The 42,016-nt window shown below is 70.1% G+C and carries 37 protein-coding genes, 3 pseudogenes and 1 CRISPR repeat array; of the genes and pseudogenes, 10 read left to right on the top strand and 30 right to left on the bottom strand.

The genetic code is table 11. The annotated features are described in order from the left end of the window. Nucleotides 1-18: 18 nt before the first annotated feature. Nucleotides 19-597: a CRISPR direct-repeat array (repeat unit 29 nt; unit sequence CGGACCATCCCCGCAGGCGCGGGGTCGAC). A gap of 1,833 nt (nt 598-2,430) precedes the next feature. Continuing rightward, nucleotides 2,431-2,586 carry a hypothetical protein gene (locus AB8A24_RS33725; protein WP_369478412.1) on the bottom strand — a complete coding sequence of 52 codons (156 nt, stop codon included), beginning with the start codon at nt 2,584-2,586 and terminating at the stop codon, nt 2,431-2,433. Nucleotides 2,587-3,464: 878 nt separating this feature from the next. On the opposite strand from AB8A24_RS33725, the gene AB8A24_RS33720 reads away from it, so the two are divergent. The 3 genes from AB8A24_RS33720 to AB8A24_RS33710 are packed head-to-tail and all read left to right on the top strand — an operon-like array spanning nt 3,465 to nt 5,818. Continuing rightward, nucleotides 3,465-4,475, top strand: a complete 1,011-nt coding sequence (locus AB8A24_RS33720) for a DUF6192 family protein (protein ID WP_369478411.1) — start codon at nt 3,465-3,467, stop codon at nt 4,473-4,475. Between the two features lie 3 nt (nt 4,476-4,478). After that, nucleotides 4,479-4,907 carry a RacP protein gene (locus AB8A24_RS33715; RefSeq protein WP_266793627.1) on the top strand — a complete coding sequence of 143 codons (429 nt, stop codon included), beginning with the start codon at nt 4,479-4,481 and terminating at the stop codon, nt 4,905-4,907. A 56-nt stretch (nt 4,908-4,963) separates the two neighbouring features. Continuing rightward, on the top strand, nt 4,964-5,818 hold the full coding sequence (locus AB8A24_RS33710) for an IS5 family transposase (RefSeq protein ID WP_369478410.1): 855 nt from the start codon (nt 4,964-4,966) through the stop codon (nt 5,816-5,818). A 55-nt stretch (nt 5,819-5,873) separates the two neighbouring features. On the opposite strand, the gene AB8A24_RS33705 is transcribed toward AB8A24_RS33710, so the two are convergent. Continuing rightward, nucleotides 5,874-6,551, bottom strand: coding sequence for a trans-aconitate 2-methyltransferase (locus AB8A24_RS33705; protein ID WP_369478409.1), 678 nt, complete (start codon nt 6,549-6,551; stop codon nt 5,874-5,876). 841 nt (nt 6,552-7,392) lie between these two features. On the opposite strand from AB8A24_RS33705, the gene AB8A24_RS33700 reads away from it, so the two are divergent. After that, nucleotides 7,393-7,617, top strand: a complete 225-nt coding sequence (locus AB8A24_RS33700; protein WP_369478408.1) for a hypothetical protein — start codon at nt 7,393-7,395, stop codon at nt 7,615-7,617. A 601-nt stretch (nt 7,618-8,218) separates the two neighbouring features. On the opposite strand, the gene AB8A24_RS33695 is transcribed toward AB8A24_RS33700, so the two are convergent. Next, a complete protein-coding gene (locus tag AB8A24_RS33695) occupies nt 8,219-8,632 on the bottom strand; it encodes a hypothetical protein (protein WP_369478407.1) in 414 nt (137 codons plus the stop codon). A gap of 346 nt (nt 8,633-8,978) precedes the next feature. Between AB8A24_RS33695 and AB8A24_RS33690 the strand changes: the two genes are divergently transcribed. Then, entirely contained in the window at nt 8,979-9,137 is a 159-nt protein-coding gene (locus AB8A24_RS33690) for a Ku protein (RefSeq protein WP_369478413.1), read from the top strand. Between the two features lie 402 nt (nt 9,138-9,539). On the opposite strand, the pseudogene AB8A24_RS33685 reads toward AB8A24_RS33690, so the two are convergent. Further along, nucleotides 9,540-9,872: pseudogene (locus AB8A24_RS33685) on the bottom strand (tetratricopeptide repeat protein); the annotation flags it as partial. A 98-nt stretch (nt 9,873-9,970) separates the two neighbouring features. On the opposite strand from AB8A24_RS33685, the pseudogene AB8A24_RS33680 reads away from it, so the two are divergent. The 3 genes and pseudogenes from AB8A24_RS33680 to AB8A24_RS33670 form a co-directional block, all read left to right on the top strand. Continuing rightward, nucleotides 9,971-10,096 (top strand): annotated as a pseudogene (locus AB8A24_RS33680) (transposase); the annotation flags it as partial. Between the two features lie 107 nt (nt 10,097-10,203). Further along, a pseudogene (locus AB8A24_RS33675) lies at nt 10,204-11,180 on the top strand (IS3 family transposase); the annotation flags it as partial. A gap of 253 nt (nt 11,181-11,433) precedes the next feature. Beyond that, nucleotides 11,434-12,417: a phosphotransferase family protein gene (locus AB8A24_RS33670; RefSeq protein WP_369478406.1), complete on the top strand. Its 984-nt coding sequence runs from the start codon at nt 11,434-11,436 to the stop codon at nt 12,415-12,417. A gap of 85 nt (nt 12,418-12,502) precedes the next feature. On the opposite strand, the gene AB8A24_RS33665 is transcribed toward AB8A24_RS33670, so the two are convergent. The 8 genes from AB8A24_RS33665 to AB8A24_RS33630 all read right to left on the bottom strand — a co-directional run bounded on the left by AB8A24_RS33665 (nt 12,503) and on the right by AB8A24_RS33630 (nt 19,240). Next, nucleotides 12,503-13,357 (bottom strand): hypothetical protein, encoded by an 855-nt coding sequence (locus AB8A24_RS33665; protein ID WP_369478405.1) that lies wholly within the window; start codon nt 13,355-13,357, stop codon nt 12,503-12,505. Further along, entirely contained in the window at nt 13,344-13,700 is a 357-nt protein-coding gene (locus tag AB8A24_RS33660; protein WP_369478404.1) for a hypothetical protein, read from the bottom strand. Before AB8A24_RS33660 ends, AB8A24_RS33665 begins: the two co-directional genes overlap by 14 nt. 69 nt (nt 13,701-13,769) lie before the next feature. Further along, nucleotides 13,770-14,780, bottom strand: a complete 1,011-nt coding sequence (locus AB8A24_RS33655) for an NAD(P)H-dependent glycerol-3-phosphate dehydrogenase (RefSeq protein ID WP_369478403.1) — start codon at nt 14,778-14,780, stop codon at nt 13,770-13,772. Beyond that, complete coding sequence (locus AB8A24_RS33650) at nt 14,777-15,664, bottom strand: cyclopropane-fatty-acyl-phospholipid synthase family protein (RefSeq protein ID WP_369478402.1); 888 nt, start codon at nt 15,662-15,664, stop codon at nt 14,777-14,779. Before AB8A24_RS33650 ends, AB8A24_RS33655 begins: the two co-directional genes overlap by 4 nt. Beyond that, the gene (locus AB8A24_RS33645; RefSeq protein WP_369478401.1) at nt 15,661-16,809 is read right to left on the bottom strand and encodes a YcaO-like family protein; all 1,149 of its coding nucleotides are present in this window, start codon (nt 16,807-16,809) and stop codon (nt 15,661-15,663) included. Before AB8A24_RS33645 ends, AB8A24_RS33650 begins: the two co-directional genes overlap by 4 nt. Continuing rightward, complete coding sequence (locus AB8A24_RS33640) at nt 16,796-18,040, bottom strand: TfuA-like protein (RefSeq protein WP_369478400.1); 1,245 nt, start codon at nt 18,038-18,040, stop codon at nt 16,796-16,798. Before AB8A24_RS33640 ends, AB8A24_RS33645 begins: the two co-directional genes overlap by 14 nt. A gap of 325 nt (nt 18,041-18,365) precedes the next feature. Further along, entirely contained in the window at nt 18,366-18,824 is a 459-nt protein-coding gene (locus tag AB8A24_RS33635; RefSeq protein WP_369478399.1) for a DUF6415 family natural product biosynthesis protein, read from the bottom strand. After that, the gene (locus tag AB8A24_RS33630; protein WP_369478398.1) at nt 18,821-19,240 is read right to left on the bottom strand and encodes a hypothetical protein; all 420 of its coding nucleotides are present in this window, start codon (nt 19,238-19,240) and stop codon (nt 18,821-18,823) included. The genes AB8A24_RS33635 and AB8A24_RS33630 overlap by 4 nt, the downstream gene beginning before the upstream one ends. Nucleotides 19,241-19,435: 195 nt before the next feature. Between AB8A24_RS33630 and AB8A24_RS33625 the strand changes: the two genes are divergently transcribed. Both AB8A24_RS33625 and AB8A24_RS33620 read left to right on the top strand, forming a co-directional pair. Then, on the top strand, nt 19,436-20,722 hold the full coding sequence (locus AB8A24_RS33625; RefSeq protein WP_369478397.1) for a hypothetical protein: 1,287 nt from the start codon (nt 19,436-19,438) through the stop codon (nt 20,720-20,722). A 9-nt stretch (nt 20,723-20,731) separates the two neighbouring features. Further along, nucleotides 20,732-21,307, top strand: a complete 576-nt coding sequence (locus tag AB8A24_RS33620; protein WP_369478396.1) for an N-acetyltransferase family protein — start codon at nt 20,732-20,734, stop codon at nt 21,305-21,307. Between the two features lie 92 nt (nt 21,308-21,399). On the opposite strand, the gene AB8A24_RS33615 is transcribed toward AB8A24_RS33620, so the two are convergent. The 18 genes from AB8A24_RS33615 to AB8A24_RS33530 all read right to left on the bottom strand — a co-directional run bounded on the left by AB8A24_RS33615 (nt 21,400) and on the right by AB8A24_RS33530 (nt 41,703). Beyond that, nucleotides 21,400-24,879: a LysM peptidoglycan-binding domain-containing protein gene (locus AB8A24_RS33615; RefSeq protein ID WP_369478395.1), complete on the bottom strand. Its 3,480-nt coding sequence runs from the start codon at nt 24,877-24,879 to the stop codon at nt 21,400-21,402. Between the two features lie 8 nt (nt 24,880-24,887). Further along, entirely contained in the window at nt 24,888-25,346 is a 459-nt protein-coding gene (locus tag AB8A24_RS33610) for a pilus assembly protein TadG-related protein (protein WP_331745694.1), read from the bottom strand. Next, nucleotides 25,343-25,786, bottom strand: a complete 444-nt coding sequence (locus AB8A24_RS33605) for a TadE family protein (RefSeq protein ID WP_331745692.1) — start codon at nt 25,784-25,786, stop codon at nt 25,343-25,345. Before AB8A24_RS33605 ends, AB8A24_RS33610 begins: the two co-directional genes overlap by 4 nt. Beyond that, nucleotides 25,783-26,205: a TadE/TadG family type IV pilus assembly protein gene (locus AB8A24_RS33600; RefSeq protein ID WP_369478394.1), complete on the bottom strand. Its 423-nt coding sequence runs from the start codon at nt 26,203-26,205 to the stop codon at nt 25,783-25,785. Before AB8A24_RS33600 ends, AB8A24_RS33605 begins: the two co-directional genes overlap by 4 nt. Nucleotides 26,206-26,232: 27 nt before the next feature. Further along, nucleotides 26,233-26,418 (bottom strand): hypothetical protein, encoded by a 186-nt coding sequence (locus AB8A24_RS33595; RefSeq protein ID WP_319732645.1) that lies wholly within the window; start codon nt 26,416-26,418, stop codon nt 26,233-26,235. Between the two features lie 18 nt (nt 26,419-26,436). After that, on the bottom strand, nt 26,437-27,327 hold the full coding sequence (locus AB8A24_RS33590) for a type II secretion system F family protein (protein ID WP_369478393.1): 891 nt from the start codon (nt 27,325-27,327) through the stop codon (nt 26,437-26,439). Next, on the bottom strand, nt 27,324-28,244 hold the full coding sequence (locus tag AB8A24_RS33585; RefSeq protein ID WP_369478392.1) for a type II secretion system F family protein: 921 nt from the start codon (nt 28,242-28,244) through the stop codon (nt 27,324-27,326). The genes AB8A24_RS33590 and AB8A24_RS33585 overlap by 4 nt, the downstream gene beginning before the upstream one ends. 136 nt (nt 28,245-28,380) lie before the next feature. Continuing rightward, complete coding sequence (locus tag AB8A24_RS33580) at nt 28,381-29,946, bottom strand: ATPase, T2SS/T4P/T4SS family (RefSeq protein WP_369478391.1); 1,566 nt, start codon at nt 29,944-29,946, stop codon at nt 28,381-28,383. Beyond that, entirely contained in the window at nt 29,939-30,820 is an 882-nt protein-coding gene (locus AB8A24_RS33575) for a MinD/ParA family protein (RefSeq protein ID WP_369478390.1), read from the bottom strand. Before AB8A24_RS33575 ends, AB8A24_RS33580 begins: the two co-directional genes overlap by 8 nt. Then, nucleotides 30,817-31,509, bottom strand: a complete 693-nt coding sequence (locus AB8A24_RS33570; RefSeq protein WP_369478389.1) for an SAF domain-containing protein — start codon at nt 31,507-31,509, stop codon at nt 30,817-30,819. The genes AB8A24_RS33575 and AB8A24_RS33570 overlap by 4 nt, the downstream gene beginning before the upstream one ends. Nucleotides 31,510-31,549: 40 nt before the next feature. Beyond that, nucleotides 31,550-31,810 (bottom strand): hypothetical protein, encoded by a 261-nt coding sequence (locus AB8A24_RS33565; protein WP_369478388.1) that lies wholly within the window; start codon nt 31,808-31,810, stop codon nt 31,550-31,552. A gap of 581 nt (nt 31,811-32,391) precedes the next feature. Then, nucleotides 32,392-32,778 (bottom strand): secreted protein/lipoprotein, encoded by a 387-nt coding sequence (locus AB8A24_RS33560; protein WP_369478387.1) that lies wholly within the window; start codon nt 32,776-32,778, stop codon nt 32,392-32,394. A gap of 1,589 nt (nt 32,779-34,367) precedes the next feature. Continuing rightward, nucleotides 34,368-34,763, bottom strand: coding sequence for a DUF6009 family protein (locus tag AB8A24_RS33555; RefSeq protein ID WP_331745663.1), 396 nt, complete (start codon nt 34,761-34,763; stop codon nt 34,368-34,370). A 114-nt stretch (nt 34,764-34,877) separates the two neighbouring features. Beyond that, a complete protein-coding gene (locus AB8A24_RS33550) occupies nt 34,878-36,443 on the bottom strand; it encodes a phage/plasmid primase, P4 family (RefSeq protein ID WP_369478386.1) in 1,566 nt (521 codons plus the stop codon). Continuing rightward, nucleotides 36,440-37,519, bottom strand: a complete 1,080-nt coding sequence (locus AB8A24_RS33545) for a bifunctional DNA primase/polymerase (protein ID WP_369478385.1) — start codon at nt 37,517-37,519, stop codon at nt 36,440-36,442. Before AB8A24_RS33545 ends, AB8A24_RS33550 begins: the two co-directional genes overlap by 4 nt. A 606-nt stretch (nt 37,520-38,125) precedes the next feature. Further along, nucleotides 38,126-39,067, bottom strand: coding sequence for a replication-relaxation family protein (locus tag AB8A24_RS33540; RefSeq protein ID WP_369478384.1), 942 nt, complete (start codon nt 39,065-39,067; stop codon nt 38,126-38,128). An 18-nt stretch (nt 39,068-39,085) separates the two neighbouring features. Further along, the gene (locus AB8A24_RS33535; RefSeq protein ID WP_369478383.1) at nt 39,086-41,245 is read right to left on the bottom strand and encodes an ATP/GTP-binding protein; all 2,160 of its coding nucleotides are present in this window, start codon (nt 41,243-41,245) and stop codon (nt 39,086-39,088) included. Continuing rightward, nucleotides 41,242-41,703 (bottom strand): hypothetical protein, encoded by a 462-nt coding sequence (locus AB8A24_RS33530; RefSeq protein WP_369478382.1) that lies wholly within the window; start codon nt 41,701-41,703, stop codon nt 41,242-41,244. Before AB8A24_RS33530 ends, AB8A24_RS33535 begins: the two co-directional genes overlap by 4 nt. Between the last annotated feature and the right edge of the window lie 313 nt (nt 41,704-42,016).

Raw genomic sequence — 42,016 nt, 5'->3', positions numbered from 1 at the left:
GTCGGTCTAGCGGCGGTACGGACCATCCCCGCAGGCGCGGGGTCGACTGCGGGCCGGGGCGACAGTGACACCACGGCGCGCGGACCATCCCCGCAGGCGCGGGGTCGACTGCACGCTGCCCTGCCCGACGACACGAACGCTCGGACCATCCCCGCAGGCGCGGGGTCGACCCCGCCTGCGCCAGGTTCTTCTTCCCCTCCTCCGGACCATCCCCGCAGGCGCGGGGTCGACGAGGAGCACGGCCTGGTCCGCGCGGCCGACCGCGGACCATCCCCGCAGGCGCGGGGTCGACAAGGGGACGCGGACCTGCCCGGTGTCGGTGACCGGACCATCCCCGCAGGCGCGGGGTCGACAGAGCGCCGACGTCCAGCACCCGCGTCGGACGCGGACCATCCCCGCAGGCGCGGGGTCGACCTGGAGGAGGTCACGTCACGAGAGGCGACCGACGGACCATCCCCGCAGGCGCGGGGTCGACCCCAGGACGGCGCCCAAGACGCTGTGTAGCCGCGGACCATCCCCGCAGGCGCGGGGTCGACGTCGGGGCGGGTGACGACGTCGTAGAACCAGCCGGACCATCCCCGCAGGCGCGGGGTCGACACTTTCTGAGCTGGGACTTTATCGGCGGAGGTAGATGTTTTCGTTCAGTTGGTTTGGGGGCGGATCGAGAGGAGCAGTCCGGGTCGACGGGCTGCCACCAACCGCTCACCGACCCGAGCTCATAGGCGACTGCACGGGGCATCCTAAGCTGCTTCGTCAGATGTCTCCCCAGCGGCCGACCGTGCTGGCCCTGCTCCGGAAGGCCAGCCCCCTGCCAGCCTCCGGATGTCCATCACGACACCCGGGGGCACCTTGAGCACAAGTCTCGTCCTGCTGGCGATCGGACTCGCTCTCCTCGTTGCGGGCAGGTGGGTCGCGCTCAACATTCGTAGCGCTTCGGCCTCGTTGGAACGCCGGGCGGAGGCCAACGGCGAAGTCGCGATGCACTCCCGGGAGGGAGCTGGGTTCGCCCCGGGCGGGTGGCGTCAGCCAGGTTTACCGGTTCGTGGGCACGGTGATCGCCCTGTGCGGGATCATCCTCACCCTGGGCGGCCTGCTCAAGTCCCTCTGACGAGTCCAGGCGGCCAGCCGGCCCACATGACCGCAGCTCGGCATGCTGCCGTCAGTCCTGCTGTCCACCTGCCGCCCCCAACCGAACCACCATGGATTGCCCGCCAGATCCGGTGTTCCTCGCCCACTCGGCGCGCGCTGTGACCTACTCCCCTCAGCAGGGTGGCCGGGGGACGGACGAGCCGCCGCCGTTTGGCCCTCCGCCCATGGGCCAGGGTGAATTCCCCGATGGCCTTGTCGGCCTCACCAGCCGTTGGGGCGTGTCAGGCGGGCTGCGTCTGCCCGGGTGGGAGTGGGAGGTGGCGGGTGGGACTGACCAGTGGCCGTCCGGAGGTCGTGTCGGTACGAGAACGCTGAAGTCGGCTGCGCCCAGCCGCCGGGCACCCGGCGACGCCGACCCCCGGGTGGTGAACAGGCCCACTCCACCCGAGGGTCAGCCCGCAAACCCCTCCACCGACTTCCCCGCACTACCGCGGGCCGCCCACCTCCAGCCCGTTCCGGACGTTGCACTAACTGCGCCACACTCAGCGACGCCGGAACAGTCCACCGGCCGGAAGGTGACATCGGGCACGACCAGAAGCACCTCAGGGGCAGTCCAGGCATCTCGCGGACATGCGTCCCGGTCCGGGCCATCGCCAGGTCCAGCCGCCCGTCGTCGAGGACGATGTCACCCATCGCTCCGCACTGCGCGCATCGGACGCACTGTCACCGCGACCGGGGTGCGCATCCCGAACCGGCCACCCATCGTGAGGACGGAGGCTTGCGCACAGTGAAGGGATCACCAGCAAGCCCCGGAAACCTCCAGCAGCATCACGCGGCCGGAGCCTCCGAGCCTCGCTCCGAGACCACTGCGGATTGACTTGATATGCACCTAGCCTGCCAAAAACGTTCAGAAGATGGCCGCTTGGGTGAGTTCTCGGGCTCGGTATGTGACCCCACCCTGACTTTTGCGGGCCACTGCCCCGCCCGAGCCGTCCCCCGCCGCGCGGACGGCTCGTATCCCCCGGCGCGCCGTGCTGAGCTGTACGCCTACGCCCCGGACCCGATGGTCTCCCCGCGTCCCGTCCTCGACGCGGATCCGGGCCTGCCCGAGACGTGGTGGAAGGAGATGACGTCGGCCTTGGACGCCCTCGCCGATGTGCCGCCGCCTACGGACCGCGAGGCCGTACGGGAGGAGTACCTGCGCCGCGTCCATCCCCCAGTTCACCGGCCACCAGGTCGACGACGTCACCTGGACTACCGCCCACGGCGACCTCCACTACGGCAACATCACCCCGGCCCGCTCATCCTCGACTGGGAAGGCTGGGGCCGCGCCCCATACGGCTACGACGCCGCCACCGTGTACGTGTACGCGCTGCTGACCCCCGTCCTGGACCGGCCCGAGGCCCGCACCGGCCTGCTCAGCGTGTGCGCCAGATCCTTCAGGCCCAGGACCGCATCGACTTCTACGCCGAGCTCGCCGACCCCGTACGCGAGCACCTCGCCCACCTGTAGCCGCGCACGTCTGCCCCTTTTTGTCGTTTGGGCCCCACCCTCGCGCGAGTGGAAGCAGAGTTTGATGAATGTGAGAACCCGGCAACGGTGGCGAGGAGAAAATGGTGCGTCCGAGTGTGGTCCCTGAACTACAGGAGAAGCAGACGCATGGTCTGGAACGGCTGAAGGAGCTACGGGCAATCGCCGAGCGGGCCCGACTGGTTGCGGATCAGGCTGAAGCCGCGCTCCTAGATGCCTCGGTTGAGCTCATGCTGGACAGGGTGTTGGACCCCCGAGGAGCTCTGGGAACCTCGGAAATCGCGAACGCCTCTGGCATTCGTTCGCGGATCCTGAGTGCCTGTTTCTGAACTGCCGTGCTGAGTAGCTTCGGGGCCTACGCTGGCGTGGTGTCCGAGCGTTCCGGGCGGGCCGGAGAGCGGGTGTGTGGGGGCTGCGGTGAACGGCTGAGGCCGGAAGCGCGGCCCGATGCCGTGTACTGCTCGACGGCTTGTCGTGCCAGGCAGTGGCGCCGATGCCGCCGGTTGCGCAAGCGGGTGGCCGTGGAGTTGAGCGGCGCCGGCCAGGCCGAGTGTCCCGAGTGCGGAGCCCGTTGGGTGGCAGGGGTGGATCGGCGGTCGAACGCCGTCTACTGCTCACGCCGGTGCGTCGTGAGGGCCTGGCGGGCCCGGAAGGAAACGTTCGGCGAACGGTCACAGTGACCGCATCGCGAACGCATCCGAATCGCATCTTCGGTCAGATTCCGGTCATTCATGGTCGTTCGTTGTGATCTTAGGATTTCCGGTCTGACTCTCGGGTCAGGAAGCGGGCCGCGTCTTGTCACGGCCGAGGGGCTGTGCCCCGGCCCGCGGTGGGTGGTGAATGCCATGCCCGAAGAGTTCAAGAGCGCCGACATGGTCGGCAGCGTCAGCTCCAGCCGTTACGAGCAGATCGTGGCCGAGCTGCGCACGGTGGTGGAGAACCAGACCCGGGGCCAGTTCACGATCGGCGACTACGCGCTGGAGATCGAGCCGATGCGCGAGGCTGGCGGCCAGGAGCGGGGCGAGGAACTGTTCACGGTCAAGGAGTCGATGTTCCGCCTGGCCGAGGACATCGGACTGTCGTACTCGACAGTGAAGGAGGCCAGGTGGACGGCCTCGCGCTGGTCGAAGGAACACCGGCAGACCGCGGTGTCCTTCACCGTCCACAAGATCCTGGCGGGCATCGGCGACGAGCGGGAGCGGTTCGCCGCGATCCTGACCCCGCCGGAGGGGAAGCCACGGTGGACCGCGGACGAGGCCCGGCGCCGGGTCGGCCGGCAGGTCGAGCACCCGATCACCCCGCAGGAGAAGGTCAGCGCGATCCACACCCTCGCGAGGGACGAGGAGGTCGCCGCCACCGTCACCAGCGACCTGCTGCGGCGTCCGACGGTGGTCGCCCAGGTCAGGCAGGAGGACAAGGTCCGAGCCGTGGAGGAACTCACCCGCGACGACCAAGTCGCCGCGACGGTGACCACCGGCCTGCTGCGGCGCCCCGACGTCGCCTTCCGCGCGATGTCGGACGACACCGCGCGCCACCAGGTCAACCACGCCCAGGTCGAACGCGGCCGGCAGGCCCGCGAGCACTTCGAGGAGACCAGCCCTGTTGCTCCGGCGATCCGCAGCATCGACCGGTCGGTGGAGTTCCTGGACCTGGTCACCGCCTGCCACTCGTTTGTCGCGGCGGCCGGCCGTGTCGTCCCGGGACTGCGCGACCGCCAGCTCGGCGACGACGAACGCGGAGTCGTCCACGAGAACGTCGCCCGCGTCCGGGCGACGCTGGACTGGATCGAGACGGCCGTCGACACGGGAAGGGTCGACGTCGACGGCGAGCTGGCCCGTCTCCTGCAAGGTGATTAGGCGATGCCCCGCGCTGCCGAGCGCAGATCACCCGCCGCTCAGCGACACGCCGACACCGTCCGGTTCGTACTCTTCGAGGCGAGGCCGGCGGGCCTGGCCTTCAACCAGCTGATCCGATCCAGCGAGCTGTCGCCCAGCCAGGCCCGCGCGGGCCTGGCCTGCTTGCGGGACATCATCACCGAACGCGGCTGGCCGCCCCTGATCTGGACCAGGACCGACGGCTACAAGTTCTGTTCGGACCCGGCCGAGCTCCAGGCGTACGAGGTCGCGATCATCCGAGAGAAGCTCACCGAGATCCGCCGGTTCATCACCAGCGTCGTCGCCCCGCACGCCGCCCTGCAGCCGAAAGGCCGGTGGATCAAACACCTGAACACCCAGCTCAGCTCGGTGGAGTCCACGCTCGACGTGATCGCCGACTTCATCGACGCCTGACCGGCGGGGCCGGCCGCGAAGCGGCCGGCCCCGCCCCGTCTTCCAGGGAGGGACCGTTGGCCAGGCGCCGCTGCTACCCCTCCGACACCTTCAACGACGAGTGGGCCCTGATCGAACCGCTGCTGCCATCACCGGCCTGCGAGAGCCACAGGGGCGGACGCCCGGAGAAGCACCCCCGCCGCGAGATCGTCGACGCGATCCGGTACGTCGTCGACACCGGCTGCAAGTGGCGGGCCCTGCCCAGAGACTTCCCACCCTGGCGCACCTGCTACGGCTTCATGGCCCGCTGGGCTGCTGCCGGCATCGTCGGACAGATCCGCGACCAGCTCCGCAAACGCATCCGCCGCCAGATGGGCCGGGCCCCCGGCGCTGTCGCCACCGTCATCGACTCCCAGTCCGTGAAAGCCGCGGAGACAGTCGGCAAGGACTCACGAGGCTACGACGGAGCGAAGAAGATCAACGGCCGCAAACGGCACCTGGTCGTGGACACCAAGGGCCTGCCACTGTTCGTCATGGTTACCCCCGCCGACATGACCGACCGCGACGCGGCCAAGGAAGTCCTCTTCCGGCTCCGCCTCATGCACCCAGAGATCACCATCGTCTGGGCGGACTCCGGCTATGCCGGACAGCTCGTGACCTGGGCGAAGAAGCACCTGAACCTCACGCTCAAAACCGTCAGCCGGCCCAAGGGAGCCGTCGGCTTCGTCATCCTGCCCCGCCGCTGGGTCGTCGAACGGTCGCTGGCCTGGATCATGCACGCCCGCCGACACGCCCGCGACTACGAACGGCTCACCCAGCACTCGGAATCGCTGATCACCTGGGCCGCGATCACGCTCATGACCAGGCGCATCACCCGCCGACAGTCCAGAAGGGCCGGCCAGGCCGCCTCCCGCGAGGGCGAACGAGACTGACGGTCGCCCGGGCGACCGTCACCCCGCTCCTGCCTCGTTCACGACACCGCCCAGGTCAGGACCTCTCGCTGTGTGGATCTTCCTGAGTATCCGGCTGGCGACGCGCGAAGAGAATTCCTCCGAGCGGACTCTCTGCTGATGTGAGAGTCATCTGTGCCTCGACCGTGAAGCCGGCATCGTTGAGCCATGCGGCCAGTTGGCCAGGCTGACGTAGATGGACGTAGACCTTCATCGGGTGGCCGCCATAGCCCTCCGTCTTCAGCCTCGACTCGTCACCGACGTGGAAGCCGAGCAGCAGCAGCCCACCAGGCCGCAGCGCTCGCCGGAAGTGCGTGAAAACCAAGCTGATCTCGTTGTCAGGGACGTGGATCAGTGAGTACCAGGCGACCAGGCCGGCCAACGAAGCGTCAGCAAGGCCAAAGTCCGTCATGGAACCGACCTCGAACCGGACGCCGGGATGATCACGCCGAGCTATCTCGATCATCGCGGGCGACAAGTCGATCCCGAACGCGTCCATGCCCAGCTCGCGCAGGTAGGCCGTGATTCTCCCTGGTCCACATCCCACATCAGCAATCGGTCCTCCGCCTGCGGTGTTCACCAGGCCGGTGAACAGATCCAGGACCGCACGTTCGTAGGGCGTTTCATCCAGGAGGTTGCGCACCTGATCCGCGTAGGTGGCGGCGACATTGTCGTAGGACGCCTGGGTGTCCGCCAACCAGTCTTCAGAGTTCATAGCCGGCCACCGTAGTTCAACGACACAGACGGGCCTACTGGGGGCATGTCCGCCCCCGGCTCGCTCCCACGAGCACGAGCCTGGCTCGATGCTCCCGCCTCAGAATCCCGCCGCGGAGGTTCAGAAACAGGCACTGAGCAAGGCCGCAAGCTCTTCGCCCAAGTACTCCGAACTGCTGGAGAAGGCGAAGGAACTGGAAGACGAGTGAGACCGCCAGCACGGTAGCCAGCCCTCAGACGCGCTTGAGGCCGGCCCCACTGCTCCGAGCGGCCTCTCCCTCTCCCACCCCTGGCAGGACCGCCGCGTTCGGGGACCCCAGCCCCTTCGACTGCATACTGGCGGCGCCGAAGGACGCCGCCGAGCAGCTCGGCCTCGAAGGCCACCGAACGTCAGCTGTGGGGTCTGTCATCCCCTGATCATCGGCCGAGGGCTGACCGGGCTGAGCCAGAAGGCAACTCGACAACGGTGCGGTTCGACATGAGGTTTCTCCTTGAGAACTCAGGTGCCGCGAAAGAGTAACGGGGTCTCCTTCCGCCCCGGGAACCGATCCACGTGGACCCTTTACCACATTACGGTGGCCCTGTCTCGCGTATGACATTTTGCGGCGGCAGTGATCTCGTCTTCAGGTAGCCTCAGAGGCATCGCAGGAGCAGTTCCCCACGAGCCGACATGTCGAGGGGCGGCTGCTCGAGCCGTGAACCACGACCCGGCCACCTGCTACCTCACCGCTCGCCGCGGCTGCCTCAGGGCGTGCCCGCATGACCCATGGGACAGCAGGGCCCTGAGCTTTACTGTCGGCGTAGACCTCAGTTCTGACCACACACATCAGTGGTCGAACTGAGTGAACGTCACCCATGTTCGGCCCCTGGACTACGAGGGACTCGAACGGGTGGACTCCATCATTCTCTGGCTGCTGGCTGCCTCTGGCGTGCTGAGCATCTTCTTGTTCGTCGTCCGGGCACTGCTTGATCAGCTGCCCGACATCATTGGCGCTTGGCGCAAGGTCCAGCGTATCTACCAGAGCGCTGAGCGGAACAGTGACGACCCCCCGGGCCCCGACGCATGAGATTGCCCAGCCTGATCACTGGCCGCCTCCGAAGGCCTCCCCTGCGTGGATGTTCACGTAATTCCCCAGGCGCCGCCTTGGGAGCTGGTGACTTGTCTCGTCAGAGCTCGACGTGATGTTCGACAGCTGATGGGGCATCGACGGAGCCGTAGCGCAAGACGACGTGTGCTAGCCGGAACGGCAGGTCGTTCAGGATGGGTGCCATGGCAGAGAAGAGTGCCCGCGATCTGGGTGGGTAGGCAGTGGCGCCCTTGGCAGCGCGCCCTGAGGCGGTTGAGGCTGCGGGGCGCGCTGCCCTCGCGTTCAGTAGTGGCCTGTGGCCGGCCCGGCTGATGTTCGGAGATCCTTGCCAGCGACTAAGGGGGCGAGGACCGCAGCGACGGCTTCGTTGCGCAGGACTCGGGCCGCTTGTGGAAGGCGGTCTGGGTCCGGGGCAGGCAGGGACAGCGCAACGCACTGGGGTTCGGTGCCGATACCGATGGGGACGGCCGCGCAGACGGTGTCGAGGATGTACTCCTGCAGGTGATCAGGGGCTGGCTTGGCCTGCGGTCGTCGAGTTCGTCAAAGACGATCTCTCGGCTGGTCTTGTTGCCGAGGTTCCTCAGTTCTCGATCCATGCCTGGCCGGGAGTGGAGTGCTTGCCGCGCCAGTTCGGGAGGCTGTACCGGGTGACCAGGGTCCAAGCGGTGCGCGTAGCGTCCTCCACCCAGGCATGGCCTGCGGCGGGCAGGTTCTCCATGGCGGTCAGGTGCTTGGTGAGGTGTGCTTCAGGGATGTAGCTGTTGCCACGCCCGAGGTACTTCAGGACGTACACGGCGAGGTAGTCCACGTCCGATGGTTGGCCGCGTCCTTTGAGGATCTGGGTGAGCCTGTGCCCGACCGTCGACCTGAGGGTGCTGCCGCCCTGGTGCTTGGCGTCCCAGAAGCTAGAGACCTCTGGGTCCGGCAGCATGTCGATGAGATCGACCAGGTGGGCCAAGTCAGGGTCGTCGGCCAGGTTGATGGTGTCGGGCACAGGCTTCCTCCGCGCTGAGTGGTGCGTCGCTGGCTTGGATCAGCGGTGTCCCTACCCGGGCACGGAGTGGATTAAGAAGTGGTCTGCGGGAATCAGCCAGCACTTGGCCCGAAGGTGCCCCGAACCCGAACCCAGGTTCGGCGCCGGTACTGGTCCCCGTGCCACCAGAGCGCCGAATCATGCCAGTTCACCAGCTCCCTGCCGAGTGGTACATGGCGCGGGCCCGATCGTCCCGAGTCGCTCGGCGCGGGCACGGCGCAGCGCGGCAGCCTCGAGCGCCGCCGCCCGGCGACGGCCCTGTGCCTGAACTTGCCCGAACGACGCGGGCGAGCTCGACGGGCAGCAGCTGCGCCAGGACGAGATCGTCTGCGGCTATGAGACCGCGACTGGCACCCTCGTTCCCGTCTCCGACGAGCACCTCGACAACCTGCCGCTGCCCACCGCGAAGGCGATCGAGATCGTCTCCTTCGTGCCAGCCGAAGCGCGCGAGTTCGCGAAATCCTGAAGGCCCAAGACGCGGAACCCGCCTGACAAATGCCGTTGGGGCGGGGCCGGCGTACAGGTTCTCGGCATGCAGGACCACCACGCTCCTACTCGCCCCAAGGTGTGGACCGCCACCAGCGCAACGACCAGGCGCCCGAAGGCGAGGGGCACCTCATGCCGGCGGCCAGGTCCGCCGGTTCGGCTGCGGGCGGCTTCCGTCACGTCGGCCGCAGCCGCCGCGCGCAGACTGCTCACCCCCAAACTCGGTCACGTGGGGCAGGAGCGCGGCCAGGCGGTGGTGGATGCAGCTGTCGGAGCGGGGCGGAGGTCGACCGCGACGCACTGGTGGCGCGCTTCCTGGAAGAGGGCCGCCACCACGACGGTCCGGGCCGCGAGGGAAGAAGAGCGAGTCGCGGGCGGAGCGCTAACCGATCTTGTTCAAGTCGGTCGATTCGGCAACAAACGTATGTCCCGCCTGCCCCCGCCAGTTGGCAAGGTTGTGTTGGGTGGTGAGGGTGTGGGGGTGGTCGGGGCCGAGCACCCGCAGAACGTCGTCCAGCAGCTCGGTGGACGCTTCTGCGGCCCCGGCCGCATCCCCCGCCTCCCCTAGCCAGTTGGCCAGGTTGTGTCGGCTGGTGAGGGTGTGGGGGTGGTCGGGGCCGAGCACCCGCACCCGATCGTCCAGCACCTCGGCGAGGGCCGCTGCGGCCCCGGCCGCATCCCCCACCTCCCCTAGCCAGTCGGCCAGGCGGTTCCGGGTGGCGAGGGTGTGGGGGTGGTCGGGGCGGGCCTTGACCCCGGGTTTTGGACACCGGAGACACTTGGATCTTGATGGTCCAGGAGAACGGAGTCCCTGTGGGGATGAAGCATTACCCCGCCGAGTTCAAGGCGGACGCGGTCGCGTTGTACCGCTCGAGGCCGGGAGCGACGATCAAGTCGGTCGCCGGTGATCTCGGGGTGAACACCGAGACGCTGCGGAACCGATCCGGGCCGCCGACGGCCGCCGACCTGGCGCCCACTCCGAGCCGCCGGCCGCCTCGCGGGCCGGCGCCGACGCCGTTCAGGCGGAGCTGGCCGCCGCCCGCAAGAGGATCCGTGAGCTGGAGGAAGAGCGCGACATCCTCCGCAAGGCGGCCCGGTATCTCGCGACGGAGACGCGCTGGTGAACCGCTACCAGTTCGTTGACGATCACCAGCGCCGACACGGCGTGAAGCGGCTCTGCGACATCCTCGGCCTGGCCCGCTCGAGCTTCTACTACTGGCGCCGCACCGCATCCGCGAGAGCGGCCCGCCAGACCGCCGAAGCCGGGATCGCGGCCCGGATACGCAAGGTCCACCAGGACTCCGACGGTACCTACGGAGCCCCCAAAATCACCGCAGAACTCCGCGACGAGGGCGGCCCGGCGGTCAACCACAAGCGCGTCGCCAGGATCATGCGGGCCATCGGGCTCGAGGGAGTCCGTCTGCGCCGCCGGCACCGCACCACCGTCGCGGACCAGGCCGCGGCGAAGGCACCGGATCTGATCGGCCGTGACTTCACCGCAGCCGAGGTGAACACGAAGTACGTCGGCGACATCACCTACCTGCCGGTCAGCGGTTCGAAGCCGCTCTATCTCGCGACCGTCATCGACCTCGCCTCGCGCCGGCTGGCCGGGTGGGCGATCGCCGACCACATGCGGACAGAGCTCGTCATCGACGCCCTGACGGTCGCCGAGCGGACCCGTGGAAGCCTTGCCGGAGCGATCATGCATACCGACCACGGATCTCAATATTCGAGCAGAGCTTTCGCGGAACTCTGCAGGTCAACAGAGGTCCGGCAGAGCATGGGCGCGGTCGGCTCCAGCGCGGACAACGCCGCCGCGGAAAGCTTCAACGCCGCCTTCAAGAGAGAGACGCTCAAAGGCCGGAAGGCCTGGTCGAGCGAGCGTGAGGCCAGACTCGACGCCTTCCGCTGGCTGACCCGATACAACACCCGCCGCCGGCACTCCCGCCTCGGCCAGCGGTCCCCGATCGCCTACGAGAACGCCCTCCGACCAGCAGGAACTACCCTGACCCAAGCCGCATAGACGTGTTCAACATCCGGGGTCAAGGCCCCTCCTCCTGGCCCTGGCAGTGGGACTCTTGGTCACATCGGCAGTGGTCTACGTGGCCCTGGTTCATCCGTCGGCGGCCGAGCCGCTGGCAGTAGGCGCGGGGGTCATGGGTGCCCTGACCGGGGCCGGTGGTCTCATCGCCCGCGTGCTCAGGCACTGGCGGTGACGGGACCAGGGCAGCCCCGAGCCGCGTCGCGTACGCGCGCGTGATCCAGGAAGGCTTTCTGTGGAGTTCCGTACGATCCAGCGTCCGGCCGGCTCCTTCCAGCAGGGCGTGACCGCGGGGGAAGTCCAGGCGATCGTCCGGGCCGCGTTCGGCCGCCGCGCGGTGGTGGAATCGGCGGTCGAGTTGGGCGGCGGCATGTACAACAGCGTCTACCGGCTCCGGCTGGGCGACGCGGCCGAGCCGATCGTGCTGCGCGTGGCGCCGCCCGCCGAGCGGCAGTTCGTCTCCGAGGCGCACCTGATGCGCAACGAGTACGCCTCCGTGCCGTGGCTGGCGCCGATCGCCGATCTGATGCCGAAGGTTCTGGCCGCGGACTTCACCGGAACGGTCCTCGACAGGGACTGGATGATCCAGTCCTTCCTGCCTGGCGCCCCCGCGCCCCTGAAACTGGGCTCGTTCCCGAAGGACACGCATGGGCTCTTCTTCCGGCAGCTGGGCGAGATCACTGCCGCCGTGCACGTCGTGGTGGGCCCGTACTTCGGGCCCGTCGTCGGGCCCGGCCACGGATGCTGGAGCCAGGCCGTCGTCGCGTCGCTGCGGCAGATCGCCAACGATGTGGAGGGCTGCGGCCTGGACGCGGTCGACCTGCGCCAGGCCGCCAGCGTCGCGCAGGACGGCGCCCACGTGCTCGACGAGGTTGGCGAGCCTCGGCTGCTGACCGGGGACCTGTGGACGGTGAACACCCTGCTCGCGCCAGCGCCGGTCCCAGCGATCTGCGGGGTGCTGGACCTGGACCGGACCTGGTGGGGTGACCCGGAGGCGGACTGGACGATGCGGATGGCCCGGGCCAAGCAGGACGAACGGCTGTCCTTCTTCGACGCCTATCCTGCTCGGGCAGACACTGAGTCCGGCCGATGGCGGCGGCGTGTTTACGAGGTGCGGCACCTCGGCGCACTGCGCCTGGAGCGGCACCGGCTAGGCAACGAGGCCGGCGTCAAGGACTCCTACCGGGCAGTGGCCGAGGAACTGACCCCACTGATCTGATCTGCGATCACGAGGAGGGTGTCACCAACGCCGTGGCGCCCCTCCTATTTGTCGTCGAGGCGGCTTGGCTCCGGGTGTTGGGCGATCAGGCGGCGAAGGCGATGTACGTGCCGAGGGTGAGGCCGGAGAAGGTGATGAGCTGGCGGGGCTTGAGGCAGGTGAACGCGGCGTGCATCGCGATACCGGCGGCGACGGCGTACGGCATGGTCTGCTCGATGAGCAGCGCGGGGGGCAGTGCGAGCTCTGCCGCGATGACGGTGGCCGCGAGCGTGCGCCACAGGCGGATGTCACGGTCGGTGAGATTGCCCGCGTGGCGTCGGACGATGGCGGGGACGGCGTACTGGCGTCGGTAGGGCAGCCGGTCCCTGAGCTGGGCGTAGGTGTGAATCCACTGGGCGAGGTAGAGCCCGCTGCGGAAGTGGTTGCTGCGGAGTTTCTGCCAGGCGGAGTTCCAGTAGATGTCGGTCGTGATCAGTACGAGGAGGCACTGCGCCCACGTGTTCGCCGTGCTGGCGCCGTGCTCGATGTGCAGGCCGTGGCCGAGGTCGTTGGCGAGCAGGAGGCAGGTGCCGGTCAGCAGGGTGTAGCGGACCGCGTTGGGGCTCTTGAGGTAGGCCAGTTCCATCGCGGCGCCAGCCAGGACCAGCAGCAGCGCGATCCGGGGCACGAGGCCGGCGGCCAGGCAGAGGGCAGCGGCCGTGCGGACGATTAGCGCGGGCCGGTAGAGGGTGATCAGGAGGCGGGAGCGGGCGGGGCCGTACTGCTGCTCGGCGAGGTGGGCGCTGAGCGATCCGGGGGCGAGGCGGTCCCATCCGCCCTGGCCGAAGGAGAGCACGAAGCGTACGGCGACCACCGAGGCGAAGACGATCCGGAACAGCTGGAGGCGGCCGGGGTCGGTGGGGTGCTGGAAGCCGGAGGTGACGGCGTCAAAGAACCACATGGCCGTCCCTTACCTCCACGCGCTGCTCGCCGCGGGCGGACAGGACGCGGCCAGCGCCGTCGATCCGTTCGTACCGGCCGCTGCGGGTGAGGTGGTCGAGGATCGCCTGGAGCTGGGGCGGGCCGAGGATGAAACTGCCGGGCGAGAGGTAGTCGTAGACGTTCACCGGCTCGGTGCGCCCGTCGCGTGTGGTGCCGGTGAGCGAGATGATCGTGAAGGTGGCCCGGCAGAACATCTTCCATCGCAGCCAGCGGCCGCGCATGGGGGTGAAGCCGGTGATCATCCACCCCACGAGGGCGAGGGTCAGCGTGGTCTGGACAGCGGACAGCACAGCAGAGGGCATGGCGAGGGCCTCCGTGTCGGGAGGGTGAAGGTGGTGGCGGTCGGCCCCGTGCCGGGGCGTCCGCGGGGGTCAGCGCTCGGGCTTGGGGGGCCGCTGCATCAGCGCGGCCGCGGCCTGATCGAGGGTGACCTTCTCGTGCAGCAGGTCGGAGATCACTTCCGTGATCGGCATCTCGACCCGGTGGGCGTGTGCCAGGGCGAGGATCGCCTCGGCGCTCTTGACGCCCTCGGTGGTCTGCTTCGTCGCGGCGGTGGCCTGCTCGATGCTCAGGCCCTGTCCGAGGTGGGTGCCGAAGGTGCGGTTGCGGGAGAGAGGGGAGGAGCAGGTCGCCACGAGGTCCCCCAGACCGGCAAGGCCGGCCAGGGTCGCCGGGTGGGCTCCCATGGCCACGGCCAGCCGGGTGGTCTCCGCCAGTCCGCGGGTGATGAGCATGGCCTGCGCGTTGTGGCCCATGCCCATGCCGGAGGCGATGCCGACCGCGAGGGCGATCACGTTCTTCACTGCGCCGCCGAGCTCGCAGCCGGTCACGTCGGTGCTGGTGTAGGGCCGGAAGTACGAGGTGTGGCAGGCCTGCTGGACGCGGTGGGCGGTGTCCTGGTCGGGGCAGGCGATGGTCGCGGCCGCGGGCTGGCCGTTCATGATCTCGCGGGCCAGGTTCGGGCCGGACAGTACGGCGACCCGCTCGGCGTCGATGCCGGTCACTTCGGTGATGACCTGGCTGGCCCGCAGACCGCTGCCGACCTCGATGCCCTTCATCAGCGACACGATCACGGTGTCCGTGCCGATGTGCGGGGCCCAGGCCGCCAGGCTCGACCTGAGGGACTGCGCGGGGATGGACAGCACGAGGAAGTCGGCGCCGTCGAGGGCCGCGGCCGCATCGGTGGTGGCCGTCAGGTTGTGCGGCAGCTCGATGTCCGGGAAGTAGCCGGGGTTGCGGTGGGTCGTGGTGATCGCGTCGGCGATCTCGTTGCGCCGTGCGTGCATCACCACATTGGTGCCGGCGTCGGCCATGATCTTGCCCATGGCGGTGCCCCAGGATCCGGCAGAGAACACCGCCGCACGGACGCGGTTCTGGGTCACTGCGGGATCCTCTCGGTGGACGCGGGCCTGCCGGCCATGCTGGCGGGCCCGGCCATCCTAGCCGCCGCCTCATGGCCGTCCGCGGTGCCCGGAAGGCGCCTCAGGGTCAGCAGGACCGCCCGTCGTCCGGGCAGGGTGGGAAGCACCTGGTGCGCCTCGCGGAGCATGGCCTCGGCAGCTGCCTGCCCCAGCTCGCGCCGAAGCTGGTCACCGTGGGCGATCCACAGCCGGTAGAGCCGCTCCCACGCCGCGGGTTCCTGGGGCCGCTCGTCCAGGTGCTCCTGGGCCAGTCCGGCGGCTGCCACCTGCTGGTGCCATGCCGGTTCCGCGCCGCGCCGCAGCGCGCGCGTGAGGAGCAGGCGGCCTCCGGGGGCCAGGACGCGGCCCAGTTCGCGCAGCGCCGTCCCGCGGTCGGCCGCGCGCCCCAGGGCGTCCACGCACACGATGCCGTGGGCGTGCGCGGTGGGCAGGCCGGTGTTCTCCAGCTCGGCGACGCGGAAGACCGCGCGATCGGCCGTGGCGGCCAGGAAGTGGGGGCGGCGGGCGGAGGCTTGGGCGGTGGCGACGGGTGAGAGGTCGAAGCCGTCCAGGCGGACGGCGAGCGCGCGGGCCAGCCACAGGCCGATGCCGCCGGTGCCGCATCCGGCGTCCACGAGGAGCTGTCCGGGGCGCAGGCGCAGGCGGGCGGCCATCAGTCCCAGCAGGGGCCAGTCGCAGGAGCTGGAGGCGGCGACTTCGGCCGGGTAGTCCTCGCCCATCGCCTCGGCGTACAGGCGGGCGACGAGATCGATGCGGGCCCTAGCGGCATGGAAGGCGTCGTACTGGAACGAGCGCGTCGTGCCGGGCACGAAAGGTGCCTCGGGTGCGGCGGGTGCGGTGTTCATCGGGGCATCGACCTCTTGATCCGTGAGCGTGTGCCAGGGCAGATGACCTGCACGGCGTGAACGAGACCGTCGGTGGCAGACAGGTCCAGGGCGATCGGTTCGTGCCCGGTGACATGCGCGACCCGGCTGGCCACGGCTGTGGCCTGGTCGGTGAAGGTGCCGCCGACGGGGGCGAATCGGGCCGCCGCCTGCGGCCACGGCGCAAGCGCTGCGCTTGATGCCGGGCGGAAGGGGTGGGTATCGAAGCTGCCCGGGTCGGAGGGGAGGTCGTCCCGGGTCCCCGCGATCGCGGCGAGGCGGGACTGTGCGGCCTCGGTCACTGCCCGCGTGAGCGCGATGGCCGGGCTGCTGTGGCAGCCGCCGCCGGCGAAGACGACCGGGTAGTCCTCCGACCACAGGTACGCCAGGCACACCGGCAGCTCGTACGGGCCGTCCACCAGCGCGATCTCCAACGACATGCCCGCAGCCTCCAGCCGCGCGAGCACTTCCCGGCCGTGCGGGTCCACGACCGTCCCGGGCGCGATCAGGGTGCGCCGCCGCCCGCCGCACTGCCCATCCCGGTACAGCACGTCGCGCTCCACCACCTCGAACAGGGCGTGCAACAGGGCCTCGTCCCGGGTGTTGCCGCACGCGAGACCGGTGCTGGTCGCGCGCCACACGTCCGGGGTCCACGCGGGCCGCTGCGCTCGGCGGCGGACAAGGTCGACCGGCAGCAGCACCGTCTTCCCGCTCAACACGGCGGTGCCGGCCGCCCACTCCCATCGCATCCGGTGCAGGGCGTGTTCGGGGTACGGGACAGTCTGGGGGAGCGCGGCCATCGGGCAGTCGGGGGCGACCTCGGCGGCCGGGCCGTAGGCGATGACGGGCAGTGGCTGCTCGACGTGCCACAGCTCGATCGCCTCCATGACGGCCGACAGCTTCGCCAGCAGAGGCGTGGCGCCCTTGCCCTGCGAGGTGCTCAGGGTCCGCGATGCCGGGCGGATCGCCGTGAAGACTGGAAGGCCGATGCAGTCCAGGCCGGTCAGGTCCGCGACCCGGGTGATGCCGAACTCGGTCAGGTGCCCGGCCACGTGCGCCCATGTCTCCTCGGGCATCCGGGCCCGCACCGTGCCAGGCAGTGCCAGCGTTTCCTCAACGTACGACACCGGCCGCCTCCCTTCTCGTGGTCTCCTCCAGGAATCCGGGGATGAGCCGCTTGGCCGCCTCCACGGCACGCGCCCCGCACACCAGCCCCCGCGAGGACGCCTCCGCGTCGAACTCGCACTCCGGACAGCGCCACACCCGCAGCAGCAGAGCGCGGGCGGCCTCCTCGCGCACCGCCGCCACCGAGAACCCCGGGCGCTCGCGCTGATACCGGGCGAGGGCATCGGCGTAGCGGGCGACGGCCTGGCGGTCGTGTATGGTCTCGCCCGCCAGCAGCACGGCGGTGGTCCGCTCGTCGCGCAGGTTGAGCGGCGGATGGAAGAGGCGGTCGGCCGGGAGATGCCCGTCCGAGACGAGGGCAAGCCGTTCGGCCAAAGCGAGCCCCGGCCCGCCGTCGGCAGGATGTTGCGAGAGGTGTTCGAGATAGGCCGCCCACTTCTCGCGGAACTGGGGGTCGAAGACCTGCTGGTAGACCAGACGGTCCTCCGTGGACAGCACGGTCTCCTCCAGGGCCTCGCGAGCGAAGGCATTGGACCAGCGCCGGAAGTAGGCCGTCTCCCACACCGGCGCCGTGCCGGAGCCCGAGCCGGTGATCGCGCCGCAGAGCGCGGCGCGTACGGCGGCGAGTGCGTCGGCGTGCTTGAGGTCACCGAAGTACCGGTCCTGTTCGCGCTGCCCGGCCAGCCAGTCGGCGAACGGGCTCTCGCCCTCGCGCCGGCACACCGCCCGTACGGCGGCCCACGTGCGCTGGGGGTAGTAGATGGCGCACAACGCCACGAGGAGCGCGGTCGCCCGCTCTGTATCGATGACCCCGGCGGCTTCGGCGAGTGCGAGGACGTGCCGGACGTTGACCAGCGGCCACGTCAGCGCATCCCAGGCCCCGTCCGGGGCCTGCCCGACCGCCACCTCGTCATCGCCTTCGATGTCCCCGCGGACGTAGGCAGCGTAGACACTGCCGATGCCGAGCATCCCGAACGGGGCGAGCTCGGCCGCCCGCAGCGCGCCGATGCTTGCGGCACCGATCACCCGGACTCCCCGGCCCATCGCCGCAAGGATCTCCTTGTGCCGCAGCGCCGGAGCCTGGTGATACACCCCGTCGATGATCACCGCCGTGTCGCCTGCGCGGATCGCGCTGTCGAACAGGTCGCCGTGCCGGACAGGCGGCCACGGCCGTACGCCGGGTACGGCGAGCTCGGACCGTGGCAGGGTCGGCCCGACGAACACATGAATCACTGCGACCTCCAGACGGGTTGAAGAGCCAGGGGCGCCCCTCCCGGGCCCCAACGGAGCCGAGGGAAGGGGCGCCAGGTCAGGACGCGGAAGTGGGGACCTACTCCTCGTCCTCGACGTCGACAGCGATCACCACCGGACCGGTGATCTCATCGACGTGCTGCGCGGGCGCCGGGATGCTGGCTGCGGCGATAGCGGACTTGGACTTCTCCATGGGGCTCTTCCTTCCTTGCCGATTCCGGTACGGGTCGCTGCCCGAACCGGGTGGTGCCACGGACCGCACAGCGGCCCGATTGCCCGCCCCTGACCGGGGCGGGAGTTGTGGGGTTCAGCCCTTGGCGAGGGGGCGAGCCTCGTGGGCTTGCGCTCCGGACCGTGACCGTGGGGACAGGCCCCGTACGGGCTGCTCTGCCTCCAGCCGGTCCAGTGCGCCGTACAGGGCCTGGAGGAGGCGGGCGCGGTTCTGCACGTGGGCGAGGTCACCGCAGGGGGACATTGCCGCGGGCGACAGGCGACGGTCCGCCTCACCCATGGAGTAGGTGAGGAGCTGGCGAAGTTCGCAGTCGTCCGGAAGCCTGTCGATCCGGTCCGCGAGTTCGTCACGCAGTAGCCGCGCGTGCCCGGTCAGCTCCAGCACGGCGAGAGCGGTATCCCCCACAGGGGGCACCGTTTCCGGCGTCCAGGCCAGGACGGACGCGGCCAGCTGGAGGTGCGGTTCGCGATCGAGCGGCAGCTCGTGCCCGAGTCGCCCATCGGGATCGTGTACGACGCTGTGGTAGCCGCTCATCGGTGTGTCACTTCCTTTGGGGAGACTCCGACGAGCAGTTCGGTGGGATCGGTGGCCACGACGAAGAGACCGTGGCGCAGCAGCCACGTCCGCTCGCGGTTCCAGTCCGCCCACCGGAAGCCGATGTGGGCGAAGCAGGGCACGACGAGCCCGGTGACCGCCTGGGCCTGGACCGCGCGCCGCACCCGTGGCCACCCCGACCGGTTCAAGTCCGAGCCGAGCGGGCCGATGTCCGCGGCCGCGCAGCCAGCCGGAACGTGCCAGCCCTGTCCGGCGGCGTAGGAACGCAGTTCGTCCAGCACCCGTACGGAGTCGCCCTCGGACGGGACGACGGCGTACACCGCCACAGCGCCCATCGGCGCCGCCCCCGCCCCGGGCGGCACGAGGGCGCTGAAAGCGGCGAAGGTGTCCGGCATGGGGGCCTCCCGAGGCTGGCGTTCGTGTCCCAGGTCCACGCAAGCAGCCGCGGCGCGGCGGGTTCGACGTCGCGGCGATGCAAGACCGATGTAATTGCCGCCCGGGCGGGGTGAAATGGGCTCAACTGGCGGGCATGTCCTTGGCGGGACCGGTACGGTCTCGGCATCCACCCGCCTGGTTATGGGAGATGGAGCATGGCCAGCAGACGGCATCCCCCCAACGCCCAGCTGCGTTCCATGCGCGAGCTGGACTTGCAGATGTCCCGAAGCGAGTTCGCCAAGTTCGTCGTCGACACCGGAGCGGGCATGGGAGAGAACGTCGGCTGCACCGCGCGGCTGGTCGCCGCCTGGGAGGACGGCGACGTGGCCTTACCCCGGGCCGTATACCGCCGGATCCTCACGCGGATCAGCGGCCGGGCCATGTCGGAACTGGGCTTCACCGCCACACCGGCGCCCGCCACCGCGACGACGAGCCACCTGTCGCAGGCCTCGGTGGACCGCCGCGACTTCCTGCTTGACGGCGCCGGTGCTGCCCTGGCCCTGCTGCCCCTGCCCGCGGAACGGACCGGCCGGATAGGGGTCGCCGACGTCCACACCGTCACGCGGACCGTCACCGCCATCTACGCCCATGACACTGAGCACGGATCGGCGCAGCTGCGCCGATCTGCGTCCACCGCGATGCACACCGCCTACCAGTGGCTGCAGGACGGCACCTACACCGAACGCACCGGCCGCCAGCTACGCATCGCCACCGGCCACCTGTCGGTCGCCGCCGGATGGCTGTCCTTCGACTCCGGCCGCCCCGCCGACGCGCGCAGCCTGTACGGCGAAGCCCTTGCTGCCGCCCGCATCGCCGACGACCGCGCCCTGGAGGGCCACGCGTTCGGTTGCCTGTCGTTGGTCGCCAAGGCATCCGGGCGCCCCCGCGAGGCCGTCGCCGCCGCCCAGGGCGCCCAGAGCGCCGTCCGCACCTACGGATCCGCCCGCATGCTCGCCCTCATGGCGATGCGCGAAGCCGGAGGCTGGGCCCTGCTCGGCGACGCCGGCGCCACCGACCGGGCCATCGTCCGCGCCCACCACCTCTACGCCCAAGGCCCCGCAGAAGCCGATCCCGACTGGCTCACCTTCTTCACCCCCGCCGAGCTCGCTGGCCTCGAAGCCCTTGCCCGAGCCGACCTCGACCAGCACGAGCGCGCCGCGGCCGGCGCCGAGCAGGCCGTACTCCTGCACGGCGACCAGTTCGCCCGCAACCGCGCCCTGTATCTGGGCGACGTCGCGATCCAGCACGCGGTCAGGACCAGACCCGAGCCCGAAGCCGCCGCCGAAGCAGCCCACGGGGTCCTGAGCTACCTCCCCGCCGTCCGCTCCGACCGGCTGCTCCGCCAGCTCCACAACGTCGCCGGCGCCCTGCAGCGGCACACCGCCGTCCCAGCCGTCGCCGACTGGCTCGACGAGTACCGCACCACCACGGCCAGCAGCTAGGAGGACAAGGTGACCACCCCCAGCACCAGCACCAGCACGGACACGGTGATCCGCACCTACGGCCCGGGCCAGGTCCCCGCCCTGCTCGACGTGGCCGCCGACATCTGGGCCGACGCCCACCCCGAACTCGTCAACAACCCCCAGGCTGAGACCGCCGGGCTGTCCGTTCCCGCGCTACGCCGCCAGATCACCGGCCACCTCCGCCACGAGGGCTTCACCCTGGTCATCGCCTACTCCGGAGGGACCCCCACCGGCATGGGCTACGCCTTCCCCTGCAGCGCCACGTACTGGTTCGGCCCCGACCTCCTTCCCGCCGTCCCCGAAGCCGCACGCACCGAACGGCTGATGGGACTGTGCGAGCTGGCCGTCCGCCGGCCGTGGCAGTCCCAGGGCATAGGCACCCGTATGCACCAGGCCCTCGTCACCGCCATCGCCCCGAAATGGGCCTCGCTGCTCGCTCTGCCCACCAACGACCGCGGCCGCCAGCTCTACACCCGCCTCGGCTACCAGTACGCCGGCCCCTACCGCAATACCCCCGACGGCCCCGAGTTCGACCTGCTGCTGCTCCATGTCGAGCCCGCCTGAGCCGACAGCGTTCACATCGCAGGGCCTCTGGGCATCCACCGTGCAAGCACAGCTGCAACCGGGACCGCGCTGGCCGACAGCTGTGTCGGCTGTCAGCGCCGGATGACCGGCTTCGGCAGCAGCGTGCTTAGCAGCTGGGCCGTCTCGGCCTCCATGTCCACTCCGCCGCCCAGGCCCTCGTTGATCCGGGCCAACCGCGCGGCGGCTTCACGGAGGGAGTCCACGTCTCCAGCGGCGTGGTGGGCCAGGAAGACCTGCCGGTGGAGGAGCTCGTTCTCCTCGGCGGCAAGGAGGCCCTGGTGCGCGGCCCAGAGCGCGCCGGCGTAGTCGGCGGCCTCCCGACGGCGGGTGGACAGCTCGTAGGCGACGTCGGCGACGGCCGAGACCATCTCCTGGACGGCCGGCTCGGCCCAGGCGTAGCGCTGGGGGTCGATGGCGGCGAAGGGGCGGCCACGGACGAGGGCGAGGGCTCGACGCAGGGCGAGGTCGCCGTCCTCGTCGTGGCGGGCGAGGCCGATTCGGGCGAGGTTCTGGAAGGTCCGCCAGTCGCAGGTGACGGCCTGGGCGAGGCGGTAGCGGCTGTCGCCGGTGTCCTGGACCCGCGGGAAGTAGGCCTGGCCGTCGGCGTCCTTGCCGAGCCAGGAGCGGGTGCGGCTGATGACGGCGTTGCGCATCTGCTTGTTGACCAGGCGGCCCGGCCACAAGGCGTCGTCGATGGCGTGGTGGTCGGCGCCGGGGTTGAGCGCGAGGTAGGAGACGAGTTCGACGGCGGCGCTCTGCCGGTTGGAGTCGATCCGGCCCGCGGCGCCCTCGATGACCACTCGACCGAGCAGGAGCACGGTCGGCGCGGTGGCTTCGGTGGCGTCGGCATCGTCAGCGGCGCGAGTCGGGGCGGGCACCGGGAGGGGGGCGGGGTCGGGGTTCTCGGTCTCAGGGCTCGCCTCGGCCGGGGCGGGTTTTTCCTTGGTCAGCTCCGGGGCGGCTTCGGGACCAACCGTTGCTGGGGCAGAGACGGGAGCGGCCGGGGGATGGAAGAGGTCAGCGATCGTGGGACCACCGGTGTCGTGCTCGGCCTGGCCGTCGGGTGCCTCGGCCGTGTGGGCTGCAGTCGGGACCGGTGTCTCGGTCTGGTGCGCGCTCTCCAGCTCCTCCCGCTCGATGTCGGCGTACTCGTCCGGCATCCCGTCCTCGTCGGCACCGGCCTCCGGCTGCGTCGCTTCGTCGTCGCCGGTCTCCTCGGCGTCGTCCGACGTATCTTCCTCGCCCGCGTGATCCTGGTCGTGCTCCGCCTCGTCCTCTTCCGCCTGCTCATCGGTGTCGAGGATGCCGTCCAGCCAGTCGTCGCGAGCGGGGACGTCTGTGTCGGCGGCGGCCAGGGTGAGCAGCTCGATCGCGTCGGCGAAGTGCTGGTCGGACAGGCCCTGGAGCTTGATGGGCAGGCCGGAGCCGGGCAGGACGATGGTCTCGTCCGGTCCCGCGCAGTGCAGGGTCCAGCCGTCCTCCGGGGCCAGGTCGGCGTTCTCGCCTGCCGTGACGACCGCGCCGGCGACCCGCGGCTGTGCCGTGATCAGGTCGAGCAGCGCGTCGGTCCGGGCTCCTTCGGGGAGCTCGGCGGCGAGGAGGATGTGGGGCGTCCAGGAGCCGCCGGCGTCTTCGTTGAGGCGGGCGGCACGGAGGGTGGGTGCGCCGAGTGCGGCCAGGGCGCGGCGTTGGTCGGCGGTGTGGCTGGTCAGTTCGGCGACCGCTGCGGCGAGGGTGTCGGTGCGGGCGACGCGTTCGGGTGCCGCGTCGTCGAGCCCGGGAGCGGTGTCGGCGAGCGCGGTGATCTCCAGATGGCCGGGCAGGGGTGTGCTGGCGAGCTCGACGGCGATGGCTTGCAGGACGTGGCGTGCGTGGTCGGCGTCGCCGTCCAGGTGGAGGACGCCGACGTACTCCAGGTCGACGAGGACCAGGCGGCCGGAGCCGTCCCAGCCCAGGGAGACCAGGGCCGGGTAGGGCGCGTCGGCTCCCTGGAGGGCGTCGTGTTCGGCGAGGTCGGGGCTGGAGGCCGGGCACGTCCACAGGTCGGTACGGCCAGCGCTGCCCGAGAAGGGCTTCATCGGGGGGACGTCGCCGTCGAGGTGGAGCTCGACCTTCTGCTCGTGCAGGACGACGGCGGTGACCACCGGCAGGTCGCGCTCCGCCGCGGCGAGGTTGAGTGCCAGCGTGCGCAGGGCGGCGTCGAGGAGATCGAAGCCAGAGGGATGCTGGGCTGCGCGCAGGCCCTGTTCGGTGGCGGCGGCGCTGCCGGTGGGCATGGGGATGCGGCGGCCGGGCCGGCGGCGGCGCTGCTGAAGGATGCGGCGGGTGGTGACGGTGCCGATGAGGGCGGCGGCCAGGGCGCCGGCTCCCATCCAGACGGCGGCGGGGGCCAGGGCCTCGTCGGTGTCCTGCAGTTGCTGGGCGGTGTCCGCCTTCTGGCCGTCCTGCGCGGGAGCGGGCGCGCTTGTCGTGGGCGCGGTAGCGGGGGCGGAGGCGGCGGGCGCAGGTGTGGCGGACTGCGAGGGCACGGGGGCGGGTGCCGCCGGTGTGGGGGTGTCCTTCGCCGTGTCCAGGGTGGGGGTCTTGGTGTCGGGGGCGGGCCGACTCTCGGGAGCGGGGGCCGGGGCGGTTGCGGTGGGGAGGGTGAGTTTCTGGCCGGGGACGATCAGGTCCGGGTTGTCGAAGGTCCCGCCGCCGGGCAGCGGCTTGCCCTTGTTGGCTTCGAAGATCTTCGGCCAGTCCTCGGGGTCGCCGTGCTCGTCGGCGATGCCCCACAGGTTCTCACCGGACTTGACGACATGATCAGCTTCGGCCGCAGCGGGCCTTTCGTCCGTAGGGGCGGTCTGCGCGGGCTGCTGCGCGGGCGCGGCCGTCTCCGGTGCGGCCTGGGCGGGTGCCGGAGCCGGGGCGGCCGGCTTGGCGATGTTGGCGTCGGCAGGGAGCCGAATCACTGTGCCCTTGGGCAGGAATTGGTCGCCGGCCGCGAGTTGCGGGACGCTCGGGTTGAGGGCGGCGATGTCCTTCCAACGCGGCCCGCTGCCGAGGTACTGCTCGGCCAGGTCCCAGGGGAGCTCTGAATCCCCGGTGACCGTGTGGGTGGGCCAGGCGTCCTGCTCCGCCGCGGCTGCCGCTTGGGCCGTCGCCGCGCTGCTGGTGCCTGCGGTCTGTACGGCGGTCGCCGCGACGGCCGTACCGGTGGTCGCGGCCGAGGCCGCGGTGGGGGCGAGGAGGACGAGGCCGCCGATGAGAAGGCCGGCGAAGCCCTGCATCCCGCCGAGGCCCTTGATCCGCTTCGCCTTGCGGCCGCGGAACAGGGCGACGATCTCGACTAGGGCGGAGAGGGTGAAGGCGGCCCAGCCGATCCAGCCGATGGTCGTGAGCACCGTGAAGAACAGCCGGCCGTCGTCCTGCTGGGTCAGGAGGTCCCATCCGCCGACGAAGTCGGTGGGCTGATACCCGACGGCCAGCAGGACGAGGGGGATGCCGGCGATGAGTGCGGCCAGGACGGCGAGGCCGAGCAGGGCGCGGAGCAGGCGTACGGGGGTGCTCATGGGACGGGTCAGCCTCCGGCTTGGGTGTGCAGTCGGGCGTGTGCCGTGCCGGACACGCTGATCGTCGACCTACCCACGAACTGCGCGAAGTAGGTGGTGTAGGTGTCGTGGACGGTGACTTCGAGGCGCTGGCCGCCGTCCGTGACGGTCACGGAGCCCGAGACGTTCTGGGCGGCGAGGTAGTCCTGGGCAGCGGCGACGGCGGCGTCCGGGTCCACCGTGATCTCGGTGCCCTGGACGGCCGCGGGAACGTTGAGCTGCTGGCCCGCCGCGCGAGCGGCCTCCTGCGCGAGCCCGGTGGCCTTGTTCGTCGCGTTGAGGGCGCCGCCGCCGTCGACCAGCAGCCCCATGATCATGATGATGCCGAGGGCGCTCAACGCGTAGAACGGCGACAGCGACCCCCGGTCGCCGCCGTGGCGGATCCGGTCCCGCAGAGCGGTGATGCGGCGGGTGAGGGCGGTGATCACTGGCGGCCCCTGTAGGAGTCGATCGGGCTGGTCCACGACGCTCGGAGCGTGCGTGAGCCGGGGAGCCCGGGCAGCCCGATCTCGCCGAGGGGCGCGGTGCAGGCGACGGTGACGCGGACGGTGGCTTCCTGGCCGAGGTCGAGGCCGTACCCGGAGGTATCCACCGAGACGCTGGAGGAGGCGCAGTGGATGCCCTCGCCGTTGAGGCTGCGGGTCGCGGCCGCCGATCCGGCGGCCTGCGCTGCGCCGGCTTCGCGTTCGAGGGAGGCGGCGCGGGCGGCCGCGCGGGCGGCGCCGTCCACGGCACCGGAGGCGTCGGTGACCCGGCCGAAGGCGATCATGAGCAGCATGAGGGCGATGATGGCCGGGGCGAGGATGACGGTCTCGACGGAGTAGCTTCCCCGGTCCTGACGCCAGTCGATGCGCCGGGCCCGCTTCACTGGGCCGCCACCCAACGCTCGACGGGAGCCTCGGCGCTCTGGACGACGTCCAGCTCGAAGCCGGGCACAAGGGTGGCGACGGTGCCGCGGACGGTGATGCGGATCTGTTCCGGGCCACTGCCGTCGGCGGAGACACTCGCGCCACGGACGCTGCCGTACTTCGCGAGGAGTTCCTGGCCCTGGGCGACGCCGTCGCCGGGCCCGGCGCCGAGCTGGCGGCCGGCCTCGACTCCCTGGGTGGCGGCGGAACGGGCGACGGAGCGGGCGTGGAAGTACATGCCGACCTGGATCGCGGCGAAGACCAGGAACAGCACCACGACGGCGAGGACGGCCAGCTCCACGCTGCCCGAGCCTCGATCGCCCTCGTCCCGCAGGCGTGCGCGTAGGCGCCGCCACCGGTTGCCGACCTGGTCTTTCACGCCACTTCCTTCCTGCTGGTGGGTGGTTCAGCCGCTGATGAGCGGGAGCTTGGCGTCGGTGAACGTCTTGATCGCGGCGACGACCGCGATCGCGATGGCGATCACGACTCCGGCGATGACGGCGAGCTCGGCCGAGGTCTGACCGGCGTCGCCGGCGTTCTTCAGGCGCTCCCAGCGGGCGGCGAGGACGGTGGTCAGGGCGCGGATGTGCATGGTGTTCTCCTTTGTGGATCAGCCGTTGAACATGGTGACGATGGGCGGAAGGATCACGAAGACGAGCATGAGGAGCACGGCGAAGGTCACCGGCAGCACCATGGAGGTCGATGCTTCGTTGGCTTGGGCTTTGGCGTCGGAGAGGATCGCGACGCGTAGCTGGCGGGCTTGGGCCTGGAGGGTGGTGTAGACGGCGGCGCCGTCGCCCGCGAGGGCGAGGGTGTCGGCGGGACGGGTCAGTTCGGGGATGTCGAGTTCCTCGCCGAGTTGCTTGAGGGCGTCCCAGACGGTGACGCCGGCGAGGTCGGCCTCGTAGAAGGCCTGCCGCATCCGTTCGAAGATCCAGCCGTCGCCGACGTCGGCCGTGTCGGTCAGGGCTTGGGCGGCGCCGGAGTTGGCGATGCGGGCCAGGGCGACGCGGTCGAGGTAGGAGGCGGCGGCGTGCCGGACGACGAGCCGGGCGGCCGCGGCCTCCTTCCTTACTTCCTGGCCGGGCCACAGCCAGAACAGGGCTCCCAGACCGAGGCCGGCGGCGGCGGGCATGACGAACGGGCGGCTCACCCCGAGCATGGACAGGAGCGCGCCTGCCAGCTGGGGCAGGACCAGCCCGTACAGCGCGAACAGGGCCCGCTTGCCCAGGTGCTCGGCGGGGCTGATCCTCAGGAGGTTGAGGTCCCGGACGGGCAGGGTGATCCGCTCGCCGAACGCGGCCAGGAGTCGGGTGCCGACCTTCTCGGGCAGGGACCCGGTGCTGGTGGCCGTGGCCTTGGGCCGGCGGGCGATGTGGTCGGCGTCGAGCCGGTCCAGGACGGAGGAGAGGTCGGGCCGGACCGGCCACAGGGCACGGATGGCCAGGCCGGTGAAGGCTCCGGCGGCTGCGGCGGGAAGAACCGCTTCCATGGGGATCATCGAGCGGCTCCCGTCGCGGTGGCCGGCTCGGCCTGGGGCAGGGGGTTGAGGAGGCGGGGGTCCGGCTTGGTGGCGGCGGCCCGGCGCAGCCAGGACAGTGTCCAGGCGAAGAGCCCGCCGAGGACGGCGAGGGCGATCTGCCCCATGCCGCTCTGGTACCAGGCGGACCAGGCCTCGTTGAGCATGCATCCGACGAAGACCACGCAGATCACGATCGAGACGATCCTGCTGGATTTGCGGATCTTGGCGCGGTCGGACTCGATGTCGCGGGCGTCGGCGGCCTGCTGGTGGATCGTCACCGCGAGGGCCTCCAGCGCCGAGCTCAGGCCGGGGCCCATGTTCGCCGCGTGGGACTGGAAGAGCAGCGCGACGTGGTCCACGACCCCGTCGCCGAGCTCGTCGGCGAACAGGGCGAAGGCCTGCTTGGCGTCCATGCCGGAGCGCAGCCGCTCGTCGAGCGCGCGGACGTTGGCGGCGATGGGTGCGGGGGCGTTGCGTGCGCTGGCGCGGATGGTCTGGACGAGGCTGATGCCGGCGGTGTGGATGCCGGCCAGGCCGTTGAGCCACTGCCCGATCGCCTCCAGGCGGTCGATGCGCTTCTCGGCCGCTGTGCCGGGGTTGAGGAGGAAGGGGAAGCCCAGGACTGCGGCGCCGGCGAGGACCCCGTGGACGGGCCACCCGGTCCAGGCCCACACCGCGAGCACGGTGATGCCGGCGGTGGTGACCAGGGCGCGCCAGCGGCGCTGCCAGGCCTCGGGCAGGCCCGCCTTCGCCGTGCGGATCCTGCCGGCGCGGCGGGGGGCGGGCTTCGCGGGGTCCACGACGCGGCCGCGCCACTCGCGTACGGCGACGAGACCGGCGAGGACCGTGGCGAGGGCGCACAGCGCGGCTACGAGGGTGAGCTGCGAGGAGTTCACCGGGCCTCCCGGGTCGGTTCGGTCGTCGGCTGTGAAGCCACCAGAGGAGCAGGCCGTCGAGAACTACGGCCGCGCCAGTGATCGCGGCGGCGATGCAGGCCATTTCGCGGGCCAAGGCCCGCGTTCGTCAGGTCGGTCACCGGGGCTTCACCACCTGGAGGGGAGGGCCCCAGGCGCCCTCGGGGTTCTGGGTCAGCCATCGGCGGTCGAAGGTGCCGGTGCGCTCCAGGACGTCTATGAACGACGGCATGTTGCGGTACACCGCGCGGGGTTCGTCGCCGTGGGGCGCGAAGATCTCGCTGGTGGTGGGGCGGCCGCCCTCGCCGACGACGTCGTGGACCTCGTAGATGTTGCTCACGAAGCGGTGCTTACGGCCCCCGATGGCGGTTTCGTCGAGGTAGGTGAGGTAGACGACCACGTCGATCGCGGAGGCGATCAGGTGGTTCGCGGCTTCGGTTTGCATGCCGGCCTCGGTGCACAGCTGTACGAGGCGGGAGATGATCGCGTGCGGGCGCCGGACGTGCAGGGTGCACATCGAGCCGGAACCACCCGCGGACATCGCCTGGAGCATGGGTAGGACCTCGGTGGAGCGGACCTCGCCGACGATCACCCGGTTGACGTTGTAGCGGAGCGCGGTGGGGAACATGTCGCCGATGGTCACTTCGCCCGAGGCACTGCCGCCGCGGACCTCGCCGTTGGACTGGCGGGCCTCGAAAGCGAAGGTGAGCGGGCCCGGCTTGCCTTCTGGGCCGGGCTCGTCGAGGTAGAGCTCCCGGTCCGACTCCAGGGTGGCGATGCGCTCCCCCGGCGGGATCTCCCGTCCCAGGGCGCGCAGCAGGGAGGTCTTGCCCGCTCCCATGTCGCCGACGACCAGGATGTTGAGCTTCGCCTGGACGCAGGCCAGGAGGAAGGCGCGCAGCAGTGGGTTGAGGGAGCCCCAGCGGACGAGTTCGTCGATGCCGTGCTGGCGGATGCGGTGCTTTCGGATGACGACCGACGGGCGGGTGGTGAGCAGGCTCGCGGTGACGCGGGACCCGTCGGGCATGCGGAAGCCCACGTTCGGGGTGGCCTGGGTCAGGGCGCGCTCGCCGTGGCCGGACAGGCCGGCCATGCGGTTGACCCAGGTGGTCAGCTCCTCGTGCGAGTCGGCGACCCGCTCGATGGTGCGGCGGGGCCGGTCGTAGTACTCGATGTGCGCGCGGAGCCCGTCGACCATGACGTCCTCGACGCCTTCTTCGTCGAGCAGGCCCTGGAGGCGGCCGCCACGGAACATCGCGTCGAACACGGCCGCTCCGACGGCGTGTTCTTCGGCCGCCGAGAGGGCTGTGTTGCCGTGCGCGTACTTCGAGGCCCACCGCGCGACGGCCTTCGTCACCATCGAGCGGGCCTGGGCCCGGCGGTCGTCCTCTTCGAGCAGGCGGCTGGGATCGTGCGCGGACAGCTCGGCGGACACCTCGGCCTGGAGCGCCTCGATGACCTCCCAGCCGACCGGCAGCTGCCCGGGCAGCCCGGCCAGCTTCGGTACGGCGCCCGGACTCGCGGCCGTCGCCGGGCGGCTGGGAGCCGGCAGAGCGGGCACCTGTACGGGCGCGGCCGCGGGCTGGGGGATCCGGGCCGTGCTGATGCGGCCGGCGAGCAGTCCGGCGATGTCGGCGGGGCCGTGCGCGGCCTGGCCGTCGGGGCGCTGTTGGGTGTCAGACACGGGGGTCCACCCGTCCGTGACCCAGGCGCTGGAGCACCCCGGCCAGTTGCGGGGCGGCCGGTGCCGGCAGGGCGGGTGGGTACTGCTGGTGCAGCGCGCGGCGGGAGGCGGCCGCCTGCAGGTGGCCGAGGGCTGTGCGGGCCGAGTTCAGCAGCGCCGACTTCTTCAGCTTCCGCGGGGCTGCAGCGGTGCCGGCGAGGTAGGCGGCGGTGTCCGGCTCCCAGGGCAGTGCGGCCATGACCGGCAGGCCGAGCGCTTCGGAAACCTCATGGGCGCGGCGGGGGCCGTCCTCGATAAGGAGGACGCCCAGCGCGTTCGGGCCGGTGCCGCGGTCGGTGAGCTCGGTGCGCAGCGGTTCGGTCATGTGCCGGGCGAGGGTGAGGGACTGGTCGGTGGCACGCACGACGAGCAGGACCAGGTCGGCACCGTGCAGCAGCGGCGCGGGGGTGAGGGTGGGGTGGAGGTGGCCGGACTCCAGGGCCAGACGGCCGGCGTCGATGACAATGTCGTATCCGCCCTCGTCCGACAGCACCCGCATGACCTGGGCCAGGGCGGGCCAGGTGCGCGCCAGGGCCGGGGCCTGGGCGGGGTCGGTCAGGCCGGGCAGGACCTGACGGTGGCCGGACTCGTCGAGGCCGACAAGGTGACTCGCGAAAGCCTGCGCGAGCGCGTCCTCACCGGCGCGCTCGGCGACGGCGAGGTGGTAGAGGCCGGTCCCGGCCGTGATCTGGGCCTGGAACAACCCGGCCCTTATGGTGCCTCCGGCCGGGTCACACTCGGCCAACAATGAGGGACGCGTGGAGGACAGGGTCATCGCGAGGGCGCTGGTGGTCACCCCGCAGGACTTCGCGCTGACCAGCGCAGTGACCGTCACGATCCGCTCCGCACGTCGCGGACCAGGGCGATCCGTCCGGAGGAGGCGCGGGTGGCCAGCAGCGGCCCGTCCGAGGACGCGACCGCCAGGTTGACGACGACGGCGCCGGACGCGTCGGGCCGGCTGACGGAGACCACGACCGCCTTGACCGACGTGGGCGGCGCCTCGGCGCCGTCCTTACCGGTGGGCTGCTCGCCCTGACCGGGAACCGTAACGGCGAGAACCTTGTCGCCGGGCACAAGGGAGCCGGCAGGGGCCTGGCCGCGCTTGACCTGCACGCCGACCTGCTGCTTGTCGTCACCCAGGCCTGTGCCGGGCTGGAGCTGGCCGGCGACGAGCAGGCTGCCCTTGCGCAGGTCGACGGCGGGGCGCTTGCCCACGACGCTCGCGCGGTCGGTGGCGGGCATCGGGGTCAGGGCTCCGTCGGCGGACACCTCCGCGACGACGACGTCCTCCTCTGTCAGCGGCTGGCCAGCCGGGACGTCGTTCGCGATGGCCAGCACCTTCGTGCGGTCGCCGACGGCGGACACGGCGGCGGCCGCGCCGAGGGCGGCCGCGACGGCCAGCACGGTGCTCAAGGCGGCCGCGGCGTACCGGCGCTGCTTCTTCACCGGAGCCGTGGTGGTGATGGGGAGTTCGGTGCGCGGGCCGGCCGGGCGCGGCACCGGCGGGGCGGCGGGGGATTCCATTCGGGTACTGCCTCTCAGGGAAGTGCAAGCAGTGCGCGTACTAGTTGAGGACCTGGACCTCGACGACGTTGATGTCCACAGAACTGGTACGGACCGCTGTGAGCTGGCCGGTCTGGCCGCCGCCGGTCACCTGCCAGTCGATCGACCAGGTCGAGGTCGCTGTGACGTGGTACTGACCGGAGCCGGTGGTGGACGATGGCCTGTCGTAGCGGTGGCCACAGTCCGGGGAGGGAGCCTTGCCGTACTCCGCCTTGTATGCGGTCCCGGGCGTGGTGCAAGTGACGGTGTGTCCGTCGCCCATGCTCCACACGATCTGCGACACCCGGGCAGTGGCAGTGACCGAGACCGGCCCGGCCGACGCTGAAGCCACGTTGGGGCCGTATGTCTCCGGTCCGGTGGCAGTCCACATGTAGACCGGCATCCCAACCACACCTTTGCCACCCGGTTTCGGCGTGATGCCGATCTGGGGGCCCCGGAGGAGCATCCGGTCCACCGCCTGCTGCGCGAGAACAGCCGGATCGACGGTTGCCGTCGGCGCTGTCGCTGCCCAGAACGTACGGGAGATCGTGGCCCCCATACCGCAGGTCACGTAGACGGCTCCGTCTCCCGGCGCATGCCCCTCCCACAAATCACTTCCTGCCGGAGGCTGCGGCTCCACCAGCCTTGGCGCGCACAGCGGGTCAGGATCAGTTGCGGTGCCCCCACCCCCGCCTCCGCCAGAGCCGCCGCCTGCCGTTCCGCCGCCAGGAGGGGGAGGTGGGTTCGTATCAGCCCCCACGCAGACCCACTGGCTGAGGTCGTGGCATCCGTTATCGGCGGCGGCCGAGGATACGAGGCCCAGCGAGAGGACGATTGCGGCGACCAGCACTGCTGTGACGCGGCTCAACACGGTCGGCCGGTTTGCGGCTCGTCGGTCAGCACCTTCCACCCGTCTGGCCACTTCTCCAGGGTGGTGAGAGCGACGAACCGCGTGAGGCGCTCACTCGGAAGCGCAGCCGGCTGCCCGCTCTGCCGGTCCACCGGAATCCACTTCGTGACGTCGATGCAGCTCGACAGGGTGACGGATGGGACCTCGCGGTCCAGGTCCGCCTTGGTGACGGTTGAGGTGCTGATGCCTACTTCTCCGGTGAAGGCACGGCCAGCCTTCGCGATCTTCTGGACCTCCGCCTCCGGCCTGGCCAGAGCAGCTCCAGCAGCGAACTTCTTGATGTCCGTGCCTTCGACCCGGCCTGTTGCGTAGCTCTTCTCCATCTCGTCCCAGTACTTCACGTACGTCGCGATGGCCTCGGCCTTGGCTACTTCTGTAGGGTCGGTCGGCTTATCGGACGAGGGGGAAGCCGCCGAAGCGCTGGGAGAGGGGACTGAAGTCTGTTTGGCATCCTGCGGAGGGCCGGCAGTGCTGCAGGCCGAGATGAAGCCTGCACATAGAGCCAGGAATACCGGAACCCCTCGGCTGCTGAACCGTCCGAGCTGGAGTCGTGCCATGGGTACCGCTGCCTCCCCGTAGACCAGAAAGTCATCACGTCCGGTACAGACCTTTGAGGCCTGTTTTCCGGTGGCGTGAACCACAACCGTTACAAGCGACCGGACTGTTCCCATACGTTACGCAAAGGCGGCCAACACCGAAAGCCATTAGCGCAGTTCACGGCCACCTGCGGCCGGCACAAAACGGACGTTTCCCTATCCTCGCGGGACCTGGTCGGAATTCAGTCCGATGGGCGAGGCGCTTACCAATGGAACGCCACGCCCCACCCCTTCTCGACAGCTGAGAACGTCGATTCGTCTCCCCTTCCGACACCCTGCCCCTAATGGCTGAAAATAGAACAGGAATGGCCGGAAATTCACGCAACTTCTGCTGAATGTCGAGTGGCGCAGCGAGGCGAATAAGACCAACGTCGTGTCGGATCAGTGAGCGTCCCAAGCCGCGGCAATAGGTGACATAAGACGGGGGCGCCGCAGAAGACGTAACTGAGACGTAGCTGGTTCGCGAGTGAGGGGATGGCCTTCGGCGTAGGCGTCCATCGCGAGGAGTCGGTCGCCCCAGCGGGCGGTGGCGGCGTTCGCCGCGGCGCCAGGGGTGCCAACACGGAGCTGTCGCCCTGGGGTGGTGCGCCGTTTCCGCCGAACTGAACAGAGCCGCCCAAGCACGACCCTTGGCTGGGAGCACCCCTGCCGCGCGTCTGCATGAGCCGATAGCTGATCTGAGCTGATCTTCGACTATCTGGGATCGTCGGTTTCCCAGGGATGGACGAAGAGGTTGGGCTGGATTCCCCATAGGTTGAGCGCGGTGTTCAGCTCACACTCGTCCGGAGCGTCGGCGGACTCGATGAGGGCTGCGCCGAGGTCGTAGTCGAAGCCGTCCAGATGCTCGGGGTCGTACTCCCCCTGCTCCAGCCGATAGCTCCGGTCAACGTCGCTGCGGACACATCCCTCGTCCCAGCCTGGACATCCGGCTGGCTCTGCGCGGGGCGGGTGTCCACGAATGTGTGGCGATCCGGTCGCAGTGCCGGGACTTCCGCAACCAGCCTCCTGCCAAGTCTGAGTGCGGTCAGTTTGTCCGTCGGTCAGTCCGATCCCTCTTGCATTGGGCTCATTCGTGTTCCTGCCCGTGGAGCGTTCAGGAGCGGGGGCCCAGGCGGGACTTCTGTGAGTTACTCAACCCCGGGCGACAACGCAGCAGTGGCTCCGCCGGGAACTCCCGCGAGAGCGGCTTGGAGATCCACCGTGCAGCGGCTCCCCCACCCCGCTACGAGAGAGCACCACACCGCGCCGCAGCACCTGCAATCTCGCCGCCGTGCGAATGATGCGTTGCGGTGCTCACCGTGGCCTCGAGGCGCCTTGGCAGGTGTCCGCCCGCCCTACACCGTCCTTTGTCCCGTGCCGGCTATCGCCGCATCGGGGCCTCCCTGCGAGCGGGGAGTCTTCTCCCCTACTCGGCGTGGCTCGATGGTGCGGGGGTCAACAGCTTCACCGGGGGCGCCTTCCTGGTAGAGCCCGTCGGGTTCTGTGTCACGGTCGTGTGGGAGCAGGAAGAAGACGCGGCGGAGCTGGAGTCCGCTGTCGGGGTCGGCTTCGGCGTGTTCGTCGAGTTCGCTGTAGCCGACCATGCGGCCGTCGCGGGCATAGCGCGGCTTGCCGCGGCGTCGGGCGGTCTTGTCAAGTGCTTGGCGCACGTAGTCGAGATCGTCGGGGCTCTCCAGCCACACCACAGTGCTTTCGTGGAGGAGGTCGCTCTCCTTCAGCAGCGAGCTCATGGCTGCAGCCCCTTTTCGTTGTCGTTGGCCGGGTGGGTGCGACGGGGTAGGTCCCGTGTCGGGGCACCGGGTCCATCGTAGAGATGTGCGGTGTGCGTGCGAAGGGCGTGTGGACTAGACATCTGCGGGCTCGGATTCGTCTTCGGCCAGGAGAGCCAGTCCGGGGTAGTACTTCTTACCGCTCGACTTCATCATGTCGGCCGGCGAGGCGAGAGAAAGCTCCTGCCGCACTCGGGTGGCGAAGGCACGCGCGGTCGCCGGGCGGATCCCCTCGCCTGTGCTGCACCAGCTGCTGTAGGCGGCATAGAGCAAGCCTTGTTCCACCTTGAGGTCACCTGTGCCACGGTCGCTGCTGCGGCCGATTGTGCCGTCGGTGACGCAGCATTCGGTGAGGAAGCGGCCGATGTGGTCTTCGGTAGTCGCGTACGCCTGGGTTGCGGTGCGGACGGACGCAGGACCAGTCAGAGGGTCGCGGGTTGCGAGGTAGCGCTGGGCCCCCTCGATGAGCCAGTGCAGGATGCCGGGGCCTTCGCTCTGGACGAGCTCTTTGGCAAGGTTGTCGATCTTGCGCGCCGCGGGGACTACCCGTTCGAAGGGGATGAGGCGGATGCGGCGCCAGAAGGCGTGTCCCCCCGTGCCGACTTCGGGACGGTGGTTGCCGAGCAGCCAGAGCTTGTGGGTGGGGTTGAAGCTGAAGAAGTCCTGTCGCATGCGGCGGGCCATGATGCGGTCGCCGCCGGTCAGGAGCTTCACCCGGGACTCGTCGAATTTGTCGTTGGGCTTGAGCTCGCTGCACACCACGATGCGTCGGCCGTGGAGCTCGGTGAGCTCGGTGGAGTGCTCAGAGAACTTTCCCTTCTCCATCAGGAAGCCAGGCGGGGCCGCCTGGGCGTAGTCGCCCAGGATCTGCGTCATGACGTCGAGGAGGACCGACTTGCCATTGGCGCCGGTTCCGTAGAGAAACGGCAGGACCTGCGCGCCGACGTCTCCGGTGATGGAGTAGCCAAGGAGGAGGTGGAGGAACTGGATGGTCTCCAGCCCTTTGGCGTCGTCTCCGAAGGTGTCGTGCATGAAGCGGTGCCAGCGGGGGGTGGGCATGGCTTCCGGCGCAACGCTCGTGGCGCGGGAGTGCATGTCTCGTTCGGGGTCCGGCTTTCGAAGAAGGCCAGAATGCAGGTCGACGACACCGCCCGGAGTGCACAGCGCGTACGGGTCGCCATCCAAGACGTCTGGGTCGAGAGCCAGCGCAGGCGAGGCTTTGGCCTGGGTGAGCATCGCCTTGATACCGGGAGTGGACATCGACCGTCGTCGGTGCGCGGCCAGGTCTCTGTCGCTGAAGAGGCCCGCAGGGTCGGTGGAGGACATCTGCTCGGCCATGTCTCCGGCCGCCCATACGGCCGACTTCTCGCCTCCTGTTCGCTTCCATCGGTACTGATTCCAGTGGTACCAGCCGAGGCCCTCGACGTGACGGAACTGGTCTCCGTACATCACAGCGAAGAGCTTGGCATTGCCTCGGTCGGTGAGGAGGGCCGGCAGCTGTCCGACGGGCCGGATCGGCTCGTGCACCGAGGCAGTGCGCTGTTGAGCGGGCAGGTTCGCCGGCCCTTGCGGGTCCTGGAAGTCGAGCATCTGCTGGGCGGCGGCTGTGGCGTCAAAACGCGTGCCGTCGGCGCTGCTCATGGGCGTCCTTTGAGGTGAAGCGGCCGGCTCTGACCGGCGGACAGGGCAGAGGTGATGACGGCATGGCTGCGGTGGCTCTGGTGAGGGCGTGCGGCATCAGCGGCTGACGTCAGGAGTTCGCGGGCTCTGGAGTCGGTGAGGTGTCCGGAGGCGACTAGGCCGCCTGCGGTGTAAGCGGCTCGGTTCAGCTTCTCGGTGAAGCTGGCTCCGTGCGTCACGGCGGCGCAGTTCTCCACCTCGGCCAGCAACGGGTCCAGCAGACGGTGGGCGGCTGTGCTGTCGGTTTTCGTCGCGTGACGTGGTGCTGGCAGCGCGGGGTGGGTGGTCATCTCGGCTACCACGTGTCCTGTTCGCTCCAGCTCTGCGGCAAGCCAGTCCGGGAGCGGGGCAGGAAGTCGGGCTGATCCGACTGGGACGTACGTGCCCGCGGGCGTCCGCGTGGCCGGGGCGACGATGTAGCCACCGGTGGCTCGGATGTCGACTTGCCATGCGAGAGCCACTCTCGGGCTTGAACCTGTCGACGAGCGGTAGCGGATTCCGGACGGTGGGATCTGGTACCAGATGTGGAGGCCGCCCGAAGGGGTTCTCACTCGCAGGGTCGTTTCGTCCTCCGCCGGGTTCGGCTGTTTCCGGAAGGCGGCAAGCAGGGCCAGTGTGTCGAACCCAGAGGCCAGGCCTGCCAGGTTGACACGCTCATGGATCGCGATGCCCGGCAGAAGCCGCGTTCGGTCGGGGACTTCTGCGCTGTGCGCGTCAACGTCGAGCACCACGAGTCCCGCCGGGCCGCACGAGACCCCGACTCCGGAAGCCGGCTGGGCGCCCCACCAAGTAGCCAGCCTGGCTGCCTCGGTGGTCGCTGCGTGAAAGCCGTGGCACCACTTGCCGCTTGCGATGCAAGCGCAACCTTTCGAAGGGTGAGCCGCAGAGCGACAGCTGTCGCAGTTGGCCGCGGGTGTCTTCCGCCCGGGCGCAAGAGGATGCACAGGCCAGCCCTGTGAGGCGCACCAGAGAGCGACATCGAAGGGACTGACACTCTCCACTGGCGCTGTTCTTCTGGTCTCACCCTGGCGCGGCACGCAGATCGTCCTTGTCGAAGGGGCTCTAGAGTTGGTTCAGTCCCTTGGTAAAAGACCTGGTCAGGCGACCAGATCCCAGCTGCAAGGGACTGAAGGGACTGAGTTTCCCAATGAGAGCCAGAGCCTACCTCAGGGGTTTGGTCTTCCGTTGCCGTCGCATCAGTTCTTCAGTCCCTTCAGTCCCTTGCAGGCCTGCACCAGGAAGGGCTAGGCGTGGAGCCCGTGAACATGTCCCTCCCTGCGGCCCGGGCGTGTCGGGCGGACGAGGGGCCCGGTTCGGTCCCTCGCAGGGACCGAAGAAGTTCAGTCCCTCTTCGGTCCCTCCCATAAAAGACGAGGTCAGACGGGGTCTGCCTCATCGCTGAGGGACTGAAGGGACTCAAAAGTACTAGTTATGAGCTGCCCAGTGTCGTGTGTTGTGTCTACGCGCGGGCACATACACACACACGCATGTAGAGGGAACTGGCTTTTTCGGTCCCTTCGGTCCCTTCAGTCCCCCCGTAACTCCACACACACCCTTCTGACCTGCGGATTCAGCGTCCGCCCTCGGAGGGACTGAAACAGCGAGGAGAGAGATCCCTGGATCCGCAGGTCCCTCCCGCGTTCTCATGCAGCAGCCGATAGCGCTGTCCGCAACCACGCGCCGACAGGGTCGGCGGTCCCGAGAATTGGCGTGAAGATCGACTCGAACGGCCCGCAGTCGCGCAGCTGTCCGAGAGTGGTGACGCCAGCCCGCAGCGGGGTGGCGGCGAGTGCGGGGTCACTGGCAGCGAGGCTGCGCAGGTCGGCGATCCGGCGGGCGAGGCGGTCCTCGGAGGCTCCCGTCAGTACGAGCAGGAGCCGGGGAAATGCTGGGTACCGGTAGCGCCAGGCGGGCATCGCGGCCTGGCGCCGGGGGCCGCGTTTGCCCTTGGCCGTCTGGGGCTGGGGCGCGTACTCGTGGTAGGCGGCGTACGCGTGCAGTTTCCGGGCGAGGCGGGCGATCGTCATCTGGGTGCGGTCGACCTCCACGAAGAACGTGAGCAGGGTGCGCTGCTTGGCCGCGGTGTGGACGTAGTTGAGGACGGCGTCCGGGACGAGGCACAGCTCCTCCCCCGGTCGGGCGTCGTCGCGGTAGTAGTGGGCGATCTCGGGCGACCAGTCCAGGGGGCCGCACTCGTGGCCGAGGCGGCGCGCGTGCTCGACGAAGGCCGCTCCGGCTTCGACGACCGCGAGGGTGTGCTCCTGGAGCGGGCCGAGCGCGGCTTCCGGGCTCATCCGGTATGCGCGGGGCTGGAGCAGTCCGACTGCTTCGACGGCCTGGGCTCCCTTCTCGGTCAGCCACCAGAGCAGTTCGGTCTGGCCGGTGCTGCGCCGTCCTACGGCCTCGGCGAAGCCAGCCTGGCGGAGCGTGTGGAGCTGGCGGCGCAGGTACTCGGTTCGGGTGTGGTGCGGGGTGACGAGCCGGTGGAGCTGGCGTGTGGAGACCAGGCGGTGCTGGTAGAGGACCTGGGCGGCCTGCTGGGCGACCTGGCCCAGCCCGGTGGGGGCGGAGTGCGGGTAGGGCACGGGGGTGCTCGCCTTCTTCTAGTCGATGACGCTGGTGGGGTCGCCGGCGCTCGGGCCGCCAGGGCGCCGGCCGGTGTGGTGGCCGAGGACGACGGCGTCGAGCTCTTCCAGGTCGGCCAGGATGTCGCCGAGCGGGCGGCGGTTGAGGTTGCTGTCGATCGCCTGGTCGAGGTCGGGGACGCCGGCCGGGTTGTCGTAGTGCGCGAAGACCTCGTCCACGGGCAGGCCGCGGACCCGGAAGGGCGTGGTCCTGGCGCCGTTGAGGTTCACGGACATCACGTAGTGGAACTTCGGCAGTTCAGTGATCGTCTCCGGGGACACATGGCCGTTCCAGCGCTTCGCGACGAAGGCGGCCTCGTCGTAGTCCGCGGCGCACGTCGACAGCCAGCTCTGGTTCTGCAGCAGGGCCTGGCGGGTGATGGCGGAGAGGCGCAGCGCCATCTGCGTCATGCCGATGAAGCGGACCTCATATTTGCGCAGCTGCTCGGCGATGGCGGCGAGGAACCCCTTGCTGGAGGAGTCGAGCGCGGTGAGCTCGTCGCCCCAGGCCCAAAAGGTCTTCCGCTGCTCGCGCGGGGTGTCCTGCCGAGAGAGGCCCGCGCGGTGCAGGTCGTGGATGAGGAGGCAACTGACCAGGGCGTCGCTCTCGCTGCCGGACGGGCAGACGAAGACGACCTTGCCGGTGTCCATGGCGTGCCGGACGTCGTACGCGGACCGCGGGCTGCCGAAGAACCCCTGGAGGGACTGGCTGGTGTCGAGGCGGTCGATGGCGTAGGTGACGGTCGGCACCGCGTCCGGGCCCAGCTTGGGGAACGTGGTCTCCCAGTACGCGCGGACACGGTCCGGCAGCTTGCGCAGGAGCCCCTCGCGCCAGTCCTCCTCGGTGAGCCAGGTGCGCAGCTGGAAGAGCGTGCACTGCGCCTCGGGGTGGCCGGCCTGGACGGCCTGGAGGTTGAGCAGGGCCAGCGCCTGCGAGGCACGCGCCAGGATGGTCCGTGCGCGGGGGGCGTTGTCGCCCCAGTCCTGCGCCGCGGCGATGCCCTCGGTGACGGAGCGGACGATGTCCTGGACGTCGGATAGGGTGCGGCCTTCCATCGACAGGGGGTTCCAGGAGACGACGGGCTGGTCCGGGGAGGCTTTGGCAAGGTTGATCTCCCAGAGCCTGTCGAGAATCTCCGGGTGCGCGAGGTATGGCTTCGCGCGCGCCCAGCCCTCGCCGTGTGGGTCGAGGAACCAGCAGCCGTAGCCAGAGTGCGCCATCGCGATGCACTGGACCAACGCCTCTTCCGTCTTGCCGTGGCCAGCCTTGCCGAGCTGGAGGCCGAAGAGCAGGTCCTGTACCCGGGCGGCGGCGATCCGCTCTCGGCCGTCGGGGTAGACCACGGCGCCGAGCGGGATCAGGTCTCGCTGCCCGGTGTAGACGGGGAGGTCGGCCGGGGCCAGCGGGACCAGGCCGCCAGTGCGGACCACGCTGGAGGCGGTGCACTTCACCGTCGGCGGCTTGAGCCAGCCGGCCAGCTCGGGCACCGTCAGCCACTGCCGACGATGCGGGGCGAACTCCCCACTCGCGAATCGGCGCTCGAACTTGCCGATGGACCATCGGCGGGGCCGGTGGGCCTTGAGGTAGTTCTCCCCCGAGGTCATCGACAGCGCGGCGATCAGCTGGTGCATCCGGGCCAGGGCCAGCTGCGGGTGGGCGGCCTCGGTGCGCAGCAGGATCTGCACGGCGAACACGGCGCCCGCGCTTGGTTCGAGCTTGCCGACGCCGTCGCGCAGGTCGGTCTGCCGCGGGATCCGCTCGGAGCGGTTGGACGCGCCGGCCCCGCCGGACCAGGCGGACGTCGCCGCCCCCCAGAAGCCCCCTCCGCCGAGGCCGCCGGTCAGGCGCTCGCCGTACGCGGACGGGCCCCGGCGGGCGGCCCGGGCCATCAGGCGGCGCCGGCGGCGGGCCAGGCGTCGCTCGGAGACCGGGACCAGGTCGAAGGCCACCTCGGCCCTCTCCCCGTCCTCGGTGCGCACGGAAGCCATGGCCGCGGCCAGCTGCTGGAGTGGGTCGGGGCTCAGACCGAGGGAGGCCAGGGCCTTGTAGTCGGGCAGGCCCAGGACGAGCTCGGCGCGCTGCACGTACCGGCGCGCGCTCGCCAGCGCTGGCTTGGCGAGGGAGATGACGGCGGTCACGGCGTTCCTCCCCGGCTGTTGAAGCGGACGGGCCGGATGTCGGCCTGGCCGTGCTGGGTACGGACCTCGACCTCGGCGAAGCCGGGCATGTTCAGGATCGCGGCCGAGGTGGCCGGGCCTTCGATGTAGCAGCGCATCCTTCCTTCCACGGCGGTGTACCGCAGGCGCACCGCGGATCCGCGGGCCGGGACACCGTTGGCGGCGTAGTGCACGCGCCCGAGCTGGCGGGCCCACCGGCCGACTTCGCCTTCACCGGGGTCGAACGTGGCGGTCGGGATCACCTCGACCTGGACCCGGTCGGCGAGCGCTTCCCGGACGAGCGAAGCGCGCCGGATCGTCCACCACACCCAGACCACCGCCCCAACAACGCCGAGGGCGACGAGGTACGGCGCGGCCGCGCTCAGGACGGCCTGGAGCTCGGCAAGCAACTCGTCGACCGGCAGGTCTGGGAGGCTCATGTCGGCCGGACCGAGGTCGGCCGGGACGGGGCGGTGTGGTGCACGGTTCCTCCAGGAGGTGGGAAGAAGCCCTTCACCTGGACCAAGTACGAGAAGGCGCCCCGTTCAGACTTCCGGCCCGAATGCTTTGCGATCCCTTTGCGACCGAAGCTGGATGCGAAGGCTCGTCTGTCCGTTGTCATCCAACCAAGGCGTCTTGACAGCGAACACAGTTGTTGCGGCTTCCTGGCCAGCGAACCTAGTGACCTGGTTTGGAGATCCTGTCGCAGTAGCGGCAGATGCGGTCGAGGATCTGGTCGGCGGTCTTGGTCCA

The sequence above is a fragment of the Streptomyces sp. BF23-19 genome (assembly GCF_041106355.1).
Classification (GTDB): Bacteria; Actinomycetota; Actinomycetes; order Streptomycetales; family Streptomycetaceae; genus Streptomyces; species Streptomyces virginiae_A.
The sequence above is the reverse complement of the archived record's forward strand: the minus strand, read 5'-3'. Positions and strand labels throughout refer to the sequence as shown.

Excerpts from the sequence above, each read along its gene's own strand:
- AB8A24_RS33720 (WP_369478411.1), top strand. The coding sequence starts at position 3,465 with ATGCCCGAAGAGTTCAAGAGCGCCGACATGGTCGGCAGCGTCAGCTCC.
- AB8A24_RS33715 (WP_266793627.1), top strand. The coding sequence starts at position 4,479 with ATGCCCCGCGCTGCCGAGCGCAGATCACCCGCCGCTCAGCGACACGCC.
- AB8A24_RS33705 (WP_369478409.1), bottom strand. The coding sequence starts at position 6,551 with ATGAACTCTGAAGACTGGTTGGCGGACACCCAGGCGTCCTACGACAAT.
- AB8A24_RS33665 (WP_369478405.1), bottom strand. The coding sequence starts at position 13,357 with ATGTGGTTCTTTGACGCCGTCACCTCCGGCTTCCAGCACCCCACCGAC.
- AB8A24_RS33660 (WP_369478404.1), bottom strand. The coding sequence starts at position 13,700 with ATGCCCTCTGCTGTGCTGTCCGCTGTCCAGACCACGCTGACCCTCGCC.
- AB8A24_RS33650 (WP_369478402.1), bottom strand. The coding sequence starts at position 15,664 with ATGAACACCGCACCCGCCGCACCCGAGGCACCTTTCGTGCCCGGCACG.
- AB8A24_RS33635 (WP_369478399.1), bottom strand. The coding sequence starts at position 18,824 with ATGAGCGGCTACCACAGCGTCGTACACGATCCCGATGGGCGACTCGGG.
- AB8A24_RS33630 (WP_369478398.1), bottom strand. The coding sequence starts at position 19,240 with ATGCCGGACACCTTCGCCGCTTTCAGCGCCCTCGTGCCGCCCGGGGCG.
- AB8A24_RS33625 (WP_369478397.1), top strand. The coding sequence starts at position 19,436 with ATGGCCAGCAGACGGCATCCCCCCAACGCCCAGCTGCGTTCCATGCGC.
- AB8A24_RS33615 (WP_369478395.1), bottom strand. The coding sequence starts at position 24,879 with ATGAGCACCCCCGTACGCCTGCTCCGCGCCCTGCTCGGCCTCGCCGTC.
- AB8A24_RS33595 (WP_319732645.1), bottom strand. The coding sequence starts at position 26,418 with ATGCACATCCGCGCCCTGACCACCGTCCTCGCCGCCCGCTGGGAGCGC.
- AB8A24_RS33590 (WP_369478393.1), bottom strand. The coding sequence starts at position 27,327 with ATGATCCCCATGGAAGCGGTTCTTCCCGCCGCAGCCGCCGGAGCCTTC.
- AB8A24_RS33570 (WP_369478389.1), bottom strand. The coding sequence starts at position 31,509 with ATGGAATCCCCCGCCGCCCCGCCGGTGCCGCGCCCGGCCGGCCCGCGC.
- AB8A24_RS33565 (WP_369478388.1), bottom strand. The coding sequence starts at position 31,810 with ATGGGCGACGGACACACCGTCACTTGCACCACGCCCGGGACCGCATAC.
- AB8A24_RS33555 (WP_331745663.1), bottom strand. The coding sequence starts at position 34,763 with ATGAGCTCGCTGCTGAAGGAGAGCGACCTCCTCCACGAAAGCACTGTG.
- AB8A24_RS33550 (WP_369478386.1), bottom strand. The coding sequence starts at position 36,443 with ATGAGCAGCGCCGACGGCACGCGTTTTGACGCCACAGCCGCCGCCCAG.
- AB8A24_RS33530 (WP_369478382.1), bottom strand. The coding sequence starts at position 41,703 with ATGAGCCTCCCAGACCTGCCGGTCGACGAGTTGCTTGCCGAGCTCCAG.